This is a genomic window from Asticcacaulis sp., assembly GCF_035497195.1.
Lineage (GTDB): Bacteria > Pseudomonadota > Alphaproteobacteria > Caulobacterales > Caulobacteraceae > Asticcacaulis.
In genome coordinates this window covers 115343-172012 of sequence record NZ_DATJDZ010000004.1, presented here as the reverse complement: position 1 = coordinate 172012, position 56670 = coordinate 115343, and the positions used below count along the sequence as shown (strand labels likewise).

The window sequence follows — 56670 nt, the reverse complement described above, 5'->3', positions numbered from 1 at the left end:
CCCTGAGCGGCTGAAAGAAGAGATTACTGAGTTTCTTCAAGAAAATGCGGGGATCGACCGTCTTGTCATCTATTTTGCAGGTCATGGTCTAGTCCGGTCAACGGCAGATGAATACTGGCTGTTGTCGGGCGCGCCCGATCCTGACGCAGGCGTTGACGTGTCGGCATTTCAACGCCGTCTCATGAAAATCGGCCTCGGCCAGTTAAACAACGAATTGGATGCTGGCCAGTTGATTGTAATCAGCGACTGCTGCCGGAACACCGGCAAAGATGGTATCGAATTCCGCGGCAGCGCCATAATTGACAATCCGTCTGGTCAAGTCAAAAAAGTTCGACTGGATAGGTTCGCGTCCACAGAACTTGGTGACTATTCCTTTCACATAAAACGTGACAACGGCAGCTATACCTGCCTTTTTTCTGATGCTCTTATCGAAGCTTTGTCGGGCAATTTTGCTCAGGCCTTTGCAACGTCTGACCATCAATACTGCCCCGCAGTTGTCAACTACAGCCTCACCAGGTTTCTGGAAAAAGAAGTACCGGAGCGATCAAAAAGGGCGGGGCAAGAAGGAAGGCCGGATATTGTTGCAGCCATATTTCCACCCGATAATGTGTACTTTAAGGGCGCAATTCCTCCCACCGTCCCCCTCATAGTTTCTCCGCTCGGATTGGAACAGCAACAGCAACAGCAACAGCAACAGCAACAGCAACAGCAGCAACAGCAACAGCAACAGCAACAGCAGCAACAGCAACAGCAACAGCAGCAGCAGCAGCAGCAGCAGGAGGAGGAGGCTGGAACGCCAGCGGAATACCGCACGACAGAGCAGATACGGCAGGATGCGCTCAATAATGATCGCGAGCTGCGTGCAGTTGCACGGCACATATACGAACGTGAAGGAGATAAAAGGGGTGACTTAAGCTTTGAGGGCCGGCCATATTTCAGACGTCGGCGGATCGGACTGCCCGATTTTCTGCTCGACTACGAGATCAGCAAGATTGGGCACCCGCAAGGGTCACGCATCGCAATTGATAGGAAAGACCGTTATACACGAATACGCGCAGTCAAACTGTTTAGCGCACCAATAGCAGTCCCGTGGGGCGATAAATGGCTTCTGATGCCTGAATACCCGAGCACTATCGCGGTAAGTCTTTTAAGAGACCAGGGTCAGATCTCGCTACTGAAAGACGGACAGTGGACCACCTTTTTCAACGGCAGCGAAGGCGAGATTCCACCTCTACGCCTATCAGATGTGACCTCACTTGCGGACGCTGAACGGATTGGGAAAGAAGAAAACTTCCAACAGGCTGTCGCTGCGGGATACCTATACGAATTCGCTGGCGACTCGGACAATATCTCCCGAACGGCTCACTACATGCGTCAAGGGGTCGGTATAGTGCCGTTCGACTTAGGACTTCTATGCGCAACCAAGCTCTGGTGGGACATAGATAAGGCGGGCCGGGTGCTTGCTTATTGCAATTTGCCAGCGGTATCCCCGGCCAAAGAAATGGATAGGTTCGCCTCGCGCCCATACTACACACGCACGCCTTTTGAAGCAGCAGAAACTGTCAGGTTATGGGGCCTCGTCCCGATGCACAGCCAAGGCTGGAAATTTTTGCAGGATGCTAACGAATTATCCCTTCCCCGCGAGATCAGGCAACTCGCAGAAACCATTCAGGGCAGATCGGCCACCATGCTTACACAAGCTGAAATGAACCTATTTGCCGAGTTCTTCCGCTACACCTTTACATCGCTTGAACCAGAAGCCGAGTCCTCCATGGCGTCTGGGCAATACTGAGACTTTTCACCTTTAAACAAACCGGGGTTTAGAATGACAAAAGTTCTGTTGATTCATGGCATTAATAATGAGGACAATTCTGCGAAAAATATCCTGGACACATGGGTGAAAGCCCTAACGGCAGGTGTGGCTGCCGCAGGCAAATCCATGCCGAAGGATGTGAGCTTCAAGGCTGCATTTTACGGGGAAACATTAGCTGTTGAGACGGCTTCCTGGGGCGATACACAGGAAAGTACGACAACGATGGGCGCCGATTCACCCGACAAGGATTATGCCGATCCTGAACTTGCTGCCCTATATCGTGAATTTCAAGAAAAATATAATATTCCGGACTCGGCAGTCATTGATCATCTCGACGACGGTGACGAAGTTGCCGCCGTCAATACGATGGCGAAGGGCATCCATAAGCAATGGCTGAAGGCAATTGCACGAGCTTTGGAAGCCGTGCTGCCAACACGCGGGAAGTATATCGCCCAGGTTTTCCTCAAACAAGCATCCGCTTACCTTAGGAAGCCGGGGCTTAAGGAAAAGATCGACGGCATGGTCTATGATCAGGTTTTCAAAGGCCTTGCTGCAGACGAAAAAGTAATCGTAATCAGCCACTCATTGGGCACGATTGTCGCCTACGACATCCTGCGTATGCACCGGCAAGATTTGTCCGCGAAGCTACTTCTGACTGCCGGTTCGCCCCTGGGCATCGAAATCGTCAAGAAGCGCTTAGGTCCGCCGCTTATTTGCCTCAAGAATGCGCCAACCTGGATCAACGCGTCTGATCCAAATGATTTCGTAGCGCTAAAACCGGAACTGACCGCTCAAAATTTCGGCTGCGAGAAAATCGACAATATCGCTGGCTTGAATAACGGCGAAGAAGACGCGCATAGTATCGAAAAATACCTCGCGCAACGGCGCGTGGGCCAGGCGTTCATTGATGCCTATCTGGCTCCCTAAGCTCGTGGGCTCAGACACTTGAGAATGCCCGTGAAGGCAAGAGCGGCTGGCCACTTCAGGCGACGTTGCCCCAACAATTTGATCCGGCAGAACTGATGCGGGGTCATCCATGCACTATGAGCGGAAATATCCCTTTGGCGGATTGCCGCCATTCCCATCACAATAGAAATAGCCATGGCGCTGCCGACGAGCAGCCGGATAAAATAGAGCGCGATGCCGTCACCTGGCGGGTTCGGATAGAACTGCGTCATCCACAGCCCGGTCAGGGCCGATGAAAGACCTGTCGCAACGAGGAGCCAACGGGATGAGCCACTCTCGGCTAGCCGAGACAGATGGGTTTGACGACGTCACGATGATTCTCCGGTATCGATCCATGGCTTGTTGACGGGAAAAGTTGCTCAAATTGCTAGTATCGAAAGATCGAGCCGACATAGGCGTAGGCGCCGGTGGGGAACTGGGCACGCTTGAGCACATCGCCCACGTCGAAGTGCTCATAATTGACTGTAAGAGTCAGCCTTTCGTTGACCGAATAGATCCCGACGACGCGAAGCAGGCCGCCAATTTCCGAGCCATGCACGTGCTGCGTGCCCGTGTAGGCACGCATCCAGCCGGCGTAGGCGGCATCGCCATCGTTAAGCCGGCGCGCAAACCCGTATTCTGCCGAGATGCTGAAGGACTTTGATGGCGAGACAGCAATGCCGGGCGCGATCATCAGGAGGTTTGTGAGACTGAGGAACCGGCCTTCACCCAGATAGTTGGAACTGGCGTACAGCGGATTGAACCCCTTCAGATCGCCGGCGCCATTGCCGCCGCCCGAGGCCACGTCAATATGCGCTGTCAGGCGCGGCTTCCAACCCTTGCTGGACAATGAATGGCTTTGCACGGCAAACAAACCCCAAGCGTCGATCTGACGTCCCATATACTCGCCGGTCTGGCGAGCCAGCGTCCAGTCGAACCGGAGATCCCCACGCCGGCCCCAGAGGCGTGCCCCATAGGTGTCCCGAGTGTCTATGCCCGTGTGTCCACCTGAGCTAAACGCCGGAGTCGTGGTATGAAGCCAGAACGGGTCCAAATAGGTATTGGGCTCTTTGCCGGAAGAAACGATGAAGCTCGCATTGAGACCGTAAAGGCGTTCGGCGTGACTTGGTTTTTCGTCGAATGACCCGCTCCCAAGCTGGGTTGCCCTTAAGTCAAATGCACCCAGGCGAAACTTGTGGCCATGAACATACAGGCGCACGCCATTCCAGGTGCGGCGAATGTTTGGACCATCGCTCAGGCTGATCAGTTGTCTGGGCCCGTCGGCGAATTCCTGACGCCCGATCATCAATCCCGTTACACTTCCCGCAAAATGGCCTCGAACATCGATAAACGCCTGCTGAAGCGAGGCGTCGTTCTGGAAGTTGGCGGAGGCAGTGCCTTTACGACCCGCGCGCTGTCCCGTAGCGATTTCACTGTAGAGTCTGAGATTGGGATTAAGTCGCCAGTCCGCACCGACAACCATGCGCAATAGGCCCTGATCGTAGTCGTTGCGCGGAATGAGTTGCGCATTGGCATAAACGTCATAGCGCAAGCGGGCTTCGGCGTTGAGGGTCAATGACGCACTGGCCCCAAGTGGGATGGCCTTGAAAACGGGGGCCTTGCCCTCCGTACGCATGCCCGTCCAGTCCTCGGCCCAACGGCTGAATTGCAGCCCATTCCCGGCCTCTGGACCCCATCCGGCTGCATTGAGAGGATATGGCTCGACCGGTGTTGGCAGATCCTTGCCTGGAACCTCGGTTCCCTCACACTTGGAATTTGCGGCTTTGGCGACCGCTTCAGACGTTACCAGACCGGTCCAGACCAGCGCAGTCGCGAGGCTCGCCCTGGCGGCCCAACCCCTGGGAAACATCATTTTAGCCCCCCACCTTCGGATTGGATTCGACATGGCCGCGTGAAGCCTTGAGTCCTGCCACGGCTAGTGCACCGACGATCAGAATTCCGGCGACCACAAAGGTAATCCGCATGCCGGCGACGATAGCCTTCGGGTCTGCTGTCGATACGTCGGTCGTCGCTGAGGCAAGCGAGAATACCGCCCCCATGAAGGATGCCCCGGTTATCAGGCCGAGATTGCGTGAAAGGCTGAGCATGCCTGAGATGACGCCACGTTGGTCAGGACCGATGTTCGCCATGATCGCCGTGTTGTTGGCTGCCTGGAACAGCGCATATCCGGAAGTGACCATGGCAATAGGCAGGATATAGCCGGGGATACCGAAGCTGGCCGGGATCATCGAAAGCGAAAAACATCCGGCGATCATGCCGGTCAGGCCGACGAGAGTCATGGCCCGGGTGCCGAAACGGTCGACAAGCCGTCCGGCAGGCACTCCGGTTAATGCCGACACCAGGGGGCCGACCGAAAGCACCAAACCGACAAGGGCTGGCGGAAGTGCAAGTCCATGCGAAAGATAGAACGGTCCAACCACCAGGGTCGCCATAACGACAGTCGTTACAAGCGTGCTCATGGCAAGGCTTGCTGTCAAGCCGGGCAGCCGGAACATCTCCAGACGGATGAGCGGAGATGAGGAAATCTTTTGCGACAGCCAAAACAGACCTGCATTGACGGCGGCAGTTGCCAACAGGACGGCGTTAAATGAACCGGGGTGACCATGCCCAGATGTCATGGCAAGTGCATAGGCCGAAAGCGTCAGGGCTAGCAGCGCGGTGCCGGCCACATCAAACTTGACCCGACCCGCAGTCGCCTTTCCATTGTCGGCAGGCAAGTAGCGCCAGGCGAGATACAGATTCAGAAGGCCGATTGGCACATTGACGAGAAAGATGACCGGCCAGCCGAGACCGGCAATAAGCATGCCGCCGAGCGATGGTCCCAGGGTTGTACCGATTGCCGACATGGTGCCCAACAATCCCATGGCGCTGCCGATCCTTGCCTTCGGCACCGTCTCCCCGACCATGGCGACGGTAAGCGCCATCATCGCGGCGGCGCCAAGACCCTGGGCTGCCCGCGCAGCCAACAGCCACCACAGGGATGACGCGACGCCACAAAGCAGGGACGCGATGGTGAACAACGCAATGCCGCCTAGGAACATCCGTTTACGGCCAATTATGTCCCCCAAACGCCCAACGCTGACGATCAGGGCTGTGATGGCGAGGAGGTAGGCCAGCACGATCCATTGGACAGACTGGAACGAGGCGCTGAAGGCGTGGGCGAGGGTAGGAAGACCGGCATTGGCGATGCTGGTGTCGAGCGAAGGCATTAGCATCGACAAGGACAAGGCCGCGAGTGCCCAGCGCATCGACGGTAGAGCCTTCTTATTTCCGACAAGCGTCGGATCGCCGTCCTGATTGATGTAAGCCATGTCGAGCTCCAACGACTGTAGAACCTCCTATGGGTCCAGCGATAGAGCTACCTCTATCGTCAACATGGCGGAAGGCGCACCATCTGCACTTTATTGATGCGTCTGGCGCAGTATTCCAACAAAACCGTGGTATACAGCTTCCATGAGCCAGCCCGATCTGAACCTACTTTTGACATTGGACGTCCTGCTCACTGAAGGTAGTGTCGCGAAAGCCGCCCGCCGGCTGAGGCTTAGCCCTTCAGCAATGAGCCGTGCCCTATCTAGGTTGCGCGAAACGACAGGTGATCCCTTGTTGGTTAGGGCAGGCCGAGGCCTCGTGCCCACGCCCAGGGCGCAGGAACTGCGAGAACGGGTTGCTCAAGTTGTCCAGGAAGCTCAGGCGGTTTTGCGCCCTGCTGAAGTGCTGGATCTCAAAAACCTTGTTCGGACCTTCACCTTGCGGACCAGCGAAGGTTTCGCGGAGAGCTTTGGACCCGAACTGATCGACCGGGTCGCCCACCAGGCCCCGGGCGTTCGTCTTCGTTTCGTTCAGAAGCCTGATAAGGACAGTGCGCCACTGCGCCAAGGCACCGTCGATTTGGAAACGGCGGTTGTAGACAGCGCCATCGGACCGGAGGTGCGCATGCAGTTCCTCTTCCGCGACCGGTACGTTGGCGTCGTGCGCCAGACACATGCTCTGAACCATGGGGAGATCACTGCCGCGCGTTATGCAGCCGGGCGGCACATTATTGTGTCTCGACCTGGCTTGGACAAGGGACCGATCGACGAAGCCCTGGCGACTCGAGGGATAGAAAGACAGGTCGTCACGATTGTCAGTGGCTTCGCCACCGCGGTCGCCCTGGCTCGTGGCTCTAATTTGATCGCCAGCGTTCCCGAGCGGCATACTGAAGGGTTGCGCTCCGGAATGTTCAGCTTTCCGCTTCCGGTCGTTCTACCCGAGATCACGATTTCACTTCTATGGCACCCGAGAATGGATGCAGATCCCGCGCATCGTTGGATGCGTAAAATTGTCACGGAAGTGTGTAAGTCGTGAAACGGCAGCTCAGCGCCCTTAGCGGAAATGGAACCGGTGCGGTGGGGGTTTGCTGAGCAAGAGCCGAAAGCGGAAGTTGAAGTATCCACCTAAACTATCGGATTGCCTAACGCTACAACGGCTGATCGGGAGCAAGGCGAGCGCGTTACGCGAGATCGGAAAGGTTTCGAACGCTAAACGAATTGTGTCGCAATTTATTACAACGAGAGGCAATCAGCAATTTGGATTGCAATTTTCCGCAGCCTAGACGGGTTTCCTCGCCAGCAAAACTCTTGCACGTTGCAATTTTCCATGCATGGTACAGGTGCGCGAATACCGCGCCAAGCATGGAGAAACCTCTTGAGAGTAGAAACTCACACCAAACCCCTAGCAATGTTAAGGAAATTTGGAGCGGCCGCGATTTTTGCAGCTTCATCACTTGCCTATGCCAATACCGCCGCGGCAGCAGGCGGGTATGGCGGCCAAGGATACTACTTCGCCAATTGTGGCACGTTTTACAATGACTGCATGTCAGCAGCCCAAGAAGGCCCCGTGGCGCGCCGCGTCGCTGGATTAATTACCTCGGCTGAAGCGTATGCCGAGATTTCGGTCAATCAAAGTGCCTGCATGTCGGCAATGAGTAGTTGCCAAAGTAGCCCGGCGAGTTCACCGCAGTCGCCAAGCGGTTTCGTATTCACCTTCAGGGCAATATTCCCGTACTAGTCACATGGCGAGGGCGGCCTCTTCGTGCCTTTCAGCACATTTAGAGGCCGCATCTCGGAACGTCGCCAGCCGACTGATTGGCACTCAGCGCTGAGATGGATATATCTCTGATCGAAATATTTGGTGCTGGCATCCCCAGCTCCTTGGGCACATATTCGAATCAGCTCATGCGTTTCCCATGACGAGCAAAAAGTTGTTCCAGCAAAGCATTTCCCTATCGTTGTTACTTTTCGCGGTGGGAAGCGGCCACGTCCAGGCGGCCACTCCTTTGCTTTTGGTTGCAGATCAAATCGGCGCTCAAGACATTACTGACAGATCGGTCGAGCAACCTAGTGCTGACGACGGCCTGAAATCCGATGAAAGCCGAAATGACAAGACAGTAGTTGTTCGAGGCAAGCGACCGACAAACAAGATTGATCGCCAGGTATATGAAGTCGATAAAAAGGCTGCAGACAGAGGCGAATCCGCTGCCGGTGCTCTGAGTAAGGTGCCAGGGGTCACAGTTACCCCAACTGGGAATGTTAGTCTGCGCGGCAATGCGGTGGAGATTTATATTAATAACAAGCCTTCGCCTATTATGTCTGGAGATAACCGCAGCGCCGCTCTGCGAGCAATGCCGTCCAGCGCAATTTCCTCTATCGAAGTTATTTCAAATCCCGGCGCTCAATTTGAATCAGGCAGCGCAGGAAGCATAATCAACATTGTCACCCGCAAAGCCATAGTTCCAGGGATGTTGGGGAATATCACCGGACAACTCAATTCAAATAAGGGCTACAGCGCGAGCACATTTATTCAGAACAGCAAAAAAAATGTGTCGACGACTTTCTTTGGAAATTTGGCTTCGACACCCGGTCAAAGCCGGTCAGGCTTCACCACGTCACCAGGGCAGCTGCAACCCGGCACGTCAACAAATAGTGAAGGACTCTCTGAGACGCGCGGCCTTATCGCCTCAATGAATTTAACCGTCGACGTGAATTTGGGCGAGCGCGATGCGCTTGCTGTGCAGGCTAGTGCAATGCACGCGCTAACTAAAACACGAAGTGAAGGTGTCTCTGGAATATACGATGCCGACACTATGCTGTCCAAAAATTACGCTCGTTTTGACGAGGGCCGATATATCATCGAGAATAACAGCTTCGGCCTCACCTGGACGCGCTTTGGGAGCAATATCGGAGACAATTTGAAGGCCGACGCGAAGATCACACGCAAGGTGTCAGTGATCTCCACTGATAGTGACCTTATTTTCGATCCCAGCCTTATTTCTGTTGCAGACGTTCCGAGTCAGCTGTCAAATTGGTCGCGATCGCGCCAAACCTCAGGAATACTTAGCGTTGACTACACGACGACTGTAGGTAACGATCAAGTCACTACCGGTTTGCAAGTCACGGCTGACACTTCAAAGGAGCCAAATCTGGCGCTGGCGCCCTCAACTAACGGCGGCATACCAGTGGTCAACCCACGTCTTTCGAATTCATTCGAATATACGCAAATGCTTCTCGGAAGCTACGTGACCTACCAAAAGGCTGTCGGCGAGCACTGGGTTGTTTTGGCAGGCGTTCGCGCTGAGACCTTCAATTTTAACGGGCGCAACGGCGACAATAAGCCAGGAGTGAAATCCAATTATACCAATGTCAGTCCTAGTATCTTCGCTACCTACGTCATCTCGGATGCGACGAAAGTCCGGTTGAACTACGTCCGCCGATTCGTCCGCCCCACGCCGAGGGATTTCAACCCATCGGTTGTGTACATCGATTCACAATCGGTTCGAGCTGGCAATTCATCTCTGAAGCCTCAAGAAACGGATTCTTTTGAAGCGTCTTTTGAGCATTCAAGAATCGGCAAGTCATATGCGATGCGCGCATATCATCTCGATAATCGGAATTTGATCACCCCGATTACTCGCGTTGTCCCCGACCTGCAAGGCACGGGGGGAAACATCTTACAAGTTTCGCGAGAAAATTCAGGGGGCAGCCGTCAAACCGGATTGCAACTGACCTATAGCGGCCAATTTGCAAACAAATGGTATTTGAATCTCAACACCAATATTTACTCGATGGGGATCGATGTGCCCTCACGGTCAGTGAAACAAGCGCTGATAACGAACTCCAGCCAGATCGGCGTCTCGTATATTGCCCAAAATCAGGACTCGCTGTCTTTAAACTTTAGCATTCAAGGCAGACAAATCACAGGCGACGGTTATATCGAGGGCTACGCTACAAATTCCATGTCCTACACTCACAACATTAGTAAAACGCTGAATTTGAACATTACAGTGGAGAACGCTTTCAAAACCGCAAAGTTGCGGATAGTGCGAGACAGTCCGGACGTGAAAGCCCAAAGTTGGTCCACCCTGCAAAGGCCAACGCTTTATGTCTCACTATCGCGACGCTTCGGCACCGGCATCTTTAAACCATAATAAAAATGAAGGATCGTCCCAAATGAAGAAGGGCGTAGAACATCTCGGAATGACGCCAATAAACCTTGAAACGCTTTCCGTTTATGAACGAGCTATGGGAACAGGCAGGAAATGTCGGCTTTTCGCCTCGGCTGAACCCACCACTTTGACCGCTTCGGGCCAACTGCGGTAGTTGGCCGTACAACCTCTATTGATCATCCAGAAGATCATGACCTCAGTTGGTCACTGGCGCTTCCATTGACAAACTTTCCGAAAAACGGTGTAATTTGCGCTGATAACCGCTCACAGGCATTTCTCAGGTGCGAGATCTGCTCTAAGGGTAATTTGCGGCCTGCTACAGTAATCCCGCGATTTCTCAGGACTGTAACCGGGACACCACACGAGTCTTGGGGGCCAAATTGGGGGCTCCGAAAAATCCAAACTTTGCAAACGGAATTGAATTCAATAGGTTATTTCTCGAATTCGAGTCACCTAAGCGCACCATTTTCTTAGAAGCTACTCCTCCTCAAATTTCGCCACATCATCGAACAAGCCCTTCACCGCCGCGTCGATGATCTGCTGGCCCTGTTCGATCGTCGCCAGTGACGAATCCGAACCGATGCGGCCATCGGGGAAGCGGGCGCGGTAGTCGAGCGCGTCACGTATTGGGCCGCTGGGCGCGATCTGTGGTTCCATCGCCGCCGATTTCACAAAGTCCGGATAGGCGGCGAAGGTGACGGCGATTTCCGACGGGGTGGCGTGGCTGCCGTGGCCGGTCGGGTACAGCCGGGCGCACAGGCGTGAAATGCCCGGCAGGTCCCACCAGTTGCGTAGTTTCAGGATGAACGGACACGGATTGCCGGAATAGGAATAGGACGCATAGATCTGCGAGAAGGTGGCCTCGATAGTGGCGACATTGCCGCCGTGGCCATTGAGAAAATAGATGCGGTCAAAGCCATGCCGCGCCAGCGAATCCACCCAGTCCTCGATGGCCGACATGAAGGTGGTGGGGCGCAGGGAAATGGTGCCGGAAAAACCGAGGTGATGCTGCGCCATGCCGATATTGAAGGTGGGGGCGATCAGCAGGTCGCCGGCCTTTTCGGCGGCATGGGTGATGATTTCCGGGCACAGCCAGTCGGTGCCGAGCAGGCCCATTGGGCCATGCTGCTCATTCGAGCCGATGGGAATGATGACCGTGCGCGAGGATTTCAGGCGTTCGTCGATCTCTTTCCAGGTGGACATATGCAGCAGCATGGGAAACTCCGTCGTCTCATTTGTAATGACCATACGCGTTGGGAGCGCTTCAGGGCAACCATGCTGTCGCAATCTGCATCGCTATCGGGCCAATGAGCGGCGCGCGATGGTTTTTTCGCATTGGTCATATAGACTCTCGAATCCGTGCGCCGTAAGGTCGGGCCAACCAAAAAATGCCTTGCAGACGACCCAGGAAATACCCAGATGTCCGATACCTTTTTCCGCGTGCCCGCTGATTTCATCCGCCCGAAGACCCTGACCGCCGATGGCCTGGCGGCGCAGCACAAACTGTTCGACACCGACCCGGACGCGCACTGGCGTACGCTCGGTGACGCGCTCCACTGGATGCAGCCCTACAGCCAGGTCAAGGACGTGTCGTTCAACCGCGAGGACTTCCGTATCCGCTGGTTTTATGATGGCGTGCTCAATGTCTCGGTGAACTGTATCGACCGTCATCTGGCGACGCGCGGCGATCAAGTGGCGCTGATTTTCGAAGGCGATGATCCGTCGGTGTCATATTCGGTCACCTATAATCAGCTCTCGAAAGAGGTCAACAAACGTGCCAACCTGCTGAAAAAGTACGGTGTGAAAAAGGGCGATCGCGTCACGCTCTACCTGCCGATGGTGCCGGAAGCGGCCTATTTCATGCTGGCCTGTTCGCGCATCGGCGCCGTGCATAATATCGTCTTTGGCGGCTTTTCGCCGGACAGCATCGCCAGCCGGATTCAGGACTGCCAGTCCGATGTAGTCATCACCGCCAATGAGGGTCTGCGCGGCGGCAAGATCATTCCGCTCAAGGCCAATGTCGATCTCGCCTTGCTGCAATGCCCCAATGTGCAGACCGTGCTGGTGGTCGAGCACACCAAGGCGCATTACCTGACGCATGGCGGGCGCGATGTCAGCGTGCCGGAAGCGCTGGAAGGCATGTCTGATGACTGCGCGCCGGAGCCGATGAACGCCGAAGATCCGCTGTTCATCCTCTATACCTCCGGCTCGACCGGCAAGCCCAAGGGCGTGCTGCATACCACCGGCGGCTATCTCGCCTGGGCGGCCTATACCCACAAGACCGCCTTCGATTATCAGGATGGCGACATCTACTGGTGCACCGCCGATATCGGCTGGGTGACGGGCCACTCCTATGTCGTCTATGGCCCGCTGGCCAATGGCGCCACCTCGCTGATGTTCGAGGGCGTGCCGAATTATCCCGATAACAGCCGCTTCTGGCAGGTGGTCGACAAACACAAGGTCAATATCTTCTACACTGCGCCCACCGCCATTCGCGCCCTGATGCGTCATGGCGAAGCGCCGGTGAAGGCCACCTTGCGCACGTCCCTGCGCCTGCTCGGCACGGTGGGTGAGCCGATCAATCCGGAAGCCTGGCTGTGGTATCATCGCGTGGTCGGCGACAGCCGCTGCCCGATCGTCGATACCTGGTGGCAGACAGAGACCGGTGGCCTGATGATCACGCCGGTGCCGGGCGCCACGCCGCTCAAGCCCGGTTCGGCCACCAGGCCGCTGCCGGGTGTCGTGCCGGTTCTGGTCGACGCGGAAGGCCAGGTTCTGGAAGGCGCGGTCGAAGGCAATCTGTGCATCGCCGATAGCTGGCCCGGCCAGATGCGCAGCGTCTATGGCGATCACCAGCGCTTCCTCGACACCTATTTCTCGACCTATCCCGGCAAGTATTTCACCGGTGACGGCTGCCGGCGCGATGAAGACGGCTATTACTGGATCACCGGCCGCGTCGATGACGTGCTGAATGTCTCCGGCCATCGCCTGGGCACGGCCGAAATCGAAAGCGCCCTGGTGGCGCACAGCGCCGTGGCCGAGGCCGCCGTGGTTGGTTTTCCGCACGATATCAAGGGCCAGGGCATCTGGTGCTTTGTGACCTTGACGGCGGGGACTGAGCCGAGCGAAGCGCTGAAAAAAGCCTTGCGCGACCATGTGCGTGGGGATATCGGGCCGCTGGCGTCGCCGGACGTCATCCAGTGGGCGCCCGGCCTGCCGAAGACGCGTTCGGGCAAGATCATGCGCCGTATCCTGCGCAAGATCGCCGAGGGGCAGCCAGACCAGTTGGGCGATATCTCGACCCTGGCCGATCCGTCAGTGGTGGCCGATCTGATCGAAGGCGCCAAAGGGCTGAACTGATTTTTATACGGTAATTTATTGCATATGACCACTTATGGTGGAATAGAAGCCGCAAATTACCAAGTTCAGGAGTCCTTGTGTCTGTATCTCGAAAAATTGTGACGGCGGTTTGTCTGGGCAGCCTTATGATCGCGGTTGCCGCCTGCGGTGGTGGTGGAAGCAGTAGTGGTTCGGGCGGAGGATCATCTTCCTCATCCTCATCCTCTTCTGCCTCATCCGTGGCTTCTTATTCAGCCGGGGCCGAGATTACAGTCGCAAGTGCTGACATTTTGGAAGGGGTGGTGGTCACAGGCCTTTCCAACGGCAATTACCTTGTGACGTGGGGGGCATCCGGCGCCACGTCGGATGAAAAGGACACAGAAGGCAGTGGTGTCTATTACAGGATTTATGCGCCTTCCGGTAAGGCAGCGGGGGCGGTGCGCGTAGCGAACACAACACGCGCCAATGATCAACGCGAGCCTGCGGCAAGCGCGCTGAAAGACGGCGGCTTCGTGATCGCATGGAGCGATAACGGCAAGATCAATATGCAGCGCTTTGACAATAACGGTGGCAAACAGGGCGGGCAGACTCAAGTCAGCACCACCACTACCGATGACCCAGGTGGCGCCCGTGTGATCGGCCTCGCCAACGGCGGGTACGTTATTTCGTGGACGGAGTTCCATCCCAGTGGCGGTGTGGGACCGGCGCGCACGACCATCAGATCCCGTATTTTCACCTCAGGCGGCGTGGCCTCTGGTGCGGAATTCCAGTTGGCGGATATCAGTAATGAGGGCGGGGCCATACATAATGATCAGCTTGCGCCGCTTACGAACGGTAATTTTGTTTTCCTGCTGGTAACCAACGCCCCCCGACAGGGCAGCGCCATCGTGCCGAACCTGACTGCACAGGTATATTCAGCCTCCGGCACAGCCCAGGGGGCGGCCTATTATGTCAACGATGCCAGTAATGGTGGTGGCGGCGGCTATGCTGCGCCAATGGCCGATGGCGGGTATATGGCCATGTGGCTCAGGACTTCTTATGGCGGGGACATCCGCACGCGGCGTGTTGATGCCTCTAACGCCTTTACAGGGGCTGAAAATGCCTTTGCCGTGGATGGCGAAGCCATCGCGCGCGCGCGTATTGCCGTCCTTACGAGTGGCGGTTATGTCGTGGCCTGGCACGGTTATAGTAACGTCAGCGGACAGGTGTTCAAGGCTGATGGCAGCGTCTTCAACACGCGTTTTGACGCGATGACCGGCGGGGCCATGCCGGAAGCGCTGGCGCTCGGCAGCGCTTCCGGCGGCAGTTTCGCTGTAAGCTGGACGCCCGGCTTTTCGGGGCAACAGTATCGTAATCTGGGGTTGCGTATTTACACACCAAAATAGCTCTGTCGTTTCACGTTCATGAGCATCGTACTCTTATAGGCCTTTTATAACTCACGCCTGCCATGCCGACGTGGTTCTTACGGTTAGGGGCCTATACTGTGCGTCTTAATGTCACAGGAGGAAGCCTCATGACCACGATGACAGAGAAGGACAAGACCCCCGCCGTCGATGAAACCCATGTCGGAAAAAAGGTTTTTTCGCCTAACGAGTTGAATCAGGCCGGTGAAGACAAGGAGTATTTTCATCCAGACGGGCATCATAAGTTCAATGCGCCGAAGGATGCGAACGCACATGCCCTGACGCCCGACGTCGAGGTGACGCCGGGGAACAAGGTCAAGCAAATTCATAAAGATTAGACGCGTCAGGCCTTAAAGAGGCCGCCCAGGGCATCGCCAAAACCGCCACGCTTTGCCGCCTGAAGCACGACATCGGTGATGTTGCCCTGCGGTAGTTGGCCGCCGGGAGTCAGGTGGTCGATCAGGCCGGGCAGGGCGCTGGCGAGTTGCGAGCTGTCGATACCCATCGCCTTTGTCAGGCTCGCCACCTGCTCCGAGCCGAGAACGGACTGAATCTGGTCGGCGGAGATCGGCAGGTTGCCGCCGGTGCCGACCCATGACTGCACGATTTCGCCCATGCCGCCCTTTTCGAATTTGGCGACCAGACCATTCAGCCCGCCATTACCGAGCTGGCCGGCCAGTTTTTCGATATCAAAACCGCCGGGACCGGAGGCGGCGCCCAGCATATCGTTCAGCAGGCTCATGGGAATTTTTCCTTTGCGGGTTTCGGATAAGGCAGACTACGCGCCTGATTTTTTATAGCGTCAATTCACGACGTTTTTACTGTGTCATATCATTGGGCCATTTCCCCGCGTTTGACCGCGCCATACCAGGCCCAGAGCAGGTGCGCGGCAATGGTGCGATAAGGCGACCAGTCGAGCGCCCGTTCGGCGCAATAGGCCTCATTTGGGCGCTCCGGCAGGTTATCCAGCCAGCTGACGGCCTCGCGCAGGGCGACATCGCCGACGGGGAACAGATCAAGCCGGCCTTCGGAAAACATCAGATAGACCTCCGCCGTCCAGCGGCCGATGCCTTTCAGCGCGATCAGGCGAGCCGCCGCGTCTTCGATGGGGAGGGTTTCGAGCGTTGCCGTATCGAAGCCGCCGGTATGGAAGGCGTCGGCCAGGGCGCGGGCATAGGCAATCTTGGGTCGTGACAGGCCATAGCCGCGCAGGAGGTCTTCATCATGCGCCAGCAGGCTTTGCGGGGTGACCTCGCCGAGGCCATCGCGCACGCGGCCGAAGATGGTGTCCGCCGCCTTGACCGACAATTGCTGCTCGACGATCAGGCCGAGCAGGGCGGGGAAACCGCCGGGGCGCTTGCGGTGCTGGATATGCGCGAAATGCTTGGTCAGGGGTTTCAGGCGCGGATCGCGTTCGGCCAGATGCGCAAGATGTTCAGGGGCGAGGGGATTGGCGGTGTCGGTCATGGCCCATCTTAGCAGATTTGATACGCAAATCTGTCAGCGGGGAGAAAAAAACATCCGTCCAGCCTGTGGGCGGTCAGGCGATAATGCAGCCCACCTGCGCCACGCGGTATTCGCGGCGCAGGGTATCCGAGACAATGCCATAATTGCGCTTGGTGATGATGGCCTCGGAGTCGTAATCCGGCTTGCGGTCCGCCGTATTGGCGATGGCGGCCACCGTTTCCGGCACGGAGGTATAGATGCGGCCGCGGCGCGGGTTTTCCTTCAGCGTAATGCCTATGACATGCGAATTGTCATTGAGCGCCGGACCGCCGATCAACTGGTTGAGGTCGCTTTTCAGCTCAAACGTTTGACCCGCCTTGGCCCAGGCCAGAACCGGCTCGCTGCCTTCAAAGCGCTTGGAATGCTTCATCATGGTCCGCCCGATCAGGCGCGCGGTCGCCTCGCCGACCGTGCCGCCGGGATAGCCCGGCATGAAGGCGCGTACCCCCGGCTTGACATTGGCCGGGTCCGCCATGGAAAGCGGGCGCCCGCCGCCATCGGTCATGGCGATCAGGTAGCCTTCATGGCCGGGAATAGGCCGCGTCTTGAAAGGAACGGCCAGGTTGCCGCCGATGTTGAGGAAAGGATGTGTGCACTTGCCGACGCTCTGTTCGGCCACGATCCATTCGCCGGTCTTGGAGATCGAGAAGGCCGTGCCGGTCATGATCTTGCGGTCATCCACCGGCAGGTTGATGATCGAGGTGGCGGTGAAGGGCGTGTAGGTGGCGAACAGCGACATCTCGCCGATACCCGGTGGCGGCGGCGCGGGGGGCGAGTCGGAAACCTCATGCCAGCTTCCGGTCACCACCACGAGGGCGGTGAGGGCGGCGGCGTAAAGGAGCCAGTCCAGTTTCATGATCTAGGCCGCGACGGCAGCGGCGAGAACGAGGGCGGCGGCCAGCTTGGCGGAAACCAGCAGCACGGCAGCGGAGACCTCGCCTTCATTGATACGGTTGGGCAGGCCGGCCAGCAGGAAATCGACGAGGCGGAAGACGAACAGTTGCAGCACGATGGTGGCGCCGCCCCACAGCACGATATCGCGCAGGGAGGTAGAGGCCGCCATCGAGGCCGCCAGCGGAATGGCCAGGCCGATGATGACGCCGCCGAAGGCCACGGCGGCGGCCGAATTGCCTTCGCGGATCTGGTGGATTTCCTTGTAGGGGGTCAGCAGCGAATAGACCGTGGCGCCGATCAGCAGCAGCAGCAGCGTGACGCCGGCATGGAGCAGGGTGATCGGAAAGCCGGAAGCGAAGGCCTGAATTTCCGGCCGCAAGACCTCCGGCGACAGGAAGTTAAGGTTAAAACTGTCAGGTGTCATTCTGGTCCCCTACACGCGGTCTTGTGCGCGTCCGTTACGCATGAAGTTACGCGCGTAACGGCCCATCGCACTTTAGGGGTAAGTTCCCTGCAAGATCAAGGCCTGCTCTGGAGGGCTGTGGATAAATTTTATATGACGGCGGAAATATCCAGTTTGCGCAAGGCCTTAGTCGATCATGCCGCCAGCCAGGTGAGCGAAGGGCAGGCTTTCGCCGGCGGGCAGGTTGTCCTGAATTGAGGCAGCCTCTTCACGCTGTTCGCGACGGACCACCGAGGCGCGCTTCTTCTCGCTCTCGGATTTTAACTGACCGCAGGCCGCCAGAATATCGCGGCCGCGCGGCGTGCGGATCGGCGAGGCATAGCCGGCCTTGTTGAGGATGGCGGCGAAGGTCTCGATCGCGCTCCAGCTTGAGCACTGGTAATCGGTGCCGGGCCACGGATTGAACGGGATCAGATTGATTTTGGCGGGGATGCCCTTCAGCAGGCGGATAAGCGCGCGCGCCTCGGCCGGGGTATCGTTGACGCCTTTCAGCATGACATATTCAAACGTCACGCGGCGGGCGTTGGAAATGCCGGGGTAGTTGCGGATGGCGTCCATCAGTTGTTCGATATTGTACTTCTTGTTGAGCGGCACGATCTCGTCGCGCAGGTCGTCATTGGTGGCGTGCAGCGAAATGGCCAGCATGGCCTGGGTGCGGTTGCCGAGCGCTTGGAGTTCGGGCGCCACGCCGGAGGTCGAGACCGTGATGCGGCGGCGCGAAATGGCGATGCCTTCGTTGTCGGAAATGATGTCGATGGCGTCGGAGACATTATCGAGATTATACAGCGGCTCGCCCATGCCCATGAAGACGATGTTGGAAAGCTGGCGGTCTTCGCTGGGCGACGGCCATTCGCCAAGGTCGTCACGCGCTATCTGCACCTGGGCGATGATTTCTGCCGCCGTCAGGTTGCGCACCAGCTTTTGCGTGCCGGTATGGCAGAAGGTGCAGTTAAGCGTGCAGCCGACTTGCGACGAAACACACAAGGCGCCGGCGCGGCCGACCGAAGGGATATAGACGCTCTCGACCTCTATGCCGGGGGCCATGCGGATCAGGTATTTGCGCGTGCCGTCATTGCTGACCTGGCGCTCGATGATTTCCGGGCGGGCCAGGGTGAACTTTTCCTTGAAAAGCGCGCGCTGTTCCTTGCCGATATCGGTCATCAGGTCGAAATCGGTGAAGCCGTAGTGATGCATCCAGCGCCAGATCTGCGTGGCGCGCATCTTCGCCTTGCGCGGCTCAACCACGCCGGACTCGACCAGCGCCTGCATCAGGCCATCGCGGGTCAGGCCGGTGAGATTCACCAGCGCCGGAGCGGCGGATTTGACGGACAGGTCGAGCGTATGGGCCAAGATATGCGGCTTTCAAAAGACGAATTACGGGGATTGGCGGACCCTATACAGGAAAGCCTGAGAAATGTCTAATTGCGCCGCTATCGTGCCTGTCGTAACCTGCCCGCTCACCCTACGGATTCTTGAGGACCGCATGACCCTTTCCTTTAAAACGCTTGGTTTCGCATTCGCCGTGGCCCTGAGCCTGCCCGCGGCGTCTCAGGCGCTGGCCAGCCCGGAAACCGACGCGCTGTCGGCCTGCCTGGTCAAATCCGCCAGTCCGGCGGATCAACTGGTCCTGACGCGCTGGGTATTCGCCGCCATATCGAAGCATCAGGGCGTGTCGGATCTGGCCTTGCTGTCGGATGTGCAACTGAAATCGGTCAATCAGGCCGGCGGCGCGCTGTTCTCGCGGCTGCTGACCGAAAACTGCCCGACGGAGACGACCGCCGCTATCCGCGTTGATGGCGCCAAGGCCATTGAAATTGCCTTTACCGCCCTCGGCCAGACGGCGATGCAGGATCTGGCCGGCGATCCGGGGGTGCAGAGCGCCCTGACCGGCATGGTCGGTTATATGGATCAGGCACGCTTGTTCGGTATGCTAAGCCAGGCCGCGAAATAGCTTACCGCCCCAGATAGCGTTCCGGCTTGTGGAAACCGACCATGACCCCGCTCATGGCGGCGGCGGAAATCACCGAAAACATCAACTGATGCGGATTGAGGATCAGGATCGACGCCGCCATGATCAGGGCGTCGCAGGCCAGTTGCGTCTTGCCGGCATTGATATTCTTCGTCTTTTGCAGATAGAGCGCCAGTACCCCGGTGCCGCCGGCGCCAGCGCCATGACGGGCCAGCGCCAGGATGCCCATGCCGATGATGGTGCCGCCGAAAAGTGCCGCGAACAGCGGGTTCAGGCTTTCCAGCTTGAAGGCATAGGGCGCGTAGGTGGCCATGCCCATGATGGCGAGATTGACGATCACCGTCTTGATCATGAAACGCTTGCCCATAGCCGGCCAGGCGAACAGAAAAAACGGGATATTAATCAGGATAAACAGCAGGCCGACCGGCAGGGGCGCCACATAGGAAGCCAGCAGGGCGATACCGGCCACGCCGCCGGTGGTCAGACCGGCCGTCTTGAGCATGACGATACCCAGCGCAATGAACGAACAGCCGATGGCGAAGGCATAGGCATCCTCCAGCACCGTGTGTTTGACGGTGGGGTAGAGGGCGTCCTTGCCGTCCTTGTCGATCCGTTGGCTGGTCATTGTCGTCATCAGGCGGCATCCATAAAGCGGTTGGCCTGTGCGTTTCATCCCGTTGGTTATAATTTGGTCTTTTGTTATAATTTGGTTTCGTATGACACAATTTTTCTGCTGCGGGAAGTAAGGAAGCCTTCGACGATTAGCGCCACCATCGCCCCGGCCACATAACAGGCCAGGTCTCTCACATCGAAAGAACCGCCCAGGATAAATCCGGCGATGCGGTTGCCGCGCAGGCCAAGCGCATCGATCAGATGGAACATCTGGCCGAACTCAATGGCGAAGGCGATGACGAGCGCCGTCAACACTGCCGGAACGACCCGCAGAGGCGTTACGGCGCGCAATCCGAAATAGAGCAGGATGACCGCCAGGCTGTCGCCAATATATGGCCGGATCAACCGATCGTGGACATGGAGCGCGATCAGGATTTCGATAACGAAGACCGCCATAGCCGCCAGCGCGTAAGATATCCGCAATTTCACTATGACCGCCCCCTCATGCTGACGTAAACGCGCCCTGACAGATGGGATAAAGCGCTGCCGCTTCTGTAGCAAGGTCGAACAAGGATGACGCTGTGTCTTATGTTTTCAAATGGATGGACTCGCCCGTCGGCCGCCTCAAACTGGTGGCCGGCGACAAGGGGCTGGCGGCGATCCTGTGGCCGGATGACAATCCGAAGCGTGTGCCGCTTGGTGTTCTGACCGAGGCTGCCGACAATCCGTTCCTGTGGCAAACCGAACAGGAACTGGCGGAATATTTCGCCGGTAAACGCAGCGTCTTTACCGTACCGCTCGATTTCAATGGCACGGGATTCCAGAAGTCCGTCTGGCAAGCCTTGCTGACTATTCCATTTGGCGAAACCCGCAGCTACGGCCAGATCGCTGTTCAGCTTGGCAAGCCTTCCGCCAGCCGCGCGGTCGGGGCGGCCAATGGCAAAAATCCGATCTCGATCATCGCGCCCTGCCATCGCGTCATCGGCACTAACGGTAAGCTGACCGGTTTCGCCGGCGGACTGGAAACCAAGGCGCATCTGCTGGCGCTGGAAGGCCACGAAGACAGCCGTCAAAGCGAACTCTTTTAAGACTAATTAACCACTTGTTCACCACGGATCGGGTAATTTTTGCCTAGTCCGGCTGCCGGATTGTTTTGTATCCGGAGACTCCCTTTGGCTGTCGCGTCTGCTGTCCCCATTCCCTTCAAGTTCGGTGAAATCGGCGGCTGGCTGAAGCGCGGCGAGGTCATCATGGCCGTCGGCGTGATCTCGATCATCGTGATCCTGATCGTGCCGATGCCAAGCTGGGTGCTCGACATCCTGCTGTCGCTCTCCATCACCTCGGCCATCCTGATCCTGATGACCGGCCTCTTCATCAAGAAGCCGCTGGAATTCTCGTCCTTCCCGACCGTGTTGCTGGTGACGACGCTGTTCCGGCTGGCGCTCAATATCACCTCGATGCGCATCATCCTGACCCACGGCCAGGACGGTGCCGAATCGGCCGGAGCGGTCATCCACGCCTTCGGTATGCTGATGACCCAGGGCAATTTCATCATCGGGGCGATCCTGTTCGCCATCCTGGTGCTGGTCAATTTCGTCGTCATCACCAAGGGTTCCGGCCGTATCGCTGAAGTGGCGGCGCGCTTCACCCTCGATTCGATGCCCGGCAAGCAGATGGCCATCGACGCCGATCTCTCCTCCGGCCTGATCGATCAGGAAGAGGCCAAGATCCGCCGCAAGGAAGTGGAGCAGGAATCGGGCTTTTTCGGCGCCATGGACGGCGCCTCGAAGTTCGTGCGCGGCGACGCCGTGGCCGGTATCGTCATCACACTGGTCAATATTGTCGGCGGCATTCTGATCGGCATCTTCTCGCACCAGATGGACGCCGGCGAGGCCGCCAAGACCTACATGCTGCTGACCATCGGCGACGGTCTCGTCACCCAGATCCCGGCCCTGATCATCTCGATCGCCGCCGGTTTCCTGGTGTCGAAAGCCGGTGTCGATGGGTCGGCCGACAAGGCCATCGTGCTGCAACTGGCGCGCAATCCGGTAGCGCTGGGCGTCGTTTCGGCGGCCTCCGGCGTCATGGGGCTTATTCCCGGCATGCCGATCATTTTCTTCGGCGCCATTTCGCTGGCAACCGGCGCCCTGGCATGGAAGCTTGGCCGCGCCCCGGCGCCACCGACCAAGGCGGAAATTGACGCCATCAACGCCGCCAACCTGCCGGCGGAAGAAGAGCCGATCTCGGCGGCCCTGGCCATCGATGACGTCAAGATCGAGCTGGGCCTCGGCCTGCTCGGCCTGATCAACGACCTCGACGGCCGCAAGCTGACCGACCAGATCAAGGCCCTGCGCCGGACGCTGGCGCAGGAATACGGCTTCATCATGCCGTCGGTGCGCATCCTCGATAATATGCGCCTGCCGTCCCAGGGCTATGCCGTCCGCATCAAGGAAATGGAGGCCGGCACCGGCGAGGTGCGTATCGGTTCGCTGATGGCGATGGACCCGACCGGCCGCCAGGTTGAGCTGCCCGGCGAGCATATGAAAGAGCCGGCCTTTGGTCTGCCAGCGACGTGGATCGACAACGCCCTGCGTGAGGAAGCGACCTTTCTGGGCTATACCATCGTCGATCCGGCGACGGTCATCACCACGCACCTGACGGAAATCCTCAAGGACAATATGGCTGACCTGCTCAGCTATTCGGAATTGTCCAAGCTGCTGCGCGACTTACCGAGCGACGAGAAGAAGCTGGTGGAAGACCTGATCCCGCAGGTGGTTTCGACCGCCACCCTGCAACGCGTGCTGCAAGCCCTGCTGAAAGAACGCGTGTCGATCCGCGACCTGCCGGCGATCCTTGAAGCGCTCGGCGAAGCGGCGACGCACACCAAGTCGATTACCCAGATGGTCGAGCATGTCCGGTCTCGCCTGGCGCGGCAACTGTGCTGGCAGAATCGTTCGGACGATGGTTCCCTGCCGATCGTCACCCTGTCGCCCGATTGGGAAAACGCCTTCGCCTCGTCGCTGGTGGGGCAGGGCGAAGATCGTCAATTGACAATGGCGCCGTCGCATTTGCAGGACTTCATCCGCGGCGTGCGCGATACCTTTGAGCGCGTGTCGATGAATGGTGAGGTGGCGGTGCTGCTGACCTCGCCCAATATCCGGCCGTTCGTGCGCTCGATCATCGAAAGATTCAGGGCCAATACGGTGGTGATGAGCCAGAATGAAATCCATCCCAAGGTAAAGCTCAAGACCGTCGGGCAGGTTTAGCTGGGGGCGCGTTAACCATCTGTCCTGACAGAAGAACTTGACAATACAGGCCTAAACGCCTTTTAACAAAACAGCGGAAGACAAATTCGTCTCGCAGGCGAGTCTCTTTTGGGGAATAGTGTGCCAATGAAGCGCATCATCAGACAGGTGTTCGGTACGACGCGTCCCAAGGAAATCTGGGGCGATCTGCTGACGTTTGAGCGCCTGGTCACCAAACCCATCGTCCATATCATTTATTGGGTCGGGTTGGGACTGTTCACCATCGCCGCCTTCGGCGTGCTGGGGATTTCCATTGGCACCGCCATCAAGGAAGGTATGCCGTGGGGCGTTCTGCTCGCCCTGCCGTTCTTTATCGTCGGTCTGTTGTCGATTATGGTCGGTATCCTGTTGTGGCGCGGTTTCTGCGAATTCTATCTGGCGGTGATGAGCATCGCCGATGACCTGCGCACCCTGCGCCAGTATCAGGAAAAGCTGGTCCAGCCGGGCGCTTTCGGCAGCGCGCCGGTTGCGCCGCAAGGTGCGTCCGCGCCTATCGATACGCCGGCGCCGGAAACCGCCACGGCCGAAGAGGTGCCGGAACCGACCGTCAAGGGCAAGTCCAAGGACAATATCCTCGAAGACCCGTTCTTCCGTCCGCGCTTCGAACGCAAGGATCTGTAAGCAACGGAACCTCCCCCTGATATCAGGGGGAGTTCGTTTATTTCATCGCGCTGACAAAGGCCTGGGTCAGGGGCTTCGGCCGGCCCTGACTATCGAACAGCACCGGCTCATCCGGCATAAGCGATTTACCGCCCTGCGGGGTGTTCAGCCAGGAATCGGAATCGCGCAACGCCCAAATGGTCAGGCCATAGCGCTGGCGTACCGGCACGTCATGATAGGCATCCAGCAGTTCGTTCAACACCCGCACCTGATGGATGCGCGGCTCTGCCAGATTGACCGGATGCTCTTCGCGCAGGGAAATATCGACCTCCGACACGTGCACCATCAGTCCCAGCGAGGCGATGTCACGGATCGCCGTCTTGATCAGGCCGGGGGCGATGCCGGAATCGATATGGGTTTGCGTGCCGATACCAGACAGCGGGGCGCCTTCTTTCAGCAGCTTTTCGCACAATTTCAGGAAAGTCGTGCGTTTCTTCGGCGTCAGTTCGAGATTGTAATCATTGAGGAATAGCACCGCCGACGGATCGGCCCGGTGCGCCGCCTCCAGCGCCAGGCCGATATAGTCGTCGCCCAGCACCTCGCGCCACAAACACGGGCGCAGGCCGCGTCCGTCATTCCACACCGGTTCGTTGACGACATCCCAGCCCTTGATGAAGCCCCTATAGCGGCCCATCACACCGTTGACATAGCCGACATAGGCGTTGAGAAAAGCGTCGGGTTTCGTCTTCAGTTTCTGGAAGTATTCGCCATCCTGCGCGTACCAGATCAGGGTGTGGCCGTGAATGCCCATGCCATTCAGTCGGGCGAAGCGCATCAGGGCGTCGGCGCGATCGAATTGCAGGCCGCCATCGGGCCGCAGCATATATTCCATCTTCATCTCCCATTCCGCCGTCAGGCGTGAGAAATGCGTGGCGGCCAGTTTTGACCAGGCCGGATCGGACAGCTTGCGGAAGGTGGCGGAAACGCCGAGGGGATAAGGCGTGACGGATTTCAGCGGCGGCACATTGCCATAGGTCTGCGCGTCCGCCGGAAGGGTACGGCTCAAAGCCATCGCGGCCGCGCCGACGGAAAGTCCGCTCAGAAGGCCGCGCCGGTTCATAGGTTAAGCAGGCCGCTTTGTGCGCAGCGATACTTCGTCGAGCATGGCGTTTTCGATACGCTTGTCGTTGGCGACCTGTTTGAGGTGAGTGATTTCGGCGACGTGCTCGAATTTCTTCAGGTCTTCAAAAGCCATGCTGAGCGAATCGCGCACGCCCTCTTCTTCCTTGACGATCAGGTCGAGATCGCTGGAAACGGTATCGCGGCGGTGCTGGAAGCCGCGCTTGTAGGCGGCCAGGCTGTGCGACAGCATCGGGTCTTCCGAGGCGCGCACACATTCCAGTTCGTATTCGGCGTCGAGGGTGGCGATCTTCATTTCGGCGTGGGTGCGGCGGGTGACCACCTCGGCCAGTCGTTTTTGCAGGGTTTCGACCTCAAAAGTGGACAGTCGAATAAGCGATTTGGCCCACTTGGTCATGATATTCCCCTTGTACTGACTGAACTTTCCGAAGGCGGAGCCTGCGGAATCAGGTCAAAACTAACCCTTGCTGAGAATGTCGGCCAAAAGAGTAAACGACTCGTCAAGAGGGGTGTAATCTTCCTTATCCTGACGCAGAAATTGTTCGATATCCGGGTTGAGAATGATGGCCCGGTCGACATCGGGATCGGCGCCGGAGCGATAGGCGCCGATGCGGATCAATTCTTCCATGTTGGCATAGGCCGACATCACCTTGCGCGCCTGCCGGACGACCTCGCGTTCGGGCAAGGTCTGACATTCCGGCATGGTCCGGCTGATCGATTTCAGCACGTCGATGGCGGGGAAACGGCCGCGCTCGGCGATGGTCCGGCTCATGACGATGTGGCCGTCGAGAATCCCCCTGACAGCATCTGCGATCGGCTCATTGTGGTCATCGCCATCGACCAGCACGGTGAAAAGCCCGGTGATCGGCCCGGTCTGGGTGCCGTCCTCCAGCATCGGGCCGGGGCCGGCGCGTTCCAGCAGTTTCGGCAGTTCGGCGAAGCAGGTGGGGGTGTAGCCCTTGGTCGTCGGCGGCTCGCCCGTGGCCAGGCCGATTTCGCGCTGGGCCATAGCAAAGCGGGTGACCGAATCCATCAGGCACAGGACTTCCAGCCCCTGATCGCGCAGGAATTCACAAAGCGCCATGGTCATATAGGCGGCCTGTCGGCGTTTCAACGCCGGCTCATCGGAGGTGGCGACCACGACAATGGCGCGTTTCAGACCCTCGGGGCCGAGCGTTTCTTCGATAAATTCGCGCACTTCGCGGCCGCGTTCGCCGATCAGCCCGACGACAACGACATCGCAGGTGGCCTCGCGCGCCAGCATCGACAGGAGCACCGACTTGCCGACGCCGGAGCCGGCGAAGACTCCAAGGCGTTGCCCGCGGCAGCAGGTGGTGAAGACGTCCATCGCCCGGACACCGAGATTGAGCCGCTCACCGACGCGGGCGCGCTTGTGCGCCGCTGGTGGCGCGGCCTTGAGCAGGTAGCCTTCCTTGCCTTGCGGTAGGGGGCCGTGGTCATCGATCGCCTGACCGAATGAATCGACGATGCGGCCGAGCCAGGCGGTGGTCGGGTAGACCTTGGCGCCTTCGTTGGAAATGCGGATTTCCGCGCCGGGCGTCACGCCTTCGACCGGACCGAACGGCATCATCAAAGCCCTATCTTCACGAAACCCGACGACCTCGACTGGCAGGGGCGTATCGTGGCGCCGAATGATCTCGCAGCGCGCCCCGACCTGCATGTAGGAGAGGCCGCCCTTGGCCTCGATCAGCAGGCCGTTGACCACCGCCACGCGTCCGTAGACGCGCAGGGGATCGATAGTCTTCACCATGTCGACGAGATCTTGCATGGCGGCGATTATGGTAAATGAGAGCTTAAGAAAGGTTAACGGCCGGGAGTAAGCAGCAAGAAACCCCCACCACCACATCTCAACGCTTCGCGTCTCGTGCGGTCCCCCTCCCCACCAAAGGTGGGGAGGTATAAGTCGCAGGTTCTTTCCTTTATACCTCCCCGGCTATGCCGGGGTTTGTCGTCAGCGAAAATATAGCTTTTGCAAGCCATGGGACCGACGCGCAGAGCGCGTTGGTGGTGGGGTGTCTTGCTGCCTCAGTCCCGCAGAATAAACACGCCTACCCGGTGTTCGCAGCTTTGCCGTTCGGGGGCATCCGCCGGCGTATCGGGATGCGCAAAGGCCGTATGGAAGACGGTTTTGAAATCCCCTTCGGGCGCATCCTTGAAGACCTCGAAAATCTTGAAGACCAGGACTTCGCCGGTGGTCATCTCCGGATAATAATGCCAGCGATGATCGGGATTATAGCGCAGGGATAACTGGTTGGTGTTCTTGCCGCTCGGTGCGAAATCGACAAGGGCGGCGGGCACCAGATCCGCCCGCGCCACCGAGGCCGGATGGCAGATCGTCAGTGGCATATGCTGCAAGGCCTCATCCATATAGACCGTCCGCCAGAAATTGAGCACCATGAAGCCGGCGACATCGGGCTGATCATACCGCGCCCGCCACGCCTTTGCATATTCCGGCGTCGAGAAGGCTTCCAGGCTTTCCTGATAATCGTCGGGCGTCAGGCCATGATCCTGATGCACACCCTGGGCATAAGGATTGCTGCCGGGGCCTCGCCGCACCAGATACGGCCCCTGGCGGATTTCCAGCCTGCGGCCGGGCAACAACCGATCACGGATCAGCGCTTCGACCTCCGGCATATAGGTGCGCAGGATATCGTTTGTGTCGCGGTCCTGCGAAGCGCCGGAATCCCAGTCCGCCACCTGCGAGACATGATCGACCAGCACAAAGCCATTGGCGGCAAGAAAATCGTGTACGGGCAATTCACCGGTTTGCAGGGCGCGGGCATCGCTGATGGGTATGGGTGGCGCAGCTTCCCACGGCACCGGCCCCTCCGCCGGCCCATTAACGCGGATCAGCACGGGGCCATCGGTCACCAGATCGCGGCGGATAAAGCCGTTAAGTGTCGCTTCCACCATTGTCACCTCCCTTTTACCCTAGATTGGCATATCGTCCTCCGTGCGCAAGAGGCCTTCACAGCTTGACCGTCCGGATCGCACCTGGTCTATGTAACCGGCCCTGGGGGATATATGCGCGCCTATTACACAGCCGACCGCGACAAGTTTTATAAGGACACGCCTGAGCATATTATGGGCGAACTTGCCCTGCGCCATCGCCATGATCTTGAAGAAAATCAAAAAGGGGCGTGGCTGCAACAGATCGCCATCCTGCGCGGGGCGTTGAAAGAGGCGTCGGATTTCACCCTCTATTTCGAGTTTTCGATCCCGCGCATGGGCAAGCGCGCCGACGCCGTGGTGGTGATCGGCGATTGCATTTTCGTCATCGAGTTCAAGGTCGGCAGCGATACCTTTGATCGCCACGCCATCGAGCAGGTCGAGGACTATGCGCTCGATCTGAAGAATTTCCATGAAGGCAGTCATGGGCTGTCGATCGTGCCGATCCTGGTGGCCACGAAGGCGGCGGCCTCACGCGATGTCCAGCTTGAACTGGCGCTTGATCAGGTGGCGAAACCTTTGTGTCTTGCGGTCATCGATCTTGGCGCGGTCATCCGCATGATCGCCGCGCACCATGACGCGCCGTTTTTCGACACTGTAAAATGGGCCGCCAGCGGCTACCGTCCGACGCCGACCATCGTCGAGGCGGCGCGGGCGCTCTATGCCCGGCATGAGGTGGCCGATATCACCCGTTCCGATGCCGGGGCGATCAATCTCGGCCGTACACAGGATGTCATCGCCGGGGTGATTGAAAACGCCAAAGCGCATCACCGTAAATCGATCTGCTTTGTCACCGGCGTGCCCGGCGCCGGCAAGACTTTGGCAGGGCTGAATATCGCCACCCAGCGCAGCGAGCGCCACGCCGATGAGCACGCGGTTTTTCTGTCAGGCAACGGCCCGCTGGTCGATGTGCTGCGCGAGGCCCTGACGCGCGATCAGGCCCGCCGCACCGGTCAGCCCAAGGCGCATGTCGAGCGCAAGGTGCGCGCCTTTATCCAGAACATCCACAAGTTCCGCGATGAATATGTTCACACGAGCGCTGCACCGGTCGAGCATGTGGTGGTGTTCGACGAAGCCCAGCGCGCCTGGACGCAGGCGAAGGCGGCGAGTTTCATGCAGCAGAAGCGCGGCGTCGCTGATTTCGACATGTCCGAACCGGAATTCCTACTCAGCGTCATGGACCGTCATGCCGACTGGTGCACGGTGGTTTGCCTGATCGGCGGCGGGCAGGAAATCAATATGGGTGAGGCCGGCATGTCGGAATGGATGGCGGCCATCCGCGATCGCTTCCCGCACTGGGCGGTGCATGTTTCGGCGCAGATCGAACAGCCGGATTATGACCTGAATCATGACGCGAGGGCCTTTATCGCCACGGAACAGGTGCGGTTGCATGATGACCTGCATCTGGGGGTTTCGATGCGTTCTTTCCGCGCCGAAACCCTGTCCGATTTCATCTCCCATCTGCTGAATGGCGACGCTGGGGCGGCGCGTCAGGCGCACGAAAAGCTGGAAAACTATCCCATCCATCTGACGCGTGATCTGGCGGCGGCCCGGCACTGGCTGCGCACGACGGCGCGGGGTTCGGAGCGCTATGGTCTGGTGGCCTCGTCAGGGGCCATGCGGTTGCGACCGGAAGGCCTGCACGTAAAGGCCGGCATCGATCCGCCGAACTGGTTCCTCAACGACCGCAGCGATATCCGCTCGTCTTTCTATCTCGAAGATGTCGCCAGCGAATTCGACGTTCAGGGGCTGGAACTGGACTATGTGGGTGTCTGCTGGGACGCGGACCTGCGCTACGTTGATGACGGCTGGCATTGTTACAATTTCAAGGGCACGAAGTGGCAGTCGGTCAATGATCGCTTCCGCAGGCTCTATCTGAGAAACGCCTATCGCGTCATTCTCACGCGGGCGCGGCAGGGCATGGTGATTTTCGTGCCGTCCGGCGATGACGGGGATCATACGCGTCCGAAGCGCTTTTATGATGAGACCTATGCCTACCTGGAAAGCTGCGGATTGAAGGCGCTCCCGAAGTGTTGATCAGCCGGCTTCACGTAGCTGTGTTACATTACGCATAGGGGCGGGGTCAGCAGGAGTGCTCCTATGTTCTTTATGAAAGATGCGGCGCAGCAGGCGCTTGATATCAATATCGGCCGGGTGCTTGAGATGTTCCGCACAGGTGTCCTCAACCGCCAGCAGACGTGCGAAGGCCTGACGCGCTTTTTCGAGGGCGCCGCTCACCATGATGCCGCCGATCTCGAAGCCCATCTCATGCGGATCGTCGAACGGGTCGATACCGGCGCACTCGATTGCAAGGAGGCCCGCCATAAGCTGGTAAAGGCCGCCCTGGCGTCGGAAAAGAACGATCTGCGCTATGTCGATATCCTCCACCATATGGTCGAGGAAGCCTGATTAATTTCTCATCGCTGTTTTTCCATACAGCGCGCCTGCCCGAAGCATTTTGGGGCGAGCGCGCTGTACTGTGTGATTCAAATGACTCACCGATGAAAAATGGCGGTAAAAATCCTGTGCATAAGGAGAATCGTTGACTCACGACTCTTGCCCCCGATTCGCAAATCACCTTACCGCTTGATTCTGAGTTTTATTATCTGAGTTGTTAAGCTTAACGAATCTTAAGGGATTTCCTGTTTAGCATGAAGGTTAACGGGCGTTTGCATGTCGCGGGCGCTGTTTTCGTTACCCACGAGCCGGGAGGGGCTTATATGCGCGTACTACTTATTGAAGACGACAGCGCGACCGCTCAGAGCATCGAACTGATGCTCAAGTCGGAAGGCTTTAACGTCTATACCACCGACCTCGGCGAAGAGGGTATCGACCTCGGCAAGATCTATGATTACGATCTGATCCTGCTCGATCTCAGCCTGCCCGACATGTCCGGTCTGGAAGTGCTGCGCCAGTTGCGCGTCGGCAAGATCAACACGCCGATCATGATCCTGTCCGGCAGCTCGGAAATCGACACCAAGGTCAAGACGCTCGGTAATGGCGCCGATGATTACATGACCAAGCCGTTCCACAAGGACGAACTGATCGCGCGCATTCATGCCGTTGTCCGCCGTTCCAAGGGGCACGCCCAATCGGTTATCCGCACCGGCGATATCGTCGTCAACCTCGACGCCAAGACCGTTGAAGTCTCCGGCAACCGCGTCCACCTGACCGGCAAGGAATATGAAATGCTTGAGCTGTTGAGCCTGCGTAAGGGCACGACGCTCACCAAGGAAATGTTCCTCAACCACCTGTACGGCGGTATGGACGAACCCGAACTCAAGATCATCGACGTGTTCATCTGCAAGCTGCGCAAGAAGCTGGCCGTGGCCGCCGATGGCAACCACTATATCGAAACCGTCTGGGGCCGCGGCTATGTGCTGCGCGATCCGCACGAACAGACCAGCATTGTGGCTGCCTAAGCGGCTTCTGCTTTCTGAATATCAAAAAAGCCTGCCGACCTCTCTCGGCAGGCTTTTTTGATGCCCATTTCCAAGAGGGGGTTATGGTCACGCGCGTTGTATTTACCCCCTCTGTCTTTTTGGCAGGGCCAAAAATCCAGCTCCCCCTCCAAGAGGGGGAGATTTAAGGAAGACGGGTCCGTTTTTATTGTCAATTCATTCACCCATTTCGTAAATTCCAGAATAAACAATTGGTGGTAACGTTGTTCTCATAACGGGAGTCGCCGACAGTGGCCGCTCCGGATATAGGGGTTGGCGGATGACAACGGGTTTGCGGACTTTCACTGTGCTGTTTCTCTGTACCGATAATTCGGCGCGTTCCATTCTGGCCGAGGCGCTGCTCAATCGCCTGGGCGCCGGCCGGTTCCAGGCGTTTTCCGCCGGCTACAGCGTGGCCGAGGCGGTCAATCCTGATGCACTCGCCCTGCTGGACAAGATCAATTACAACGCCGACCGGGTTTCCGCCAAGCAGATGGCTGAGGTCATGGAAGAAAACGACCCCGGCTTTGATTTCATCATCCGTTTGTCGCCCGATCGCCGGGGCAGCGGACGCCTGCCGCAGTTTAAAGGCGCGCCGGTTGTCACCGACTGGCATATGCCCGATCCCTCCGATGTCTCCGGCGCGTCCGGCGCCATCGCCACCGCCTATGCCGATGTCTTCAATCATCTGGCGGCGCGCATCGACGCCCTGGCCAACCTGTCGGAAGACTGCCTGACCGGTCCGCACATCCAGTCACGTCTCGATCGCATGGGCGAAGACGGTGTGCGCCTGGCGGCTTAGGGGGATAATTTCAACTTTCCTGCCCGACTTCAGGCGCGTCATCTGCCCCACGGATGACGCGCTATTTTTGCCCCCGATCACGACTTCGCACGAAATATTGTGGAGGCGGCCGCGACCTCGCCTTTAAGTTTCCATAGTTTTATAATAGTAGAAAGCTCCGCTTACAGTGTTTGATCGCGCAAACTCAAGGTCCCCCCCTGCGCGCGATCCATTTCCAAAGGCCTCCCAATGATCAGTGACGACGCGGTGGTTAATCTCTTTGCTCTGGCGCATCCTGGCCGTCTGAACGTCTTCCGCACCATCGTGAAGGCGGGGCCGGACGGCATGGCGGCCGGCAAGATCGCCGCGGCCAACGCCATTCCGGCCAATACGGCCTCGACGCACCTCAGCATCCTGACCGGCGCCGGCCTGCTGTCGGCCTATCGTGATGGCCGCTCGATCATCTATCGCGCCAATTTCACCCATTATGCCGAGTTGATGGGCTTTCTGCTGAATGACGTGACCGAAAACAACGCCGAAGCCGCCACCGCCTTGCAGGCCTGGTTCAGGAACCATCCCGCCAATGATGCGTCCGCACACGCCAAGGCCTGATCATGCCCGTCACCATTTATCACAATCCGCAATGCTCGACCTCCCGCAAGACGCTTGAACTGATCCGCGAGGCGGGTATCGAGCCGGTCGTTGTCGATTATCGCAAAGCAGGCTGGACGAAAGACCTGCTGAAATCGCTGTTCAGGGTCATGAAGGCGAAACCGCGCGACCTGCTGCGCGTAAATGGCACGCCCGCCGAAGAACTGGGCCTGACCGATCCGGCTGTCAGTGATGACCGCCTGCTGGCCGCCATGATCGAACAGCCTATTCTCGTGCAGCGCCCGATCGTGGTCAGCGATAAGGGCGCGATCCTGGCGCGGCCGCAGGAAAAGGTGCTGGAAATTCTTTAGAGCGCAATCCGACAAAGTGGCCACCACTTATCGGATCAATTGCGCGGCAAAACAAAAAAGACAGAGCAAAATGACGATTCCATCTAAAGTCATTTTACTCTGGCCGGACTTCCGCCATTTTAAGAACACGATTGGCCGGGGTCACGACGCGTGACTATGGCTTTTTTATTTTTTGCGTGACGACGGGGTACGGCCTCTTATTTAAACAGCCGCATTTCCACCAAGCCGTGTCATTATTGTCGATCTCCTCAGCCGGCACCCGCTTAACAGGTGCAGATATTCAAAAATGAGGATGAATGTAATGAAGAACACAATAGCTTATAAGGTCTCCGGTATTCTGGCCGCCGTTGTCGCTGCCGCCGCCCTTGGTGCCTCTGCACAAACGACGGCGCCTGACCAAACCATGCCGCAGGCCCAGCCGACCGTGCCGCCGGTAACGGCGCCGGTGGCACCTGTTGATGCGACCGCTCCTGCTGCCGATGCCAATGCCGCCAAGAATTTCATGCGTGAAGCCTTTATGGCCAATGAATTCAGCATCGCCGCCAGCCAGTTGGCCGCGACGCAAGGACAAAGCCCGGACGTCAAGGCGACGGCTCAAGCTGTGCTCGATAACGGCCTGAAGACGCGCACCGGCATGGTCGCCGCCATCCAGTCCTCGACTTCGGACATGCACTTCGACCAGAACTTTACCGACGACTACAATATGAAGCTCGGTGAACTGAAGGCCGCCAAGGGCGCAGACTTCGACACCAAGTATGTGGCCGCCCAGGGCGAAGTGAACGACAAGGCCGAAAATGTCTTCAAGGCCTATGCCGCGACCGGTACGGATGAATCGGTCAAGACCTTCGCCGCCAATACCTTGCCGACCCTGGCCGCCAATGGCGATAAGCTCGACTCGGTTTCGCAAGGCGGTAACTAACTTAGCCCCAGCGGGTCAGGCCTTGCGGCCTGATTGCGGGCGAAAAGATCCCCCAGGACCGTCCTGGGGGATTTTTTATTATCAAGTTTACCGGTTCAGCATCGCCATGCCGGCATCGGTATAGCGGGCGCCGGCGAAACCAGTCTCGGCGATGACGTTTTCGATCTCGCTCAGGTCGGCGGCACTTAAGGTCACTTCCGCCGAAGCGATGTTTTCCTTCAAACGATCGAGATGACGCGTGCCGGGGATGGGCACGATCCACGGTTTTTGCGCCAGCAGCCAGGCCAGCGCCAGCTGCGCCGGCGTGACGCCCTTGGCCTTGGCGATATCGCTCAGGGCATCGACGGCGCGGGTGTTCTGCGCCCTGGCGTCGCCGGTAAAACGCGGACTGGTGTTGCGATAATCGGTCGGATCGAGCGCCGCGTCTTTCAACGCGCCGGTCAGGAAGCCGCGGCCGAGCGGCGAATAGGGCACAAAGCCGATCCCCAGCTCTTCCAGGGTCGGCAGGATTTGCGTTTCCGGATCGCGCGTCCACAGCGAATATTCGCTTTGCACGGCGGTGACGGGCTGTACGGCATGGGCCTTGCGGATGGTGTCGGCTGAGGCTTCGGACAGGCCGAAATGCCTGACCTTGCCGGCCCTGATCAGGTCGCCGACCGTACCGGCCACGTCCTCAATCGGCACATCCGGATCAACGCGGTGCTGGTAAAGCAGGTCGATTTCATCCAGCCTGAGGCGTTTCAGCGAGGCGTCGACCACTTCGCGGATATGGTCGGGGCGGGAATTGACGCCGGTCAGGTTGCCGGGTTGCTGGCCCATCGCAAAGCCGAACTTGGTGGCGATCACCACCTTGTCACGAACGGGCTTTAGCGCTTCGCCGACCAGTTCTTCATTGACGAACGGGCCATAGACTTCGGCGGTATCGAAGAAGGTGATGCCGAGATCGACGGCGTCGCGCAGCAGTTTCAGGCAGGCGGCGCGGTCGGAAGGCCCGTAGGCCCAGCTCATGCCCATGCAGCCGAGACCGAGCGCGGACACTTCCAGGCTTTGGCCGAGTTTACGTGTTTTCATTTTGGGGAGGCTCCTCTCACAGAAAGCCCGGCATATATGGGGGCTTTTCATTGGCGTTGAAAGAGAGGGGGGAAAAGAAGGTAAGATACCCCACCACCACGCTCATGAAGAATGAGCGCGGTCCCCCTCCCCGACAAGCGGGGAGGGACGATACTTACTTGAGCCTCCCCGCTTGTCGGGGAGGGGGACCATGAGCGCAGCGAAATGGTGGTGGGGTTTCTTGCTTTCAATTTTCGCGCTAGCCTTCGGTATGGATAACAAACCAGACCGTAAAATTGCGCTTGCGAGAAAATTGAGAAAGGCGATGATGGTGCCGGAACACTTGCTCTGGGCGCGTTTAAAAGAGCGAGCCGGGGGTGTCGTCTTCAAACGCCAGCAGGCTATCGGACCGTATGTCCTCGATTTCTTCTGTCATAAGGCACAGTTGGCGGTTGAGGTTGTTGGCGGTCTGCATGACGCGGAGCGGGATGCCGGACGAGATGCCTATTTTGCCAGGCTTGGCATCGAAACCTATCGAATTTCGGCAGCCGAGGTCTACCGCAGCGCCGATGCGGTTGCCGATGGCATCCGGCTGCGTGTGGCAGGGATATTGCGGGAAGATGCGAAAAAACCCTGCTGGTGATATGCCAGCAGGGTCTTAAACGCCAAACTTATGGGTGCAGGGACGTGTCCCGGCTTAAGCCGCGCCGCGCAGGCTCCTCTGGGCAGCGTTCTGAGCGCTGGCCTGGTTTTTCACATACAGTCCGCGCATCCCCGGCATCGGCTTGAAGACGTCGGTAATGCCCAGCACGGTTTCAGCCGCGCCGAGGAACAGGCAGCCGTCATCGGTCAGCAGGGTCGCCATCTGCTCGAGCACGCGCTTCTTGGTTTCCAGGTCGAAATAGATCAGCACATTGCGGCAGTAGATCACGTCCTGGCGGCCGACCATGCGCAGATCATCGAGCAGGTTCATCTTTTTGAAGCGGATCGAGGAACGCAGCTTCGGCGAGATGCGCCACATCTCGTCGACCTTCTCGAAATGCTTGACCATCATGGTGATCGGCAGGCCGCGCTGGACTTCAAACTGGGTATAAAGACCCGCCTGCGCCTTCTCCAGGCAGCGCTCGGAAATATCGGTGGCGAGGATATCGAGATTGAGGCGCGGATAGAACATCTTCGACTCGTCCATCAGCATGGCGAGCGAATAGGGTTCCTGGCCGGTCGAGCAGGCGGCGCACCAGACCTTGATGTCGCCGTTGATGCGCGTCTTGGCCAGGGCCGGCAGGATGTCGCTCTTGAACTGGTCGAACGGAATCTTGTCGCGGAAAAAGAAGGTCTCGTTGGTCGTCATCGCGTCGGTGACGGCGGCCATCAGCTTTTCGTCGCGCTTGGTGCGCAGGGCCGACAGCAGGGCCGACACATTGGCGAAGCCTTCGCGGCGCGCCACCGGCGACAGGCGGGATTCGATCAGATAGGTCTTGTCCGAGCCGAGGATCAGGCCGGAGCGCGTTTTCAGCGTTGTGGCAAGGTGCGCAATATCTTCAGGTGTCATTAGTTTGGACGCTCCCCGCGCGCAAAAGCTTTACAGGCTGCGGACAGCCCATCGATGGGTTTGATAATTTCAGCGAGGCCGGCTTCGGCGATGGCGCCGGGCATACCCCAGACAACGCTGGTGGCTTCGTCCTGCACCATGACGGAGGCGTTGACGGCGGCCATCGCGGCGGCCCCGTCACGGCCGTCATGGCCCATGCCGGTCAACACCACGCCGAGGGCATGGTTGCCGTAGACCTCGGCGGCGGATTTGAACAGGGGATCGACCGCCGGGCGGCACCAGTTGACCTGCGGCCCCTGGTCAAGTTTGATCTGCTTGACGATCGGGTCGTTCTTGATGGTCATGTGCCAGTCGCCGGGGGCGATGTAGATGTTGCGGCTCTCGATCAGCATCCCGTTCTTGGCTTCCTGCACCTTTTGCGGCAGGGCCTTGTCGAGATGCTCGGCGAGAATGGCGGTGAAGGTGGCCGGCATGTGCTGCACGATCAGGATCGGCAATTTCCAGTCAGGCCCCAGGCCGAGCAGGAAGGCGCGCAAGGCGGGGGGGCCGCCGGTCGAGGCGCCGATGACGAGGCAGTCGATGCGTTTGGGGCCGGTGCTGCGCGGGCGAAGGATAGGCGTGGCCAGCACGATGACGGGCTTCGGCGGGGCGCGCAGGCTTGAGGCGGGCGCGGGAGTCGTGTGGCCGTGAGCGGAGGGCGTTGCCGGCGCCGGAGCCGGCGCGCTGTGCATCTGGGCCGCCGTCGGTGGCGTAGGCCAGGCGCGCGTCCGGCCACACAGGGCGCGGATCTTGGTCAGCAGTTCGGTGCGGAAGCCGTCAGCGCCGCCTATACGCGAGGAGTCGGGTTTCGGCACAAAATCGGCCGCGCCCAGTTCAAGCGCGCGCAGGGTGACATTGGCGCCGCGCGTCGTTAGCGTCGAGGCCATCAAAACCTTGAGGCCCGGCTTGGCGGCCAGCAGCTTCGGCAGGGCTTCGAGGCCGCCCATATTCGGCATTTCGATGTCGAGGATCAGCACGTCCGGCTGGATTTCCTTGACCTTTTCGACCCCCTTGGCGCCATCGATGGCCAGCCCGGCCAGAACCATGTCCGGCTCATGTTCCAGCCAGCGCGAGATCAGCCCCCGCACGACCGCCGAGTCATCGACGATCATGATCTTCAAGGGTCGCAGCGAAGCAACGGTATGGGGATTGAGGGACATTCTTTTGCGCTCAGTCGCCGCGGGGCTTACGTCGCATCAGCGACGGCGGCCACTTGGCCTTGCCGAAAGCCAGATGGCTTTCGGAGGTTACACTACTTTGTTTTCAGATCAGGCCGACTTCGGAGAACTTGGCTTCGAGGATTTCGCCGTCGAATGGCTTCATGATGTATTCCGACGCCCCTTCGGTCAGGGCTTCGGTGATATGCGCCAGGTCGTTTTCGGTGGTGCAGAAGACCACGATGGGGGCCTTGCCGCCATCTTCCTTGCGCAACTGGCGCAGGAAGGTGATGCCGTCCATGACCGGCATGTTCCAGTCGAGCAGGATGGCGGCGGGCATGTTTTCCTTGCAGGACTTCAGCGCCTCAAGCCCATCATTGGCCTCAGAGACCTCAAATTGCAGGTTTTCCAGGATGCGTCTGGCGACCTTGCGGATAACGCGGCTATCATCGACAACGAGACAGGTTTTCATCCTGATTTTCCCTTATTTTTCTAAAAGGCGTTAAGCGGCTTTCAGATGTGCGGCATCCAAAAGCGTGTGTGGGTCCAACACTATCAGAAGTTCCTTTTCCAATTGATAAACGCCCACGATTATTTCGGCCCAGCGCGGCGGCAGGTTGCCGGGAGGGGCGTGGAACTTTTCATCGTCGAGTTTCAGGACCTCATCGACCGAGTCGATGACGAGACCGTAGCTGTCGCCATGCACTTCAAGGCCAATGGCCAGGGGTTCAGGGGCGTCGGCGTCACGCGGCGGCAGGCCCAGGCGCTGGCGGGCGCAGACGGCGGTGACGATGCGGCCACGCAGATTGAGCACACCGGCGATTTCGGCGCGTGACAGTGGCACGGGCGTCAGGCCGCGCGGATGGAAGACATCATGGACGCGGGCGGCGTCAACACCGAAAAGCTGGCCGCCGACGCGGAGCGTTACGTAATCTTTGAGGCTCATGCGACGGCTTTCTCATTGTTGGCGGCAGCCAAAGAACCAGGTGTTCGCTGGTGTTCGGCCAGGCCGCGCAGGTGGTAATAATCGACGTCGAGGATCTCGCAGGCGCGGCCGGCGACGATGGCGGTGCCGCGAACGCCCAGGCGATCAGCCGACAGTTCGATGGTCATGTAGTCCTCGACGACATCGACGATCTCATCGACCGCCAGGCCCATGGCGTAGCCCTCGCCGGTGAAGACGAGCAGGGGCTGGATATGGTTGTCCTGGCCGTTGGCCGCGAGAAGCCCGCTGAAATCGCTGTTGACCGTCAGGATCGGCATCAGCTTGCCGCGATATTGCAGGGCGGCGCGGCCTTCCATGATCTCGATTTGTGACGATTCGACGTGTTCGAGGCGGGTGATGTGTTCGAGTTCGACGGCCTTCGGCGCCCCGTTGCCGGCTTTGAACATCAGCATGGCGACCTTCTGGCTGCCGGCGTCGGAAACGGCGTCTTCCGATTCCTCGGCGGCCTTTTCTTCCAGCATATTGCCGGCGCGTTCGCTCATGGCATTGGGATCGAGGATCAGCACGACCGAGCCATCGCCCAGGATGGTGGCGCCGGAGAAGACATCAACATCGCGCAGGATGGTGGCCAGCGGTTTGACGACGATTTCCTCGGTATCGAGCACGTCATTGACGACAAGGCCGTAGCGGCGTTCACCGACCTGAATAACCATGACGAAGGTGGCGTCTTCATCCTTGGCGGCTTCGAGTTGCAGCGTCGGCCCAAGCTGGACCAGCGGCAATAGCTTGTTGCGCAGGCGCAGGACGAGGGCGTCGTTGATCTTTTCGATCTTGTGTTCGGCGTTTTGTCCGGTGCGGACCAGTTCCATGACCGAGGTCTGCGGCACGGCGAATTTCTGCTTGCCGGCGCCGACGAGCAGCGCCGAGACGATGGCCAGGGTCAGCGGAATCTTGATGGTGAAAGTGGTGCCCGAACCGGCGACGGAGGTCAGGTCGATCTGGCCGCCGATCTGCTCGATATTGGTGCGCACCACGTCCATGCCGACGCCGCGGCCGGACAGATTGGTGACTGCCGCCGCCGTCGAGAAACCGGGCGCGAAAATGAAGCGATGGATCTGCTGATCATTCATGCCCTCGACTTCGCCACGCGAAGCCAGGCCTTTTTCAATGATCTTTTCGCGGATGCGGGCGGTGTTGAGGCCGCGGCCGTTATCGGCGATGCGGATGACGATGTAGCCGCCTTCGTGGAAGGCCGCCAGCTTGATGGTGCCGTTGGCCGGCTTGCCGAGGTCAATGCGCTCCTGCGTGCCTTCCAGGCCGTGATCGGCCGAGTTGCGCACCATGTGGGTCAACGGATCGCGTATCAGTTCGAGCACCTGGCGATCGAGTTCGGTGCCTTCGCCGTCCATGACGAGGTCGATCTTCTTGCCGAGTTCGTAGGAGAGGTCGCGTACCAGGCGGGGCAGCTTCTTCCACGCCGCGCCGATCGGCTGCATCCGGGTCTTCATCACGCTGTCCTGCAACTCGCCGGTAAGCGTGGAGAGGCGTTGCAGCGGGGTGGCGAAGGCGGAATCTTCACGGGTGCGGGCGATCTGGAGCAATTGGTTGCGCGTCAGCACCATTTCCGACACCAGCGTCATCAGGCCTTCGAGCACATCGACCGAAACGCGGATGGACTGGGTGGTGGCGATGCCCTGGGAATCTTCACCGCCCAGGCCGGCCATCGGCTCCGGCGCGGCCTTGGGGGCGGCAGCGGCGACAGGCTTCACTTCGGCGACCGGTTCAGGCTCTTCCACCTCGGTGACGACTTCGTTCATCCAGTCGGGCGCTTCGGCGGCGGCGAAGGCGGCTTCCAGGTCTTCTTCGGAAACTTCGCCGGGGCGCAGGGTGCGCTCAGGGGCTTTTTCGATGACCTGTGGCAGTTCGGCGGCTTCGACCTCGGCGCCGATGGTGCGGACGGGCACTTCGACGGCCTGAACGGCGGCGAGATCGACTTCCTGGCCCTCGGCCATGGCTTCCAACTGGGCGATCAGGTCATGATCGTCGCCATCGGGTTCGCTGCCGGTGGCTTCCAGGCTGGCGAGGATGACCTTGATGCGGTCGATGGAATGCAGAACCAGCGTAACGGCGACGGGCGTGACGTCGAGCTTGCCATCGCGGAAGCGGCCGAGCAGGGTTTCACCGGCGTGCGCCACGGCTTCGAGGCGCGGCAGGCCCAGAAAGCCGCAGGTGCCCTTGATGGTGTGGACCAGGCGGAAAATGTTGTCGAGCGTCTTGCGTTCGGTGGGGTTGGCTTCGAACCGGACCAGTTCGCTATCGACGACCTCAAGGCTTTCGGCGGTCTCGGTCAGGAATTCGGAAATTAAGTCGTCCACTTCATACCCCATTGTACTGGCGGCCGCGCCCGAAAGTGACACTTCGGGCAGGGCTTGTCGGGGTCATAGTGAACAGCTTTGGTTAAGGGACCGTTGCCACAATCTTACCAAAGTCTGAATTTTATCGAATTTCGCGGTGGGGTTGTTCAGCCGGCTTGCGTCATGGCGTGATCAAGTATACACTGTATACATGACAACCAGAGACCGCATCCTGACCATCGCCACCGCCGAACTCGAAGCCAGGGGGCTGGAAGGCCTGAGCCTGCGCGCGGTTGGCCAGAAGGCGGGGATCACGCCGATGGCCGTCTATCGCCATTTCGCCGACAAGGCCGACCTGTTGCAGGCGCTGGGCGAATACGCGCTCGGCCGGTGGCAGGCGCGCATTCAGGCGATGGCGGATTTGCCGTTGCTGGCAGGCTTCGCGGCCATGGCCACGGCCTTTGTCGATTACGCACTTGATGAGTCGGCCCTGTTTGATGCCGCCTTCGTGCTGAAAACGCGCGCCGAACGCATCTATCCGGAGGGTTTCGAAGCCGGACGCTCGCCGGTGGTCGGCGGCTTTGCGCAGCGTCTGGCCCAGGGGCAAGCGGCGGGGCTGGTGCGCGACGGGCCGCCGTTGGAACTGGCCATGGCGGTCTGGGGCGTGCTGCAGGGACTGGTCGGGCTGCATCGCTCCGGCCGGTTCAACCTGTCGCGTCAGGCATTTACGGCGCTGTGCCTGCGCTCGGCGGCGCGGATCTATCTCAAAGGAGACGAAAAGTGAAATTATGGGGCATAGTCGCGGCTTTACTATCGGGGGCCTTGTTGGCGGTGAGCCGCGATACCGGACAATTCGGCTGGCTGGTGTTGGTGGCACCAGTGCCGCTGCTGGTTTATGCCGTGCGCGCGCCAAAAGCGTGGCCGGTCTTCGGTCTGGCCTTAATCGCCGGATTAATGGGCGAGGCCGGACCGGTGTGGTTCTATGGTCGTGTCCTGCCGCTGATCTATGGTCTGGCGGTCTATCAGGCATTGGTGTTTGCCCTGGCGGTGCTGTTTATGCGCGGGCTTTATCGTCGCATATCACCGGCGGTGGCTGTGCTGGGCTTTGCGGCCATGACCGCCGCCATCGAATATCTCTATGGACTGGTGTCGCCAAACGGCAGCTTCGGCGCGCTGGGTTATGCGATGGTCGATGTTGTACCCTTGCTGCAAACGGCATCGCTGGCAGGCATCGCGGGCCTGAGCTTTCTGGCGGCTATTATACCGGCCGGACTGGCGGTTTTGTGCCTCAGGCCGCGTGATGTGACGGCGCTGGCGGTCTGGGCTCTGCCGGTTGTGGCGGCGCTGGTTTACGGCTTCTGGCAACTGGCGCAGCCGTCGGGGCTGTCCCTGCGCATCGCTCTGCTGAGTGATGACCGCTATGCCGGGCGTATCTATGATCATCCGGAAGCCGGGCCTGAGATCTCCGCCGCGTTTACCGCGCAGATTGCTCAAGCGACGGCGCAAAAACCGGCCGCCATTGTCATTCCGGAAAAGATGCTGGCGACGGGTACGCAACTGACTTCGGACAGCGTGATCGTCGCCGGTCTCGATGGTCCGGTGAAAGGCGGCCGGCTGAATATCGCCGCGCTTTATGAAGGGGCGAACGTGCGTCTATATCTCAAGAAGCGCATGGTGCCGGGCCTTGAAGCGGAATATGTGCGCGGTCATGCCGAACTGATTACGCCTATCGACGGCCAACGCGTCGGCATCGCCATCTGCAAGGATATGGATTTTGCTTCCGATCTACGGCTTTATGGGAAGCGTGACGTGGCGTTGATGCTGGTGCCAGCCTGGGATTTCGACCGCGACGCTTACCTGCATGGACGGATGGCGGTGGTGCGCAGCGTGGAAAATGGGTTCTCTCTGGCGCGCTCAGCGTCGCAGGGCCTGATGACGTTGAACGATTCCAAGGGCCGGATCATTGCCGAAAAACGCACGGTGAAAGGCCCATCGATGCTGGTCGGTGATCTGCCAATGGGGAGCGGACATACGCTCTACAGCCGTATCGGTGATCTCTTCGCGCAAGGGGGGCTGGCGCTGTGGCTGGGCTTGCTTGGACTGCTGATCTGGCGCCCGAAGACGGCTGTAAGTAAGAGTACACTTGCTTAAGGCTAAGAGAGGACAGGTATTTCGTGTTCTTTTTCGGCCCTCTCCCGAAGATATTCCATTACAAATTGAGCCGTCTCACGAACGCGTTCATTGGAATGTTCAAGCGCCACTTTTATAAGTGGCATACATTGCTCTGGTTCAGCATTGCCTGACCAGGCAAGCTGATCGACAATGCCGATGCCCCAAGCCTGTACTCCTAAATTATGGTCAGCAAGATATTCTGGCACCCAAGAGAGTACGCGCTTGTCGGCAACCACTTTTAGTAGGTTTATTGCCTCACTTCTTTCGACCTCATCCTTTGAGGATCGAAAAATTTCATGACAGCGCTCCATCGCACATGGCGGTTGAAGCAACCACAGGACGGACCGTGCCGTTTCGGCCCCCCTTCGACCCGATACATAGAAATCGACAGCCCCTCTAAGTAGCTCCTCGCCAAGAATATCTGTAAGTGCAGCACGCGCATTTTTGGTGCCACCACTTTCAGTATGACCACTTTCAGTCTTGGTGATGTAGCCCAATTTATAGGCGAGCGCTTGCCAGTCGATTTCGCTCATTGTCAGCTTACCGTTTTTCATTTGTTACGTATCGAATTTTAACCTAACGCGCGCCAAAGGCCGTGTCTATCAAATGGCACTTGGCTTTAGTGATGGTAAGGTTTCTTACTTTGACTTTTCAGTCCTGAACCTATATCCGCTGCCGCATGTCAAACACCCCCGAAACCGAAGCGCCGCGCCGCCGGACTTTTGCTATCATCTCCCACCCGGACGCCGGTAAGACGACCCTGACCGAGCACCTGCTGCTGTCCGGCGGATCGATCCGCGCCGCCGGACAGGTCAGGGCCCGGGGCGAAAACCGTCGCACGCGCTCCGACTGGATGAAGATCGAAAAGGAACGCGGCATCTCGGTCTCGTCCTCGGTCATGACGTTTGAGCACGACGGCCTCATGTTCAACCTGCTCGATACCCCCGGCCACGAAGACTTTTCGGAAGACACCTACCGGACCCTGACCGCCGCCGATGCCGCCGTCATGGTGCTGGACGCCGCCAAGGGCATCGAGCCGCAGACGCTCAAGCTGTTCGAGGTGTGCCGCCTGCGCGATATCCCCATCATCACCTTCATCAACAAGATGGACCGTGAAGCCGAGGACGCCCTGGCCCTGCTGGATGAGGTGGCATCGAAGCTGCAACTCGACCCGTCGCCGCTCTACTGGCCGGCCGGTTCGGGCAACCGGTTCCGCGGCATGATCGAGCTGAAAACCGGGTTGTTTTATCCCTTCACCAAGCGCGACTCCGGCGCCGAATACGACCAGGGCCACGATGCCCCCGTGCCGGTCGATGAGGCTGTGGCCAAGGGCTGGCTGAGCGCGGACGAATTGCAGGAATTGAAGGATAACGCCGAACTACTCGAAGGCGGTTTCAAGAGCTTCGACGTGGAGAGCTTCCTCGAAGGCCATATGACGCCGGTAATCTTCGGCAGCGCCTTACGCCACTACGGCGTCAATCAGTTGCTGGCCGCCATCGGCGGTTTCGCGCCGCCGCCGAAGGTGGTCAAAGCCTCGAAGGCCGGTGTCGATACGGTGGTCAATCCGGTCGACAAGGAAGTCACCGGCTTTGTCTTCAAGGTTCAGGCCAATATGGACCCGAACCACCGCGACCGCATCGCCATGCTGAAACTGACCTCCGGCAAGTTCCAGCGCGGCATGAAGCTGAAGGTGCAGAACACCGGCAAGCAATTGTCGGTCAACGCGCCGATCATGTTCTTCGCCTCCGACCGCGAACTGGCCGAGGATGCCTTTGGCGGCGACGTCATCGGCATTCCGAACCACGGCGTTCTGCGCGTGGGCGATAGCCTGTCCGAAAGCGGCACGATCCGTTTCGCCGGCCTGCCGAACTTCGCGCCGGAAATTCTGCAGCGCGTGCGCGTGAAAGATCCGCTCAAGGCCAAGCACCTGAAAAAGGCACTGGAATCCCTGGCCGAAGAAGGGGTTACGCAGTTGTTCCGCCCCTCGATCGGCTCGGATTTCATCGTCGGCGCTGTGGGCCAGCTCCAGTTCGAGGTCATGGCCGATCGCCTGGCCAATGAATATGGCCTGGAGTGTATGTTCGAGCCGTCGCCTTACGCCGAAGCGCGCTGGCTTGGCGGTGACGCGGCCAAGATCGAGGATTTCGCCGGCAAGTACCGCGCGCAGATGGGGGCGGATATCGACGACGCGCCGGTCTTCCTCGGCAAGTCGGGCTGGGAGATCAACTATGTGTCAGAGCGCTTCCCGGATGTCAGCTTCCAGCGGACGAAAGAGCGGGGTTAAACTTTTTCCTCTCCTGCGAAGCGGGGGAGGTGGCAGCGCCAAGCCCGAAGGGCTGGTGTCGCTGACGGAGGGGGCATCCCCCAAGCGGCGAGAGCCCCTCCGTCTCGACGCGCTACGCTTGCTCGACACCTCCCCCGCCCTGCAGGGGAGGAGAATTAAGATAAAACCCGCCATCCACTCCTGACAATCAACGCACCCAGTACAAACCAGGACGCACCAAACAGCATCATCCGTATGCTGATCCTGTTGACCAATGACTGCCATAGCGAATGCGCCACGCGGATGGCGACATAGAGCCAGACCAGTACCACGTTGACCGTATCCGCCTGACCCAGCAGCACGATGACGATAACCACGGCATAGAAAAGCGGCGGCGCCTCGGTCAGGTTGTTGTAATTGGCCGCCGGGTTGAGCGCCCAGTCCGGCAGCTTGCGCATGGTGGAATAGGTCGCGGTATCCGGCGTGACGCCCGCCTGTTTGAAAGCTCTCAAGCGGCTGAGATAAAGCCACATCATCATGACGAAGTGCAGCACACCCATCGCCAGTATGGCCGCCAGCATTCCTTTTCCCGCGTCGCTCATTCGCAATCTCCAAATTGTCATTGGTAATCTCAGGCTGGATGCCTATGTCTACACCGACGGACCAGAGAGGTATCATTATGAGCAGCACTTTCAAAATAGGCAGTGAAATTGAGATCAATCGTCTCGGCTTCGGCGCCATGCGGATCACCGGACGCGGTGTCTGGGGGGAACCGGCGGACCGTGACGAAGCGTTGCGCACGCTGAAGCGCCTGCCAGAACTGGGTGTCAACTTCATCGATACCGCCGATTCCTATGGCCCCGAAGTCTCGGAAAAGCTGATCCGCGAGGCGCTTTATCCTTATGACAATCTGCTGATCGCCACCAAGGCCGGTTTTACCCGTTCAGGCCCGGATCGCTGGACGATGAACGGCCGGCCGGAATACCTGATCGCGCAGGCGCACCGCAGCCGGGAACTGCTGGGCGTTGAACAGATCGGTCTGTGGCAGCTTCACCGCATCGATCCGCATGTGCCGGCGAATGAACAGTTCGCGGCGGTGAAATCCCTGCTCGATGACGGGGTGATCGGCCATGCCGGCCTCAGCGAGGTGTCGGTGGCGGATATCGGGGCGGCGCGGAAGGTCTTTCCGGTGGCGACGGTGCAGAACCATTATAACCTCGTCAATCGCCAGTATGAGGCTGTGCTCGACTATTGTGAGGCCAATGGTATTGGCTTCATTCCGTGGTATCCGCTGGCCGCCGGCGACCTGGCGCAAAGCGGCGGTCCGCTCGATCATATCGCCCGCCTGCATAAGGCCACGCCGTCGCAGATCGCCCTGGCCTGGATGCTGAAACGCTCACCGGTCATGCTGCCGATACCGGGCACATCCAAGGTGAAGCATCTGGAGGAAAACGTCGCGGCGGCGGAGATCGCACTATCCGATGAGGAGTTCCAAGCGCTGGACCGGGCGGGGCGGTAAAAACAAGAAGCCCCACCACCACGCGCCAAGTGGCGCGCGGTCCCCCTCCTCATCAGAGATGGGGAGGTACAAGAAGCGCAATGGTGGATAAACCGTCCTTGTCTGCGCCCTTCGGCACTTCCCTTGCAAATGTCCATTTACCGCCGAACGGAGCGTATCGTCCTGATACGCTTTTCGCTTCGGACGCGATGGACAAGCGATGTTTGAATTTGGCCGTGAACTGAGGCGCATCTTTCGTAACCACGGCCGGATGGAGTCCGATCCGAGTCTTTATGAGCTGATGAACCTGCAATTGCTGATCACGCAAGGGCGCCAGCTCGATATCGAAGGCGGTCGCGTCTCTACCAAGAACCGCTTCATGCCCTATCTCGAAGCCGCGCAGATCTGGCGCGAATACGGCCGCCGCACCGGTGATCCGGTGGCGCTGCGCCGCGCCGCCTCGGCTGCCGAAAACGCCGGCAAGGAAGCCAAGACCGCCGCCGAGGCCGCCATCGCCGCGCTGGAACAGGCGCAGACCTGCATCCTGTCGGCTGATCTTTACGAAACCCACGACCTGCTGACCTCCGCAGAGGACCTGCTGGCCGGTGGCCGCGCCGCCATTCAGGACGATGACTCCTTACGCGCCCGTTTCAACCGCGTCGAGGCGCAACTGGCCGCGCGTCTGGCAGTGAAACAGGGCGTCGGCGAGGATCTCGAACTGGCCCTGCTGGCCATGTCGCATATTGATCGCGCCGTCGAGCGCGCCGACAAGCGCGTACAGCATACCCATGCGGCCGCCGACAAGATCGAAGCGGCGCAGGCCCGTTATGAGCGCGCCGACCTCCTGACCCTGGTCGGCCTTGACCGTTGCGATTCGTCGCTGATGGGCGCGGTGATCAAGGATTTCGAGGCGTTGCAGGCCCGCTTTGATCCGGCCTATGAGCCGGTCACCTGGTCGCGCGTCAATCTGCGCCTGGGCCTGGCCATGGTGTGGAAAGGCGAGATCGAGGGCAATCCGGGCGTGATCTCGGAAGGCATTTCGCTGCTCAGCACCGAGGAAGATCCGGTCGATTTCGAACATTCGCCGCTCGATTGGGTGGCGCACAAACAGGCCCTGGCTATGGGCTTGCAGGCCCTGGCCGAACTGACGCTCAACGAACAGATCTATGACAAGGCGATGCAGGTCTATGATCTGGCGCTGAAGCGGCCGCTGCAAAAGGGCCTGGCCCTGCGCGGGCAACTGATCAATAATCGCGCCGGTTGCCTGGCCAAGCACGCCGAACTGAAGGGTGATCTCAAGTCGCTCGATCGGGCCGAAGCCGATTTCAAGGCCGAACTGCGCGCCTGCAAGCCGGAGCACGATCCGGTCGGCTGGGCGATCCTGCAAACCAGTCTGGCGCGGCTGTATGTGGCGCGCGGCGATATCACCGGCTTCATGATGGAGCGCACCGAGGCGGCCTACGCCCTGGAAGCAGCCGTGGAAATCTTTGACGAACAGCACCTGAAAAGCCTGGCGAAGGGCGCGCAGATGCAGCTTGATCGGGTCCGCGAACAGGCGTGAAACACATTGCCTCTTGATACGCTTCGCGCTGAAATCGCGCGGGGCGCAAGAGGAGATGATCATGATCGTAACCACCTCAAAAGGCCTGGCGCGCGATTCCGTGTTGAAGCCCGGCGAAACCGTTTTGAGCGATGCCGCCGGCCTGCCGTTCACGGCGGAGAACCGCGAACGGCACGGCTCGGAATACGTGCCGACAGGTATTGACGATACGCATAAGGTTTACAGCGGCGCCGCGCTCGATATCGATGCCGCCGACATGCCGGATGACGGCGTGGTCGCGGTGCATGACACGGACGAAGACCTGCTCGACACCGAGCGCGAAAGTCCCATCGCCGATGATGCAAGGCCGGTGCGGTGAGTGCCTACGCGGTTGATCGCCTGATTCTGACGCCGGATGATATCGACCTGTCGCGCTCGCCTCTGGCCGGGCATCTTAATGCCGAAACCTATGTACTGGGTGCTTTCAATCCGGGCCTGACGCGACTGGAAAATGGCAACCTGCTGCTGATGGTGCGTGTCGCCGAAGCCCTGCGCACGCCGATATTTGACAACCATGTCCATGCCATCCGTTGGAATGGCGGCCGCTATGTGCTCGACCCGTGGCCGCTGGAACTGGTCGATACCGCCGACCCGCGTGTCTTCAAGCTGCGTGGCGGCGGCTGGCGGATCATCGCCCTGACCTCGCTGTCGTGGCTTCTGCCGGTCGAATTGTCGCCGGACGGACTCGCGGTCGTGGCCATGCACTATGACAAGGCCGTGGCGCCGCAGGACAGCCTGCAATGCTATGGCATCGAAGACCCGCGCATATCGAAGGTGGGCGGGCGCTGGCTGATGACCAGTTGTTCGATCAGCCCGGAGCGTCAGTCGACGACGCTGTACAGTTCGCAAAATGGTCTCGACTGGGTGTTCGAGGATATCGTGCTCGATCACCAGAACAAGGACATGTTGATTTTCGAAGGCAAGATTGGTGATGAATACTGGGCGCAGACAAGGCCGCTCGGCGATCTCTATTTCGCTTATCCGCCTGGTAGTGAATGGCGCGCCGGGCCGTCGATCAACCTGGCCACATCGAAAGACGGGCTGTACTGGAAGCCGTATCGCAAGCCGGGGATACGCCCGCATTCCGGCACGGTGGCGACGGCGCGGATGGGGGGCGGCGCCCCGTCGATCCTGACGCCTGAGGGCTGGCTCAGCCTGTGGCATGGCGTCGAACCGAAGGAACTGGTCGGCATCTATCGCACCTACTGGTCGATCCTTGATAAGGACGATCCGAGCCGCGTGATCCATACCGAACACACACCGCTGATCGAGGCCAATCCGGACCTGACACGGCCGATCGAGGATCAGGTCTATATCCGCGATGTTGTCTTCACCACGGGGATCGTCGATGGTGGCGACCATTATATCGTGGCGTCGGGTGAGGGCGATCTGGCCTGCCGGATCACGCATATTCCCAAGTCGATTTTTACGGCGAAGGCGGAAGTTTAAGCGCGCAGACCAACGGCCTTGGTCGGACTCACTCAAGCCGCTGTAATTCTATGTTGCGGAACTCAATCTGCTGGCCTTCGGCCTGTAGCGCGATATAGCCTTTCCCCAATTGAACAGACCCTCCGGCCGCCGCTATCAGCGGCACGGCGTCCGTGTCCTTCGGGTCCAGCTCCGGTGCGGAATAGTGCAGCACCGGCTTGCCGTCGACAAAATGCGTGATGTCGCCATTGGGCAAGACCTCTATCTCAGCCTGAGTCCAGCGGTCCAGGGGGAGCAGGGGCGAAGACGACAGAATGCAGTGGCGCAGGTCACGCTTGCCATCGATAGCGACGGTGGTGCCGGGTGTGCAGAGATTGCCGGTCGGTTCTTTGGTGGGACGGGGAACGGCCAGTAACTGAAATTCCAGGCTGACTGGAAACGCCTGTTCGCGCCGCATGGTTTCGGGCGCCTGGGAATGAAACATCAGGCCGGAATTGCTGATTTCCCATTCCTTGATGTCCGGCAATGGCGGGCCAAACAGGCGGTATTGGAAGCGAATGCGATAGGCTTTCAGGGGCGTCTTCCAGAAGAGATGGCCGTAGGCGCCGTCAAATTTTTTGTAATTGGCGTAAGACACGCGGATGACACCGTCCTGCGCAACAAAGGTATGCAGCGGGTCCTCGCCAACCGCGTGACCGGCAATCTTGGGGGTCCATCCCTCAAGCGATTTGCCATCGAATAGCGGCTCCCACTTCGCCTCAGGCGCGGGGGCAGCGCCGATCAGCGCCAGGCTCATGAAAATCAGACTCTTCATAAATATCTCCCGGTAGAGTTCAGTATCGACACAGTTGGCGCAAATACATGTTTTCCGCAAGGTAACACGAATTCAGGGGTTTACGCGCGATAAACCGCCTTCAGCTTTTCCAGCGTGGCCTGCGCCGACAGCGGATCGACCGTTTCGTTGGCGTCGTTCCAGCCGAAGGCTTCGTCCGGGCCGAAGTCCTGGACCACAATGCCGTCGCGACGGGCCAGGACGCCGATGCCATCACGGTAGCAGCCGTAATGGACGCCCTCTTGCGGCGCCAGCCAGACGATCTGGCCCCGGATGGGGACTATGCTTTCGTCCTTCCACAAGGCACGGGCGCCATAGCCGGTGCAGTTGATGATGACCTTTTCCTTCAGCTTCGACAGGTCGGACGGGGCGTGGAATTCGGCATGTTCGAAGCGCCCGCCAGCCAGCAGGAAATCGGCTTCCAACTGCCGGCCATAGTCGGCGATATTGAAGGTCAGGTTGGCGCCGCGCCGCACCTGCGTGGCTGCAAACGGCGTCGTTTCCGGGGCCACCGATCCATAGGCCGGCATCAGGCCGCGCAGGCGGTCGTTGAGATAGGCGAAGCCGGGATCGAACGGTTCGGGAATTGCCGGTTCGGTGATCGCAGGCTCCGGTTCCGGATCACGCAGGGTATAGTAGTCCATCCACTCGACCGGATTGCCGGCGCTGCCGACAAAGGATTCGTGCATGGCGGCGGAGGTGCGGGCCATGCGTTCCCACTGGACAGGGAAATCGGCCGGCATGGTTGCGGTTTGGGCCACGCGGGAATCCGGCGACCAGATACCGGTGGCGCGTGCCGAACGGACAAAGGGGAAGCGCTCCTTCGCATAGATGGTGACTTCGGCGCCGGCGCGCTGGGCGGTAATGGCGGCGGTCAGGCCGAGCGCACCGGCGCCAATGACAGCCACCTTGCGCGGCGAAGACTGCATGGCGAGCCCGACCGCGACATCGGCGGAACCCCAGGACAGCGACCAGCCGCTGCCGCCGTGGCCGTAATTGTGGATCACCTGCTTGCGCCCGACCGTTTCGGCCTCGATGCGTGGTCCGGCGGCGCGGAAGGGCCTGAGGCAGACGGTGGTGCGGAAGACCTGGGCCGGATCGGTGCGGATGGCGATCAGCGCCGGTTCGGTGGCGCGGGCGAGGCCAGGCGCCAGCAGGGCGGTGGCCAGACCGCCACGCATAAGTGTTCTTCTATCCATGTTCCCGCCTGTGTGTTTATACCCGGCGGAACCCTAGCGGTCAGAGGGAATGACGGCAAGGCGGGATAGCTTCAAAAGAAAATGACAGCGCTGTCATTTTTCGCTTGCGTTAGCGCTAACAGCCTGCTATCGAGAGGTTACTAGGCCTTGTTCGAGGCCTTTGCCCTTCCTGGGCGTTTCCTCCCTGTAAACTGGCCGCGCTGATAGCGCGGCTTTTTTTTTGGCTGGAGCCTGGGGTAAGGAAGCCAGAAACCCCACCACCACTTCGCTACGCTTGCGGTCCCCCTCCCCAACAAGTGGGGAGGTGCAAGATCACAGAATTCCAGATGAGACGGCATCGTGCCGTCACGTCTGGTAAGGCCGACCGGCCGTCGCGCACGTTTGCGCGTATCTTCTAAAGTAAAAAAGCTTAATCGAGACTTGTCTCGATCACGCGGCGTGACCTTCGGCGCGGCGCAGGCGCCAGAAACGGATGGTCCGAAGCGCCGTATCGCGCGGCAGGTCGGTATAGAGGCGGGCGTAATCGCTGGCCTTGCCCATGGCGTTTTCCTGGTCCGACAGCATGATCATGGCGTAGGTCAGGAAGAGGGCCTTGTCGAGATCGGCGGCCTTGCAGGCGATGGCCAGCGCGTCGATCTCCTTCTTTTCGACCAGGTGCCGGGCGGTCAGGAAATCGAGATCGGCCATCTGTGACAGGGCGCAGAGGAAATAGGTCGGGTTCGGATCGCGCATATATTTGGCGAGCAGGGTCGGGGTCAGGCGCGAATTGCGGCGCAGGGTTTCGACCTCGGCTGAGATCTTTTCATAATCGTCCGGGAAGCTGCCGTAGGCGACGGCCACCTTGTCGCGGCCGCGTGACAAAGCCTGTTCGAGCGTGGCGGGATCGAGCTTTTCGTTTTCGCGCATGATACGTTCGCGCAGGCGGGCCTCGACGACGAAATACATGTCATTCATCAGATCGACCGGCATATCGGCGCGGTTGACAACGGCCTCGTGCAGCGCGGGATTGGCCTGGGCGCGCTGGATGACGGCCTCGTTCGAGGCGCGCGACAGGCGGGCGCCATCATTGCTCAGGAGCGTGTGGAGGGTGGTGTCGTCGCCGCGGTTGACGATGACGCCAGAGACGCTTTCCGGCACGGACTCACGCTTCGAGACGGCGCGCAGGTGGTCCTGCCCCTGGGTCGAGACGATGTGCATCAGGTCGGTTTCGCTGAGCGCCTGCGAGCGCGTCAGGATCGGTTCGGCGACGGAGATGTCATCGGACGCCAGCCGGCGCAGCAGGCCCATCGGCGCATTACGCGTTTGGGAGATGGTAGAGGAAATCTCGGCGCGGACGACGGTTTCCATATCGGCCGCGAGTTGGCTCATCACCGAGTCGTACAGCGCCATTTCCGAGTCGCTGATCTCTTCCGGGCTGGTCATGAAGATGCCGGTTACCTGGCGCAGCAGTTCGCGGCGCTTGGCGCTCGAAGGCTCCTGGGCCAGTTCGATCAGGTCGATCAGCGAAGAGGTCGGGACGCGGGACATTCTGTTTCCTTGAGGGCCGTTCTGGCGGGGAAGGTTTGGCTGGCGAGAAGGTTTTAGTATGGATCAGTTCTTATCGGTGGCGGATTTTTTGTCGTCATCGTTGGGATCGCCGGCCTGCTCATCGGGTGAGACGGTCAGGAGTGCGCCGGTCGCGCCTTGCGTAACGGTAATCGGATCGGGACGCATACCGTACTGGCGATGCAGGCTGTAGATACGCGGTTCGTCGGCCGGGGACGTATAGTGTTCGCCGGGAATGAAGACGTGATCGGTTTCCTGTGACGCCAGCGACACATCGGGTTCCGGCGCGGTGGCGGTCGATTTGGGATCGGTTTTTATGGTTTGGGGCGCTTCGGCAGCCGGCAGGGCGGTGGCGCGTGCGGCGGCGATGCGTGCGGCGTACTTGCTGGTCGCAGGCACCTGATAGGCGTCGTTAGTGGCGACTGCCGGCGCGGATTTTGGGGCGGCCGCGGGCGCAGGCTTGGGGGGCGCCGTGTCAGCCATGCCGGGATCGTCGGCGAGGCCGGGGTCTTCGCGTTCAGGCGCTTGCGGAACAGGCACAACGGCGACCGGACGTGGCGCGCTCATTGGCACCGGTTGCGACACCGAAACCGGCGACGGATTACGGATTGGCGGTGCGGGCACGGGGGCGAAGGTCGGTTGCGGCGGCGGGGAGACCGAGGCGACGGCGGGGGTCTGTTTGGCCGGCCAGCGCAGGCTGTGGGCATAGGGATCGCCGACCTGGCCGTAGGGCGAGGCGGGAACCGGATAGGCGCCGGTGGTGGTATTGACCTGTTCGGTTTGCGCAGGGGTATCGGCCGATGGTTGAGACTTAGCGTTCCAGTAGAGGTAGCCGGCCGAACTGGCAAATGCCGCGCACGGGGCCGCAATCACCATCAGGGCGGCGGCGGACAGCAGATAACAGGCGCGGCGGGCAGGCTTGGTCATGGCTTGCGATCGGGCTTTCACGCAGTACGTCAGGTTGCAACCCTGACAGCCTAAGCCAGTGAGTTTAATTAAGACCTAATAAGGGGCGGGGAATTTCGGTGGCGGCGCGGAAGTGGATTGGGGGCGAAGGGGGGGTATCTTGCTTAGTGGTTCCTAACCCGCCAGTTGGGCGCGTTTTTCTTCCAGTTCGAGCCATTCCATCTCGCCGTTTTCCAGCGAGGTGCGGGTGTGGGTCAACATACGGGTGGTCTGCTCAAAGGCTTTGGGCGCCTTGGTATAGAGGTTGGGATCGCTGAGGATCTCCTCCATCTTGGCGATTTCGGCCTGCCATTCCGGCATCAGACGCTCCAGATCTTCGAGGCGCTTCTGGTCCTTGTAGGAGAGTTTCGCGGCCGGCTTTTTAGCGAGCGTGCTTACCTCTACCGGCTTTTCGAACAGGACCTTGGGCGCATCGCCCTTGATCTTGATCGATTCCATGCGCGAGATTTCGGAGAAGAAATCCGGGTTCTGGCGGATGAAATCCTGCCAGCCGCCGGGGGTTTCGGCGGCGTCGCCCTTGCCGTTGAGCGCCAGGGTCGAGGTGGCCAGGCGGTCGATGAAATCCCGATCGTGGGAGACCAGAATCAAGGTGCCATCGTAATCGGCCAGCATATCTTCGAGCAGGTCGAGCGTGTCCATGTCGAGATCGTTGGTCGGTTCGTCGAGCACCAGCATGTTGGTGGCCTTGGCGAGGGCGCGGGCCAGTTGCAGGCGGTTGCGCTCTCCGCCGGAGAGCGATTTCACCGGCTGGCGCAACTGGTTGTCGCGGAACAGGAAGTCCTTGGCGTAGGCGGCGACGTGCTTCGGCGTGCCCTGCACCATGATCGAATCCGAACCGGAATTGGCCAGCACGTCCCACAGGGTTTCGTCGCCTTTCAGGGCGTCGCGGCCCTGGTCGAGATAGGCGACTTCGAGATTGGTGCCGAGCTTGATCTCGCCTGAGTCCGCCGGAATCTGGCCGAGCAGCAGCTTGACGAGCGTGGACTTGCCGGCGCCGTTGGGGCCGACGATGGCCAGGCGATCGCCGCGCATGATGCGGGTCGAGAAGTTTTTCAAAAGCGTGCGTTCGCCGAACGCCTTGCTGACGCCTTTCAGTTCGGCGACGAGGCGGCCGGAGGTGCCGCCGGAATCGATGGTCATTTCCATCGTCTTGCCGCGTTGCATCAGGCGGGCCTGGGCATCGGCGCGCATGGCGTTGAGGCGTGCGGCGCGGCCTTCGTTGCGCGTGCGGCGGGCGGTGATCGAGGAATAGAAGGTCTTTGTTTCGCGCTCGATGGCCTTTTGCAGGCGTGACAGCGATTCTTCGGCGTCTTTTATCACTGATTCCGACCACGGCTCGAAGGCGGCATAGCCCTGGTCGAGCTTGTTGACCTTGCGGTCATAGAGCCAGAAACAGCGCTGGGTGGTGCGCTCCAGGAAGGTCCGGTCGTGGCTCACGATCAGGGCGGCGCCGCGGAACGAGCGCAGGCGGTCTTCGAGGGTTTCGATGGCGAAGATATCGAGGTGG

Annotated in this window: 55 protein-coding genes (2 of these 55 only partly in view); 27 read left to right on the top strand and 28 right to left on the bottom strand. The window is 59.5% G+C overall.

The window, feature by feature from the left end:
- Positions 1-1792: the 3' portion of a caspase family protein gene (locus tag VL130_RS01545; RefSeq protein ID WP_325360397.1), read on the top strand. Its footprint begins 176 nt before the window's first position; only the last 1792 of its 1968 coding nucleotides appear in the window; its start codon lies off the left edge, out of view; its stop codon occupies positions 1790-1792.
- 33 nt (positions 1793-1825) lie between these two features.
- Positions 1826-2740: a hypothetical protein gene (locus VL130_RS01540; RefSeq protein ID WP_325360395.1), complete on the top strand. Its 915-nt coding sequence runs from the start codon at positions 1826-1828 to the stop codon at positions 2738-2740.
- On the opposite strand, the gene VL130_RS01535 is transcribed toward VL130_RS01540, so the two are convergent.
- The 3 genes from VL130_RS01535 to VL130_RS01525 all read right to left on the bottom strand — a co-directional run bounded on the left by VL130_RS01535 (position 2737) and on the right by VL130_RS01525 (position 6090).
- Positions 2737-3072 (bottom strand): DUF2306 domain-containing protein, encoded by a 336-nt coding sequence (locus VL130_RS01535; protein ID WP_325360607.1) that lies wholly within the window; start codon positions 3070-3072, stop codon positions 2737-2739. The genes VL130_RS01540 and VL130_RS01535 overlap by 4 nt on opposite strands.
- Positions 3073-3146: 74 nt before the next feature.
- Positions 3147-4631: an alginate export family protein gene (locus VL130_RS01530; protein WP_325360393.1), complete on the bottom strand. Its 1485-nt coding sequence runs from the start codon at positions 4629-4631 to the stop codon at positions 3147-3149.
- Position 4632: 1 nt separating this feature from the next.
- A complete protein-coding gene (locus VL130_RS01525) occupies positions 4633-6090 on the bottom strand; it encodes an MFS transporter (protein ID WP_325360391.1) in 1458 nt (485 codons plus the stop codon).
- A gap of 142 nt (positions 6091-6232) precedes the next feature.
- Between VL130_RS01525 and VL130_RS01520 the strand changes: the two genes are divergently transcribed.
- From VL130_RS01520 to VL130_RS01510, 3 genes are all read left to right on the top strand, one after another.
- Entirely contained in the window at positions 6233-7123 is an 891-nt protein-coding gene (locus tag VL130_RS01520) for a LysR family transcriptional regulator (RefSeq protein WP_325360389.1), read from the top strand.
- A gap of 339 nt (positions 7124-7462) precedes the next feature.
- Positions 7463-7825 carry a hypothetical protein gene (locus VL130_RS01515; RefSeq protein ID WP_325360387.1) on the top strand — a complete coding sequence of 121 codons (363 nt, stop codon included), beginning with the start codon at positions 7463-7465 and terminating at the stop codon, positions 7823-7825.
- 178 nt (positions 7826-8003) lie between these two features.
- On the top strand, positions 8004-10241 hold the full coding sequence (locus VL130_RS01510; protein WP_325360385.1) for a TonB-dependent receptor: 2238 nt from the start codon (positions 8004-8006) through the stop codon (positions 10239-10241).
- Between the two features lie 495 nt (positions 10242-10736).
- On the opposite strand, the gene VL130_RS01505 is transcribed toward VL130_RS01510, so the two are convergent.
- A complete protein-coding gene (locus VL130_RS01505) occupies positions 10737-11474 on the bottom strand; it encodes a creatininase family protein (protein ID WP_325360382.1) in 738 nt (245 codons plus the stop codon).
- A gap of 204 nt (positions 11475-11678) precedes the next feature.
- Between VL130_RS01505 and acs the strand changes: the two genes are divergently transcribed.
- The 3 genes from acs (at position 11679) to VL130_RS01490 (ending at position 15339) form a co-directional block, all read left to right on the top strand.
- Positions 11679-13619, top strand: coding sequence for an acetate--CoA ligase (acs, locus tag VL130_RS01500; protein WP_325360380.1), 1941 nt, complete (start codon positions 11679-11681; stop codon positions 13617-13619).
- Positions 13620-13744: 125 nt separating this feature from the next.
- Positions 13745-14983: a hypothetical protein gene (locus VL130_RS01495; RefSeq protein ID WP_325360378.1), complete on the top strand. Its 1239-nt coding sequence runs from the start codon at positions 13745-13747 to the stop codon at positions 14981-14983.
- A 128-nt stretch (positions 14984-15111) separates the two neighbouring features.
- On the top strand, positions 15112-15339 hold the full coding sequence (locus tag VL130_RS01490) for a hypothetical protein (RefSeq protein ID WP_325360376.1): 228 nt from the start codon (positions 15112-15114) through the stop codon (positions 15337-15339).
- 5 nt (positions 15340-15344) lie between these two features.
- Here the strand turns inward: VL130_RS01490 and VL130_RS01485 are convergent, their stop codons facing one another.
- From VL130_RS01485 to rlmN, 5 genes are all read right to left on the bottom strand, one after another.
- Entirely contained in the window at positions 15345-15743 is a 399-nt protein-coding gene (locus VL130_RS01485; protein ID WP_325360374.1) for a YidB family protein, read from the bottom strand.
- An 89-nt stretch (positions 15744-15832) separates the two neighbouring features.
- Positions 15833-16468, bottom strand: coding sequence for a DNA-3-methyladenine glycosylase 2 family protein (locus VL130_RS01480; RefSeq protein ID WP_325360372.1), 636 nt, complete (start codon positions 16466-16468; stop codon positions 15833-15835).
- A 73-nt stretch (positions 16469-16541) separates the two neighbouring features.
- Positions 16542-17363 carry a peptidase gene (locus VL130_RS01475; RefSeq protein WP_325360370.1) on the bottom strand — a complete coding sequence of 274 codons (822 nt, stop codon included), beginning with the start codon at positions 17361-17363 and terminating at the stop codon, positions 16542-16544.
- A gap of 3 nt (positions 17364-17366) precedes the next feature.
- A complete protein-coding gene (locus VL130_RS01470) occupies positions 17367-17825 on the bottom strand; it encodes a DUF350 domain-containing protein (RefSeq protein ID WP_325360367.1) in 459 nt (152 codons plus the stop codon).
- Positions 17826-17990: 165 nt separating this feature from the next.
- On the bottom strand, positions 17991-19214 hold the full coding sequence (gene rlmN / locus VL130_RS01465) for a 23S rRNA (adenine(2503)-C(2))-methyltransferase RlmN (protein ID WP_325360365.1): 1224 nt from the start codon (positions 19212-19214) through the stop codon (positions 17991-17993).
- Between the two features lie 133 nt (positions 19215-19347).
- Between rlmN and VL130_RS01460 the strand changes: the two genes are divergently transcribed.
- Entirely contained in the window at positions 19348-19815 is a 468-nt protein-coding gene (locus tag VL130_RS01460) for a hypothetical protein (RefSeq protein ID WP_325360362.1), read from the top strand.
- 1 nt (position 19816) lies between these two features.
- Here the strand turns inward: VL130_RS01460 and VL130_RS01455 are convergent, their stop codons facing one another.
- Together VL130_RS01455 and VL130_RS01450 are read right to left on the bottom strand one after the other, a co-directional pair.
- The gene (locus VL130_RS01455; protein WP_325360359.1) at positions 19817-20467 is read right to left on the bottom strand and encodes a YitT family protein; all 651 of its coding nucleotides are present in this window, start codon (positions 20465-20467) and stop codon (positions 19817-19819) included.
- A gap of 65 nt (positions 20468-20532) precedes the next feature.
- A complete protein-coding gene (locus VL130_RS01450) occupies positions 20533-20934 on the bottom strand; it encodes a DUF2809 domain-containing protein (protein WP_325360356.1) in 402 nt (133 codons plus the stop codon).
- A gap of 92 nt (positions 20935-21026) precedes the next feature.
- Between VL130_RS01450 and VL130_RS01445 the strand changes: the two genes are divergently transcribed.
- From VL130_RS01445 to VL130_RS01435, 3 genes are all read left to right on the top strand, one after another.
- Positions 21027-21533 (top strand): methylated-DNA--[protein]-cysteine S-methyltransferase, encoded by a 507-nt coding sequence (locus tag VL130_RS01445; RefSeq protein ID WP_325360354.1) that lies wholly within the window; start codon positions 21027-21029, stop codon positions 21531-21533.
- 162 nt (positions 21534-21695) lie between these two features.
- Entirely contained in the window at positions 21696-23711 is a 2016-nt protein-coding gene (flhA, locus tag VL130_RS01440; protein ID WP_325360605.1) for a flagellar biosynthesis protein FlhA, read from the top strand.
- 126 nt (positions 23712-23837) lie between these two features.
- Entirely contained in the window at positions 23838-24371 is a 534-nt protein-coding gene (locus tag VL130_RS01435) for a DUF4282 domain-containing protein (RefSeq protein ID WP_325360352.1), read from the top strand.
- A 37-nt stretch (positions 24372-24408) separates the two neighbouring features.
- Here VL130_RS01435 and VL130_RS01430 read toward each other — a convergent pair whose 3' ends face one another.
- From VL130_RS01430 to VL130_RS01415, 4 genes are all read right to left on the bottom strand, one after another.
- Positions 24409-25470, bottom strand: a complete 1062-nt coding sequence (locus tag VL130_RS01430; protein ID WP_325360349.1) for an endo-1,4-beta-xylanase — start codon at positions 25468-25470, stop codon at positions 24409-24411.
- 3 nt (positions 25471-25473) lie between these two features.
- Positions 25474-25887, bottom strand: coding sequence for a flagellar FliJ family protein (locus tag VL130_RS01425; RefSeq protein WP_325360345.1), 414 nt, complete (start codon positions 25885-25887; stop codon positions 25474-25476).
- Between the two features lie 60 nt (positions 25888-25947).
- Positions 25948-27279: a flagellar protein export ATPase FliI gene (fliI, locus tag VL130_RS01420; protein WP_325360343.1), complete on the bottom strand. Its 1332-nt coding sequence runs from the start codon at positions 27277-27279 to the stop codon at positions 25948-25950.
- A gap of 257 nt (positions 27280-27536) precedes the next feature.
- On the bottom strand, positions 27537-28424 hold the full coding sequence (locus tag VL130_RS01415; protein ID WP_325360341.1) for a CmcJ/NvfI family oxidoreductase: 888 nt from the start codon (positions 28422-28424) through the stop codon (positions 27537-27539).
- Between the two features lie 111 nt (positions 28425-28535).
- Between VL130_RS01415 and VL130_RS01410 the strand changes: the two genes are divergently transcribed.
- From VL130_RS01410 to VL130_RS01380, 7 genes are all read left to right on the top strand, one after another.
- Positions 28536-30497, top strand: coding sequence for a DNA/RNA helicase domain-containing protein (locus VL130_RS01410; protein WP_325360339.1), 1962 nt, complete (start codon positions 28536-28538; stop codon positions 30495-30497).
- A gap of 63 nt (positions 30498-30560) precedes the next feature.
- Positions 30561-30869: a hypothetical protein gene (locus VL130_RS01405; RefSeq protein WP_325360337.1), complete on the top strand. Its 309-nt coding sequence runs from the start codon at positions 30561-30563 to the stop codon at positions 30867-30869.
- Between the two features lie 311 nt (positions 30870-31180).
- Entirely contained in the window at positions 31181-31882 is a 702-nt protein-coding gene (gene ctrA, locus VL130_RS01400; RefSeq protein ID WP_325360335.1) for a response regulator transcription factor CtrA, read from the top strand.
- A gap of 298 nt (positions 31883-32180) precedes the next feature.
- Positions 32181-32702, top strand: a complete 522-nt coding sequence (locus VL130_RS01395) for an arsenate reductase ArsC (protein WP_325360333.1) — start codon at positions 32181-32183, stop codon at positions 32700-32702.
- Positions 32703-32930: 228 nt separating this feature from the next.
- The gene (locus VL130_RS01390; RefSeq protein ID WP_325360331.1) at positions 32931-33293 is read left to right on the top strand and encodes a helix-turn-helix transcriptional regulator; all 363 of its coding nucleotides are present in this window, start codon (positions 32931-32933) and stop codon (positions 33291-33293) included.
- 2 nt (positions 33294-33295) lie between these two features.
- Complete coding sequence (gene arsC, locus VL130_RS01385) at positions 33296-33643, top strand: arsenate reductase (glutaredoxin) (protein ID WP_325360329.1); 348 nt, start codon at positions 33296-33298, stop codon at positions 33641-33643.
- Between the two features lie 301 nt (positions 33644-33944).
- On the top strand, positions 33945-34562 hold the full coding sequence (locus VL130_RS01380; RefSeq protein ID WP_325360327.1) for a DUF4142 domain-containing protein: 618 nt from the start codon (positions 33945-33947) through the stop codon (positions 34560-34562).
- An 87-nt stretch (positions 34563-34649) separates the two neighbouring features.
- Here VL130_RS01380 and VL130_RS01375 read toward each other — a convergent pair whose 3' ends face one another.
- Positions 34650-35633 (bottom strand): aldo/keto reductase, encoded by a 984-nt coding sequence (locus VL130_RS01375; protein WP_325360325.1) that lies wholly within the window; start codon positions 35631-35633, stop codon positions 34650-34652.
- Between the two features lie 190 nt (positions 35634-35823).
- Between VL130_RS01375 and VL130_RS01370 the strand changes: the two genes are divergently transcribed.
- Positions 35824-36255: an endonuclease domain-containing protein gene (locus VL130_RS01370; protein WP_325360323.1), complete on the top strand. Its 432-nt coding sequence runs from the start codon at positions 35824-35826 to the stop codon at positions 36253-36255.
- 54 nt (positions 36256-36309) lie between these two features.
- Here the strand turns inward: VL130_RS01370 and VL130_RS01365 are convergent, their stop codons facing one another.
- From VL130_RS01365 to VL130_RS01345, 5 genes are all read right to left on the bottom strand, one after another.
- A complete protein-coding gene (locus tag VL130_RS01365; protein ID WP_325360321.1) occupies positions 36310-37164 on the bottom strand; it encodes a protein-glutamate O-methyltransferase CheR in 855 nt (284 codons plus the stop codon).
- The gene (locus tag VL130_RS01360) at positions 37164-38363 is read right to left on the bottom strand and encodes a chemotaxis response regulator protein-glutamate methylesterase (RefSeq protein WP_325360319.1); all 1200 of its coding nucleotides are present in this window, start codon (positions 38361-38363) and stop codon (positions 37164-37166) included. The genes VL130_RS01365 and VL130_RS01360 overlap by 1 nt, the downstream gene beginning before the upstream one ends.
- A gap of 103 nt (positions 38364-38466) precedes the next feature.
- The gene (locus VL130_RS01355) at positions 38467-38832 is read right to left on the bottom strand and encodes a response regulator (protein WP_325360317.1); all 366 of its coding nucleotides are present in this window, start codon (positions 38830-38832) and stop codon (positions 38467-38469) included.
- A 30-nt stretch (positions 38833-38862) separates the two neighbouring features.
- Complete coding sequence (locus tag VL130_RS01350) at positions 38863-39306, bottom strand: chemotaxis protein CheW (protein ID WP_325360315.1); 444 nt, start codon at positions 39304-39306, stop codon at positions 38863-38865.
- Positions 39303-41681, bottom strand: coding sequence for a chemotaxis protein CheA (locus tag VL130_RS01345; RefSeq protein WP_325360313.1), 2379 nt, complete (start codon positions 41679-41681; stop codon positions 39303-39305). Before VL130_RS01345 ends, VL130_RS01350 begins: the two co-directional genes overlap by 4 nt.
- A 190-nt stretch (positions 41682-41871) precedes the next feature.
- Between VL130_RS01345 and VL130_RS01340 the strand changes: the two genes are divergently transcribed.
- Both VL130_RS01340 and VL130_RS01335 read left to right on the top strand, forming a co-directional pair.
- Positions 41872-42444 (top strand): TetR/AcrR family transcriptional regulator, encoded by a 573-nt coding sequence (locus tag VL130_RS01340; RefSeq protein ID WP_325360311.1) that lies wholly within the window; start codon positions 41872-41874, stop codon positions 42442-42444.
- Positions 42441-43811, top strand: coding sequence for a hypothetical protein (locus VL130_RS01335; protein WP_325360309.1), 1371 nt, complete (start codon positions 42441-42443; stop codon positions 43809-43811). Before VL130_RS01340 ends, VL130_RS01335 begins: the two co-directional genes overlap by 4 nt.
- A 2-nt stretch (positions 43812-43813) precedes the next feature.
- Here VL130_RS01335 and VL130_RS01330 read toward each other — a convergent pair whose 3' ends face one another.
- A complete protein-coding gene (locus VL130_RS01330; RefSeq protein WP_325360307.1) occupies positions 43814-44365 on the bottom strand; it encodes a hypothetical protein in 552 nt (183 codons plus the stop codon).
- A gap of 146 nt (positions 44366-44511) precedes the next feature.
- On the opposite strand from VL130_RS01330, the gene VL130_RS01325 reads away from it, so the two are divergent.
- On the top strand, positions 44512-46116 hold the full coding sequence (locus tag VL130_RS01325) for a peptide chain release factor 3 (RefSeq protein ID WP_325360305.1): 1605 nt from the start codon (positions 44512-44514) through the stop codon (positions 46114-46116).
- 155 nt (positions 46117-46271) lie between these two features.
- Here the strand turns inward: VL130_RS01325 and VL130_RS01320 are convergent, their stop codons facing one another.
- Positions 46272-46697, bottom strand: a complete 426-nt coding sequence (locus tag VL130_RS01320) for an MAPEG family protein (RefSeq protein ID WP_325360303.1) — start codon at positions 46695-46697, stop codon at positions 46272-46274.
- Between the two features lie 77 nt (positions 46698-46774).
- On the opposite strand from VL130_RS01320, the gene VL130_RS01315 reads away from it, so the two are divergent.
- The 4 genes from VL130_RS01315 to VL130_RS01300 all read left to right on the top strand — a co-directional run bounded on the left by VL130_RS01315 (position 46775) and on the right by VL130_RS01300 (position 50642).
- Positions 46775-47614, top strand: coding sequence for an aldo/keto reductase (locus VL130_RS01315; RefSeq protein ID WP_325360301.1), 840 nt, complete (start codon positions 46775-46777; stop codon positions 47612-47614).
- 199 nt (positions 47615-47813) lie between these two features.
- Positions 47814-49154: a hypothetical protein gene (locus VL130_RS01310; protein WP_325360298.1), complete on the top strand. Its 1341-nt coding sequence runs from the start codon at positions 47814-47816 to the stop codon at positions 49152-49154.
- 61 nt (positions 49155-49215) lie between these two features.
- The gene (locus VL130_RS01305) at positions 49216-49512 is read left to right on the top strand and encodes a hypothetical protein (protein WP_325360295.1); all 297 of its coding nucleotides are present in this window, start codon (positions 49216-49218) and stop codon (positions 49510-49512) included.
- Positions 49509-50642, top strand: a complete 1134-nt coding sequence (locus VL130_RS01300) for a glycosidase (protein ID WP_325360293.1) — start codon at positions 49509-49511, stop codon at positions 50640-50642. Before VL130_RS01305 ends, VL130_RS01300 begins: the two co-directional genes overlap by 4 nt.
- 28 nt (positions 50643-50670) lie before the next feature.
- Here VL130_RS01300 and VL130_RS01295 read toward each other — a convergent pair whose 3' ends face one another.
- The 5 genes from VL130_RS01295 to VL130_RS01275 form a co-directional block, all read right to left on the bottom strand.
- Entirely contained in the window at positions 50671-51435 is a 765-nt protein-coding gene (locus VL130_RS01295) for a DUF1080 domain-containing protein (RefSeq protein WP_325360291.1), read from the bottom strand.
- Between the two features lie 80 nt (positions 51436-51515).
- A complete protein-coding gene (locus VL130_RS01290) occupies positions 51516-52652 on the bottom strand; it encodes an FAD-dependent oxidoreductase (RefSeq protein WP_325360289.1) in 1137 nt (378 codons plus the stop codon).
- A gap of 429 nt (positions 52653-53081) precedes the next feature.
- Positions 53082-54179 carry a DUF2336 domain-containing protein gene (locus VL130_RS01285; protein ID WP_325360287.1) on the bottom strand — a complete coding sequence of 366 codons (1098 nt, stop codon included), beginning with the start codon at positions 54177-54179 and terminating at the stop codon, positions 53082-53084.
- Positions 54180-54242: 63 nt separating this feature from the next.
- A complete protein-coding gene (locus VL130_RS01280) occupies positions 54243-55124 on the bottom strand; it encodes a hypothetical protein (protein ID WP_325360286.1) in 882 nt (293 codons plus the stop codon).
- A gap of 153 nt (positions 55125-55277) precedes the next feature.
- Positions 55278-56670: the 3' portion of an ABC-F family ATP-binding cassette domain-containing protein gene (locus VL130_RS01275; RefSeq protein ID WP_325360284.1), read on the bottom strand. Its footprint extends 449 nt past the window's final position; only the last 1393 of its 1842 coding nucleotides appear in the window; the start codon falls outside the window, past its right edge; it ends in the stop codon at positions 55278-55280.

Excerpts from the sequence above, each read along its gene's own strand:
- VL130_RS01540 (WP_325360395.1), top strand. The coding sequence starts at position 1,826 with ATGACAAAAGTTCTGTTGATTCATGGCATTAATAATGAGGACAATTCT.
- VL130_RS01530 (WP_325360393.1), bottom strand. The coding sequence starts at position 4,631 with ATGATGTTTCCCAGGGGTTGGGCCGCCAGGGCGAGCCTCGCGACTGCG.
- VL130_RS01525 (WP_325360391.1), bottom strand. The coding sequence starts at position 6,090 with ATGGCTTACATCAATCAGGACGGCGATCCGACGCTTGTCGGAAATAAG.
- VL130_RS01520 (WP_325360389.1), top strand. The coding sequence starts at position 6,233 with ATGAGCCAGCCCGATCTGAACCTACTTTTGACATTGGACGTCCTGCTC.
- VL130_RS01510 (WP_325360385.1), top strand. The coding sequence starts at position 8,004 with ATGACGAGCAAAAAGTTGTTCCAGCAAAGCATTTCCCTATCGTTGTTA.
- VL130_RS01505 (WP_325360382.1), bottom strand. The coding sequence starts at position 11,474 with ATGCTGCTGCATATGTCCACCTGGAAAGAGATCGACGAACGCCTGAAA.
- acs (WP_325360380.1), top strand. The coding sequence starts at position 11,679 with ATGTCCGATACCTTTTTCCGCGTGCCCGCTGATTTCATCCGCCCGAAG.
- VL130_RS01495 (WP_325360378.1), top strand. The coding sequence starts at position 13,745 with ATGATCGCGGTTGCCGCCTGCGGTGGTGGTGGAAGCAGTAGTGGTTCG.
- VL130_RS01490 (WP_325360376.1), top strand. The coding sequence starts at position 15,112 with ATGACCACGATGACAGAGAAGGACAAGACCCCCGCCGTCGATGAAACC.
- VL130_RS01485 (WP_325360374.1), bottom strand. The coding sequence starts at position 15,743 with ATGAGCCTGCTGAACGATATGCTGGGCGCCGCCTCCGGTCCCGGCGGT.
- VL130_RS01480 (WP_325360372.1), bottom strand. The coding sequence starts at position 16,468 with ATGACCGACACCGCCAATCCCCTCGCCCCTGAACATCTTGCGCATCTG.
- VL130_RS01475 (WP_325360370.1), bottom strand. The coding sequence starts at position 17,363 with ATGAAACTGGACTGGCTCCTTTACGCCGCCGCCCTCACCGCCCTCGTG.
- VL130_RS01470 (WP_325360367.1), bottom strand. The coding sequence starts at position 17,825 with ATGACACCTGACAGTTTTAACCTTAACTTCCTGTCGCCGGAGGTCTTG.
- VL130_RS01460 (WP_325360362.1), top strand. The coding sequence starts at position 19,348 with ATGACCCTTTCCTTTAAAACGCTTGGTTTCGCATTCGCCGTGGCCCTG.
- VL130_RS01455 (WP_325360359.1), bottom strand. The coding sequence starts at position 20,467 with ATGACGACAATGACCAGCCAACGGATCGACAAGGACGGCAAGGACGCC.
- flhA (WP_325360605.1), top strand. The coding sequence starts at position 21,696 with ATGGCCGTCGGCGTGATCTCGATCATCGTGATCCTGATCGTGCCGATG.
- VL130_RS01435 (WP_325360352.1), top strand. The coding sequence starts at position 23,838 with ATGAAGCGCATCATCAGACAGGTGTTCGGTACGACGCGTCCCAAGGAA.
- VL130_RS01430 (WP_325360349.1), bottom strand. The coding sequence starts at position 25,470 with ATGAACCGGCGCGGCCTTCTGAGCGGACTTTCCGTCGGCGCGGCCGCG.
- VL130_RS01425 (WP_325360345.1), bottom strand. The coding sequence starts at position 25,887 with ATGACCAAGTGGGCCAAATCGCTTATTCGACTGTCCACTTTTGAGGTC.
- fliI (WP_325360343.1), bottom strand. The coding sequence starts at position 27,279 with ATGCAAGATCTCGTCGACATGGTGAAGACTATCGATCCCCTGCGCGTC.
- VL130_RS01415 (WP_325360341.1), bottom strand. The coding sequence starts at position 28,424 with ATGGTGGAAGCGACACTTAACGGCTTTATCCGCCGCGATCTGGTGACC.
- VL130_RS01410 (WP_325360339.1), top strand. The coding sequence starts at position 28,536 with ATGCGCGCCTATTACACAGCCGACCGCGACAAGTTTTATAAGGACACG.
- VL130_RS01405 (WP_325360337.1), top strand. The coding sequence starts at position 30,561 with ATGTTCTTTATGAAAGATGCGGCGCAGCAGGCGCTTGATATCAATATC.
- ctrA (WP_325360335.1), top strand. The coding sequence starts at position 31,181 with ATGCGCGTACTACTTATTGAAGACGACAGCGCGACCGCTCAGAGCATC.
- VL130_RS01395 (WP_325360333.1), top strand. The coding sequence starts at position 32,181 with ATGACAACGGGTTTGCGGACTTTCACTGTGCTGTTTCTCTGTACCGAT.
- VL130_RS01390 (WP_325360331.1), top strand. The coding sequence starts at position 32,931 with ATGATCAGTGACGACGCGGTGGTTAATCTCTTTGCTCTGGCGCATCCT.
- arsC (WP_325360329.1), top strand. The coding sequence starts at position 33,296 with ATGCCCGTCACCATTTATCACAATCCGCAATGCTCGACCTCCCGCAAG.
- VL130_RS01380 (WP_325360327.1), top strand. The coding sequence starts at position 33,945 with ATGAAGAACACAATAGCTTATAAGGTCTCCGGTATTCTGGCCGCCGTT.
- VL130_RS01375 (WP_325360325.1), bottom strand. The coding sequence starts at position 35,633 with ATGAAAACACGTAAACTCGGCCAAAGCCTGGAAGTGTCCGCGCTCGGT.
- VL130_RS01370 (WP_325360323.1), top strand. The coding sequence starts at position 35,824 with ATGAGCGCAGCGAAATGGTGGTGGGGTTTCTTGCTTTCAATTTTCGCG.
- VL130_RS01365 (WP_325360321.1), bottom strand. The coding sequence starts at position 37,164 with ATGACACCTGAAGATATTGCGCACCTTGCCACAACGCTGAAAACGCGC.
- VL130_RS01360 (WP_325360319.1), bottom strand. The coding sequence starts at position 38,363 with ATGTCCCTCAATCCCCATACCGTTGCTTCGCTGCGACCCTTGAAGATC.
- VL130_RS01355 (WP_325360317.1), bottom strand. The coding sequence starts at position 38,832 with ATGAAAACCTGTCTCGTTGTCGATGATAGCCGCGTTATCCGCAAGGTC.
- VL130_RS01350 (WP_325360315.1), bottom strand. The coding sequence starts at position 39,306 with ATGAGCCTCAAAGATTACGTAACGCTCCGCGTCGGCGGCCAGCTTTTC.
- VL130_RS01340 (WP_325360311.1), top strand. The coding sequence starts at position 41,872 with ATGACAACCAGAGACCGCATCCTGACCATCGCCACCGCCGAACTCGAA.
- VL130_RS01330 (WP_325360307.1), bottom strand. The coding sequence starts at position 44,365 with ATGAGCGAAATCGACTGGCAAGCGCTCGCCTATAAATTGGGCTACATC.
- VL130_RS01325 (WP_325360305.1), top strand. The coding sequence starts at position 44,512 with ATGTCAAACACCCCCGAAACCGAAGCGCCGCGCCGCCGGACTTTTGCT.
- VL130_RS01320 (WP_325360303.1), bottom strand. The coding sequence starts at position 46,697 with ATGAGCGACGCGGGAAAAGGAATGCTGGCGGCCATACTGGCGATGGGT.
- VL130_RS01315 (WP_325360301.1), top strand. The coding sequence starts at position 46,775 with ATGAGCAGCACTTTCAAAATAGGCAGTGAAATTGAGATCAATCGTCTC.
- VL130_RS01310 (WP_325360298.1), top strand. The coding sequence starts at position 47,814 with ATGTTTGAATTTGGCCGTGAACTGAGGCGCATCTTTCGTAACCACGGC.
- VL130_RS01305 (WP_325360295.1), top strand. The coding sequence starts at position 49,216 with ATGATCGTAACCACCTCAAAAGGCCTGGCGCGCGATTCCGTGTTGAAG.
- VL130_RS01295 (WP_325360291.1), bottom strand. The coding sequence starts at position 51,435 with ATGAAGAGTCTGATTTTCATGAGCCTGGCGCTGATCGGCGCTGCCCCC.
- VL130_RS01290 (WP_325360289.1), bottom strand. The coding sequence starts at position 52,652 with ATGGATAGAAGAACACTTATGCGTGGCGGTCTGGCCACCGCCCTGCTG.
- VL130_RS01285 (WP_325360287.1), bottom strand. The coding sequence starts at position 54,179 with ATGTCCCGCGTCCCGACCTCTTCGCTGATCGACCTGATCGAACTGGCC.
- VL130_RS01280 (WP_325360286.1), bottom strand. The coding sequence starts at position 55,124 with ATGACCAAGCCTGCCCGCCGCGCCTGTTATCTGCTGTCCGCCGCCGCC.